Consider the following 57,671-nt stretch of genomic DNA (forward strand, 5'->3'; position numbering starts at 1 on the left):
CATCGCAACCTGCAAATCCTCGAATTTAACCGGTTTGCTCAGGTAATCGATCGAGCCACCCGACGCGCAATGCTCGCGATCCGCCCCCAGCGCGATCATGAACACCGGCAAATGGGCGCATCCCGGCAGGTCACGAATCTGGCAACACAGCGATGCTCCGTCGAGCGGTGGCAACTGACAATCGATCAACACTGCATCGAAGCGCTCGCGCTGCAAACAGTCGAGCGCCGCCGCGCCGTGGTCGGCGGTGCGCACCCGGAAACCGAGCTTGAGCAACATGCCGCGCATCACCAATTGGTTGACGCTGTTGTCGTCCACCAGCAGCACGGTGCAATCCTGCGGCGCGCGCACGGTGTCGCGGCTGAACGCAGGCACGGCTTCCACTTCCGGCAACTCAAACTCGACATCCAGTTGAAAACGGCTGCCGCGCCCCGGCTCTGAGCGGTGCGTGAGCTTGCCACCGAGCAACTCCACCAATTGCCGGCAGATCGCCAGGCCGACACCCAGCCCGCCGTATTCGCGGGTCATCGAACCGTCGAGCTGGAAGAACCGCTGATACAGCGTGGCCTCACCCAGATCGGTAAAGCCGATGCCGGTGTCGATCACCGCAAAGGAAAGTGCCAGGCGATTGTCCGTCGACGATTTGCCGGTGACCCGCAAGGCCAGACCGCCGACACGGGTGAATTTGATCGCGTTATCCAGCAAGCATTCCAGGCATTGCGCGAGTTTGGCGCTGTCGCCATACAGGCGATCCGGCAGGGTCGGCAGCACGTCGACCTTGAAGTCCAGCGACTTGCTCGAAGCGTTGCCATCGAACTGAATCCGCAACGCCTCGACCACCCCGCGCAGGCTGAAACTGCCCGGCGTGGCCTTGAGCTTGCCGGCCTGCAATTCGGTCAGGGTCAGGATACCGTTGACCATTCGCATCATGTCCCGGGCCGAACCGGCGGCGGTCTGCTGGTATTGCTCCAGTTCCGGATCGAGTTCGACGGTCTGCATCAACTCGAGCGAGCCGATCACACCGTTCATCGGCGTGCGCAGTTCGTGAGTGAGGGTCGCGAGGAATTCGTCCTTGAGCTTGTTGCTGTGGGCCAGTTGCTGGTTCAGCACTTCGAGCTTCTGGCCGGCATCGAACAGGGTCTGCGCCTGTTGTTCACGCATCGCGTTGATCCGGTCGGCCAGCGCCAGCGACAGCAGCGCCACTTCGATGGCCGAGCCGATCTGGCTGGCGTACATGGTCAGGAACACGTTCGGCAACAAACCCAGAACCATCATCGTGTTGACGATGCCGCCGATCAGGAACGCCGACCAGGCAATGATGAAATAACGCGCCACCCGCAGGCCGCGCCACCAGGCGAGGATCCCGGCGGCGAAGATCACCACGGTAAAAGTCAGTGCCAAGGTCGTCGCCAGACGCAGGGCCAGGCCATAACTGGTCATCAACGACAGGCCGATCACCACGGCGCCAAATACAATCAGGGCGATCAGCAGGCGATCGAGCCAGCGGCTGTGGTTCTTGGTCTGCAGGAAACTGCGGGCGAACTGGCTGCCGAACAGCCCCGCACAACCGATGAAGAACGGCGTGGCGGCGTTGGCCCACCACGGGTTGTCCGGCCAGAAATACTCGACCGCCGCGCCATTGACCGACAGCTGATAAAGGCCGAACGAAGCGATATAGAAGATGTAATAGAGGTAACTGGTGTCGCGCACGCTGAGGTAGATGAACAGGTTGTAGACCAGCATCCCCAGCAGCACGCCATAAATGATCCCCAGCACATATAGGCGCACTGGCTGGTCTTCGAGGTACGCGGTGCTCGACCACAATGTCACCGGCGCCTGGATCGAGCCTTCGCTGGACAACCGCAGATAAACGGTTCGCTGTTGATCCGGCTTGAACGCCAGGTCGAACAGGTAATTGTTCTGGCGGATCTCGCGACTGGCGAACGGCAAGGCGTCGCCGGTTTGCCGCACCAGACGGTAGTCTCCAACGGCATCGGGCAGATACAGGTCGAGATGATCGAGCGGCGGATACGCCAGTTCCAGCAACCAGCTGCGCTGCGCCGACGGATTGCTCGGGCGGTAATGCAGGTCGATCTTCAGCCAGAACGCCGAGCGCGAATAACCGGCATTGAGCGTGGCTTTGTCATGGGGTTTGAAGTTTCCGGCGGCGGCTTGCGCGCGGACGTCGGCAATGCTCGCCTGACCGCTCGGGTCTTCGAACACTTGCAGGGATCGACCCAGCGGGAGGCTCTGGGTGAACTCGTCGAACTCGACGGCGCCTGCCAGGAGGGGCAAGCAGAACAGCAACATCAACAAATAGCGCATTGAAGCCCCAGCGTGGCTTGGCCGGTTGTGTCAGGAAGCCCCCCATTCCCTTTGAGATGACGTAAAACCGGTATTACCTGTTATTGGTTTGGATCCACTCTAGCATAGCCGTTGATGGCCATTGAGCACCATGGAAATTTTTCCGACGAAGGCTCTAGAACGGGCGTTCCAGAGCAGAACGCCGAGCTAGAGCTGTTTGCCCGGTCAAATTGTGACAAGCGGTACGAATCCCGCTACCCGTGTTATCGGCCGCGCGCTGCGCCACAACACCCGAAAAACAGGTTTGGTGGTAAGCTCGCGCACCATGAATATCTACAGCTCACGCCCCGTTGTCCTCTGTCTCTCCGGCCACGACCCCAGTGGTGGCGCCGGCTTGCAGGCAGATATCGAAGCCCTGCTCGCTCAGGGTTGCCATGCGGCTCCGGCCGTCACCGCCCTGACCGTGCAAGACACGGTCAACGTCACTGACTTTCGCGTCCTCGACCGTGAGTGGGTACTGGCCCAGGCCAATGCCGTGCTCAACGACTCCGAAGTCGCGGCAGTGAAACTGGGCATGCTCGGTTCCCTGGAAATGGTCGACACCGTCGTCGAACTGCTCCAGGCGCACCCGCACTTGCCAGTGGTCTGCGACCCGGTGCTGCGCGCCGGCGGTGGCGGACGCCTGGGCAAGGACGAAGTCGGCTACGCCATGCGCGAACGCCTGCTGCCGCTGTCGATCATCGCCACCCCCAACCTTCCCGAAGCCCGGATCCTCGCCGAACTGCCAGAAGGCACCGCGGACGAGTGCGCTGAAAAACTGTTGCCCTACATAAAGAACCTGCTGATCACCGGCGGTCACGGCGACGAGACCGAAATCCACAATCGCCTGTACAGCCGCGACGGCCTGCGCGAAACCTTCAAGTGCCAGCGCCTGCCGGGCAGCTATCACGGTTCCGGTTGCACCCTGGCCAGCACGCTTGCCGGTCGCCTGGCGCTGGGTGAAAACCTTGCCAGCGCCGTGCGTACGGCACTCGATTACACCTGGCGCACCCTGCGCGATGCCGAACAGCTGGGCAAAGGCCAGTTCGTGCCGCGTCGCCTGCCGCTGGATTTCTGTTCCTGATGTTTCGAGCCTGAGGACTGCGCGATGAAACTACGTGGCCTGTATGCCATCACCGACAGCCAGTTGCTGGCCGGCAAGTTTCTGTCCTACGTGGAGGCGGCGCTGGAAGGCGGCGTCACCCTGCTGCAATACCGCGACAAGAGCAGCGACGAGGCCCGCCGCCTGCGTGAGGCTGAAGCCCTGCGCGACCTGTGCGAACGCTACAAGACGCAACTGATCATCAACGATGACGCCGAACTGGCCGCGCGCCTGAACGTCGGCGTGCACCTGGGCCAGACCGACGGCCCGCTGTCGCCGACCCGCGCCCTGCTCGGCTCGAAAGCGATCATCGGTTCGACCTGCCACGCGCAGCTCGAACTGGCCGAACAGGCCGCCAAAGAAGGCGCTAGCTACGTCGCCTTCGGTCGCTTCTTCAATTCCAATACCAAACCCGGTGCACCGAGTTGCAGCCTCGATCTGCTCGACGAGGCCAAACGCACCCTGCACCTGCCGATCTGCGCGATCGGCGGCATCACCCTCGACAACGCCGCGCCGCTGGTGGCCCATGGTGTCGATCTGCTGGCCGTGGTCCATGGCCTGTTCGGCGCCGACAGCACCGCCGAAGTGACCCGCCGCGCCCGCGCCTTCAATGAATTATTAAAAGTCTGAGAGCCCGATCATGTCTCGTTCCGAAACCCTTTTTGCCAACGCCCAGAAACACATTCCCGGTGGCGTGAACTCGCCGGTTCGCGCGTTCAAGAGCGTTGGCGGCACGCCGCTGTTCTTCAAGCACGCCGAAGGCGCCTACGTCACTGACGAAGACGACAAGCGTTATGTGGATTACGTGGGTTCGTGGGGCCCGATGATCCTCGGCCACAGCCACCCGGACGTGCTGGACGCCGTGCGTAACCAGTTGCAACACGGCCTGTCCTACGGCGCGCCGACCGCGATGGAAACCGAGATGGCCGATCTGGTCTGCTCGCTGGTGCCGTCGATGGAGATGGTGCGCATGGTCAGCTCCGGCACCGAAGCGACCATGAGCGCAATCCGTCTGGCCCGTGGTTTCACCGGCCGCGACAGCATCATCAAGTTCGAAGGCTGCTACCACGGTCACTCCGACAGCCTGCTGGTCAAGGCCGGTTCCGGCGCACTGACCCAGGGCGTACCGAGCTCGGCCGGCGTACCGGCAGCGTTCGCCAAACACACCCTGACCCTGCCGTTCAACGACATCGACGCGGTTGAAAAAATGCTCGCCGAAGTCGGCCAGGACGTGGCGTGCATCATCGTCGAGCCAGTGGCCGGCAACATGAACTGCGTACCGCCGGCGCCGGGTTTCCTCGAAGGCCTGCGCAGCCTGTGCGACAAGCACGGCGTGGTGCTGATTTTCGACGAAGTGATGACCGGTTTCCGCGTCGCCCTCGGCGGCGCCCAGGCCTACTACGGCGTAACCCCTGACCTGACCACCTTCGGCAAGATCATCGGTGGCGGCATGCCGGTCGGCTGCTTCGGCGGCAAGCGCTCGATCATGGAGCGAATCGCGCCACTGGGGCCGGTCTATCAGGCGGGCACCTTGTCGGGTAACCCGCTGGCGATGGCTGCCGGCCTGACCACCCTGCGCCTGATCAGCCGTCCGGGTTTCCACGCCGAGCTGACCGACTACACCACGCGTCTGCTCGATGGCCTGCAACAGCGCGCCGATGCCGCCGGCATTCCGTTCGTGACCACCCAGGCGGGCGGCATGTTCGGTCTGTACTTCAGCGGTGCCGACGACATTGTTACTTTTGAAGACGTGATGGCCAGCGATGCAGCGCTGTTCGGCCGCTTCTTCCACCTGATGCTGGAAGGTGGCGTGTACCTGGCACCGAGCGCCTTCGAAGCCGGTTTCACCTCGATCGCCCATGGCGAAGCCGAGCTGAAACTGACCCTCGACGCCGCCGAACGCGCCTTCGCGAAGTTGAAGTAAAACGCCCCGCCGCTGACGTTGGCCATTGCCAGCGTCAGCGTTCTCCTACATCCGCACGCCTTTTCCGACACTCCTGCCAAAAATCTCCCATAAAGTGGGCGATATATTTCCCGCGCAGCAGAAAATCGAGTAAAGACTTTGTAAGGATGGCCCTGCTTATTTCATAATGCGCGCTTATTGGATCCCTCGACGGGTCCGCGCGCCCTTCAGAGGTAAGTCGATTCCCATGAACCGCACCGGCCGCACCCTTGCCTTGGGCTGCCTGTTGCTCCTTCAGCCGCTGCTCGCACATGCACAAGCAGGCGGCAACTCGTTGTTGATCCCGGCGATGGGTCGCTGCACCCTCAATACTCAGCCGCAAGACGTCACGCAGGCACTGGCCGCCTGCCAGAAGTCGGCGGACGAAGGGGATGCGCAAGCGCAATACGAGTTGGGTGAGTTCTACTACGACGGCAAGAACGCGCCGCGCGACCTCAATCAAGCCCTGAGCTATTTCGAAAAGGCCTCGCTGCAAGGCCACGCCCAGGCGCAATTCAAGCTCGGCACCATGTTCTTCCACGGCGAAGGTGTGCAGGCCAACAACATTCAGGCGTATATCGTGCTGAAGATGGCCGCGGTCAACGGCGCTGAAGATGCGCTGGACACCGCGGACGAAGTCTCCGAAAAAATGTCCCGCGAAGATCTCGAAACCGCGACCCAGGTGCTCGGGCAAATTTTCCGTAAATACCTGATGGAACTGCAGAGCGCTGACGGGCGTACGCCGTTCTCGCCCCTGCCCTGATTTCTGCGCCGACTTCTCTGGCCTCTTCGCGAGCAAGCTCGCTCCCACACAGGAATGAATCTCCCTGTGGGAGCGAGCTTGCTCGCGAATGAGGCGACTCGGTCTTACAGATTATTTTTCGGGCATCGGTACCGGAAACGGCATCACGTTGCCAACGCCGCCACGGGCTTCGCTGATCTTCGGCGTCCCCAGTCGCTCGACCTCGTCGATGCGCACGATCGAATGCATCGGCACAAAGCTGCGCACCACACCTTCGAACTGCGCCTTGAGCTTTTCTTCGCTCGGGTCGACGACCACTTGCGTGCGCTCGCCAAAGACGAACTCTTCCACTTCCAGGAAGCCCCACAGATCACTTTGATAGATCTGCTTGGCGTACATTTCGAACACCTGGCCCTGGTTGAGGAAAATCACCTTGTAGATTGGAGCTTCGCGTTTGGTCATGGCGGGTGGACAACATCGGGGTAAAAATGAGGGCGCGAACTATAGCATAGCCACCGGACGCGCAGCGGTAGGAACCTGGGGACATGTTCCCTATAATGCGCGGTTCTTTGAACCACGTGACGACCCTATTCCATGGCCAAGAAGCTTTACATCGAAACCCACGGTTGCCAGATGAACGAGTACGACAGCTCGCGCATGGTCGATCTGCTGGGCGAACACCAGGCCCTGGAAGTCACGGCGCGCGCCGAAGATGCCGACGTGATTCTGCTCAACACCTGCTCGATCCGCGAACGCGCCCAGGACCGGGTGTATTCCCAGCTCGGCCGCTGGCGTGAACTGAAACTGGCCAACCCGGACATGGTGATCGCCGTCGGCGGCTGCGTGGCCAGCCAGGAAGGCGCGGCGATCCGTGATCGCGCCCCGTACGTCGACGTGGTCTTCGGCCCGCAAACCCTGCACCGCCTGCCGGAAATGATCGACGCCGCACGCATCAGCAAACTGCCGCAGGTCGACGTGTCGTTCCCGGAAATCGAAAAATTCGACCACCTGCCCGAGCCGCGCATCGACGGCCCGAGCGCCTATGTGTCGGTGATGGAAGGCTGCAGCAAGTACTGCACGTTCTGCGTGGTGCCTTACACCCGCGGCGAGGAAGTCAGCCGACCGTTCGACGACGTGATCGCCGAAATCATTCACCTGGCCGAAAACGGCGTGCGTGAAGTGACCCTGCTGGGCCAGAACGTCAACGGCTATCGCGGGCTGACCCATGACGGTCGCCTGGCGGACCTCGCCGAACTGATCCGCGTGGTCGCGGCGGTCGACGGCATCGATCGCATCCGCTACACCACCTCGCACCCGCTGGAGTTCTCCGACAGCCTGATCCAGGCCCACGCCGAAGTCCCGGAACTGGTGAAGCACCTGCACCTGCCGGTGCAGTCGGGTTCGGACCGGATCCTGGCCGCGATGAAGCGCAACCACACGGCGCTGGAGTACAAATCCAAGCTGCGCAAACTGCGTGCGGCCGTACCGGGTATCTGCATCAGTTCGGACTTCATCGTCGGCTTCCCGGGGGAAACCGAGAAAGATTTCGAACAGACCATGAAGCTGATTGCCGACGTCGGTTTCGACTTTTCCTACTCGTTCGTCTACAGCCAACGCCCTGGTACTCCGGCCGCCGATCTGGCCGACGACACCCCGGAAGAACTGAAAAAAGAGCGCCTGAACGCCTTGCAGCATCGCTTGAACCAGCAAGGTTTCGAGATCAGCCGACAAATGGTCGGTTCGATCCAGCGGATTCTGGTGACCGATTATTCGAAGAAGGACCCGGGCGAGCTGCAAGGGCGCACCGAGAATAATCGTATCGTCAACTTCCGCTGCGATAATCCGACCCTGATCGGCCAGTTCGCCGACGTGCACATCGACGCGGCGCAACCGCACTCGCTGCGCGGCTCGCTGATCCAGTAACAAATATCAGAAACGCTGAGAATTCTGTGGGAGCTGCGGTGCGACGATTCGACTTGCCAGCGATGAGGCCATCAGCCCCGACCAATATGTCGCCTGTCGTACCGCTCTCGCTGGCAAGCCAGCTCCCACAGTGGCCTGCATTGTTCTTGAGAACAGGCTCATCAATTTAAGAGCTTTCGCACCCACGCCACTGGCGTTATCCTTGATTTCATCCTAATTGCCCCAGGGCGGCTAAATACGACCTTGAACGCACCCATCGAACCACATCGTTTTATCCTCGAGCCCTTTGAGGCTCGCCGCTTCGCCAATCTGTGCGGGCAGTTCGACGAGCACCTGCGCCTGATCGAACAGCGCCTGGCCATCGAGATCCGCAACCGCGGCAATCAATTCGAACTGATCGGCGAACCCAAGCTCACCACTTCCGCGGAAAACCTTATTCGCCGCCTGTACCGGGAAACCAAGGGTTCAGAGCTGTCGCCGGATACGGTGCACCTGTTCCTGCAGGAATCGGCCGTCGAGCAACTGGACAACCACGCCCCCGCCGAAGCCTCCGTCGCCCTGCGCACCAAGAAAGGCATGATTCGCCCACGCGGCTTGAATCAGCTGCGCTACGTGAAGGAAATCCTCGGCAACGACATCAACTTCGGCATCGGCCCGGCCGGTACCGGCAAGACCTATCTGGCTGTCGCCTGTGCGGTGGATGCGCTGGAGCGCGAGCAGATCCGTCGCATCCTGCTGGTGCGTCCGGCGGTCGAAGCCGGTGAAAAACTCGGCTTCCTGCCCGGCGACCTGTCGCAGAAGATCGACCCGTACCTGCGCCCGCTCTACGACGCACTCTACGAGATGCTCGGGTTTGAATACGTGGCCAAGCTGATCGAACGTCAAGTGATCGAAGTTGCACCGCTGGCCTACATGCGCGGTCGCACGTTGAACAACAGCTTCATCATTCTCGACGAAAGTCAGAACACCACCGTCGAACAGATGAAGATGTTCCTGACCCGGATCGGTTTCGGCTCCACGGCCGTGATCACCGGCGACATCACCCAGGTCGACCTGCCGCGCGGCACCAAGTCCGGACTTCATCACGTCATCGAAGTCCTGAAAGATGTGCCGGGCATCAGCTTCACCCACTTCCAGCCCAAAGACGTGGTGCGCCATCCATTGGTGCAACGCATCGTCGAAGCCTACGAGCGCTTCGAGACGCGTGTCGCTGATGAAGCGCCAAAGGACACCCGCCACGATGCTTGAGCTTGACCTGCAAATCGCGACCGAAGCGTCTGCGCCGACCGAAGCCGAGTTCCGCCAATGGTGCGAACTGGCCCTGCGCCAGCGCACCGCCGACTCGGAAATGACCATTCGTCTGGTCGACGAAGAAGAAGGCCGCGAACTGAATCACACCTGGCGCCACAAGGATTACGCGACCAACGTCCTGTCCTTTCCCGCCGAGGTGCCCGACGAGTTTCTCGACATTCCATTGCTGGGCGATCTGGTGATCTGCGTGGCCGTGGTTGAGCGTGAGGCCGCCGAACAGGGCAAGGAACTAAAGGCCCACTGGGCACATCTGGTCATTCACGGCTGCTTGCATCTGCTTGGTTACGACCATATAGATGACGAGGAAGCCGAGGAAATGGAAGCACTGGAACGCGAGTTGCTTGCCGAATTGGGTTATCCCGATCCATACGCGGACGACGAAACCGAAACATCCCCTATCGTTACAACAAAGGATTCAGAGTAATCGCTATGAGCGAAGATCGATCGAGCAACGGGCAGAAGTCATGGCTGGGTAAACTGACCCAGGCTTTTGCCCACGAGCCGAAGAACCGCCAGGAGCTGCTGGAGCTGCTGCGCGATGCACATCAGAACAAACTGCTGGACAGCGAAGCGCTGGCCATCGTCGAAGGCGCCATCCAGGTGGCTGACCTGCAGGTTCGCGACATCATGGTGCCGCGCTCGCAGATGATCAGCATCAAGGCGACCCAGACACCCCGCGAATTCCTCCCTGCCGTGGTCGACTCGGCCCACTCGCGCTACCCGGTCATCGGCGAAAGCCATGACGACGTGATGGGCGTGCTGCTGGCCAAGGATCTGCTGCCGTTGATCCTCAAGGAGAACGGCGACAGCTTCAACATCAAGGATCTGCTGCGCCCGGCCACGTTCGTGCCGGAGTCCAAGCGTCTGAACGTGTTGCTGCGTGAATTCCGCGCCAACCACAACCACATGGCCATCGTCATCGACGAATACGGCGGCGTGGCGGGTCTGGTGACCATCGAAGACGTGCTCGAGCAAATCGTCGGCGACATCGAAGACGAGCACGACGTCGAAGAAGACAGCTACATCAAGCCGCTGCCCAGCGGTGATTTCCTGATCAAGGCCCTGACGCCGATCGAGAACTTCAACGAGTTCTTCGACAGCGAATTCTCCGACGACGAGTTCGACACCGTCGGCGGGCTGGTGATGAGCGCGTTCGGGCACTTGCCAAAACGCAACGAAATCACTGAAATCGGCGCTTATCGTTTCCGCATCCTGAACGCCGACAGCCGTCGGATTCATTTGCTGCGACTGACCCCAATCGCCCGGTAAAAAATCTAAGGATTGAAATGCGCTGGACAACCCGCCCCGGCTGGCCCGGTAACCTGCTGGCCGTGGCGGCCGGTGCAATCACCACCTTCGCTCTCGCACCGTTCGATCTCTGGCCGCTGGCCCTGCTGGCGGTCGGCCTGTTCTACGCAGGCCTGCGCGAGCTGAGCCCGCGCCAGGCGCTAGGTCGCGGATGGTGCTTCGGCTTCGGCCTGTTCGGTGCCGGCACCAGCTGGATCTATTACAGCATCCACCACTTCGGCGGCGCTTCGGTGCTGCTGGCCGGTTTCCTGATGCTGATCTTCACCGCGGCCATTGCCTGGTTTTTCGCACTGCCCGCGTGGCTGTGGGCGCGCTGGTTGCGGCGTAACGAAGCGCCGGTGGCCGATGCCTTGGCCTTTGCTGCGCTGTGGGTTGGCCAGGAGGCGTTCCGTGGCTGGTTCCTCACCGGTTTCCCATGGCTGTATTCCGGTTACAGCCAGCTCGATGGCCCGCTGGCCGGGCTCGCGCCAGTAGGCGGCATGTGGCTGGTGTCGTTTGTCCTGGCGCTGACCGCTGCACTGATCTACAACGCACCGCGCCTGCTGCAAACCCGTCGCAAAATCTTCATCGTTGCCGGTCTGGTATTGCTGATCGGGCCATGGGCTGCGGGTATTGCGCTCAAGGGCCATGCCTGGACCAGCCCGGCCGGCGCGCCGCTGACCGTTGCTGCCATCCAGGGCAACGTCGCACAAAGCATGAAATGGGACCCGGCCGAGCTCAATGCGCAGCTGGCGCTGTACCGCGACCTGAGCTTCCGCTCCAAACCGGTTGATCTGCTGATCTGGCCGGAAACCGCTGTCCCGGTGCTCAAGGAGTCCGCCGAGGGCTACCTCGGCATGATGGGCAACTTCGCCGCCGAGCGTAAATCGGCGCTGATCACTGGCGTGCCGATCCGCGAAATGGTCCGTCACGAGAAGCGCTTCTTCAACGGCATCACTGTGGTCGGCGAAGGCGATGGCACTTACCTGAAGCAGAAACTGGTGCCATTCGGCGAATACGTACCGTTGCAGGACATCCTGCGCGGACTGATTGCGTTCTTCGACCTGCCGATGTCCGACTTCGCCCGCGGCCCAGCGGATCAGGCCCTGCTGCAGGCCAAGGGATATCAGATCGCGCCGTTCATCTGCTACGAAGTGGTCTACCCGGAATTCGCCGCAGGTCTGGCGGCACGCAGCGATCTGCTGCTGACGATCAGCAACGACACGTGGTTTGGTACGTCCATCGGCCCGTTGCAACACCTGCAAATGGCGCAGATGCGCGCGCTTGAAGCCGGACGCTGGATGATCCGCGCGACCAACAACGGCGTGACCGGGTTGATCAACCCGTTCGGGCAGATCACCGAACGCATTCCGCAGTTCGAACAAGGCGTGCTCTACGGCGAAGTGGTGCCGATGCACAACCTGACGCCGTATCTGCAATGGCGCTCGTGGCCGCTGATCATCCTGTGTGTGGTGCTGTTCGGCTGGGCGCTGATGACCAACCGGATGTCCAAGACTCTCTGAGATATCGCCCGCTCCCACAGATGATCACTGTGGGAGCGAGCTTGCTCGAAGGCGCCACCAACGACACCGCGTCAATCGGCGCTGTCACCCCCTCGGTAGAACAGCGAATAACCGATCTGCCCCACCGCCTCGTTCATCAACTGCCCGCTCTGCCAGATCGACTTGAACTCCGGCAGCCAGCCGCCAAACGGTCGCGCATTATCCGTACCGAGGAAACCGACCGGCGCCGGCACCACTTCAAATCCAGCCTGTTGATAACTCCACACCGCACGCGGCATGTGCCAGGCCTGGGTCACCAGCACGATGCGTTTGACGCCTTCCGGCAACAGCATTTTGGCGCTGAATTCGGCGTTCTCCCACGTGGTACGGCTCTCCCCTTCCTGCCAGCGCACCGCCACCCCGAAATCATCGCGCAGCGAATCCGCCATCAGTTTGGCTTCAGTCGGCGGCGTACCGTAATGCAGGCCACCGCTGGTCAGAATCGGCAACCCCGAAGCCTTGGCCAGTCGCGCCGCATAACGCTGGCGCTCCAGCCCTACACCGGTCGGTTGATCCTCGCCCCAGGCCACATCGCCGCGTTCACGGCCTGATCCCAGCACCACAATCGCATCGGCGCGCTGTGCAAGGCTTGTCCACGCTTCCCGGGCCAGCGGCGGCTCGCGCTCCAGGGCCTTGGCGCCCCATTGCACGACCACCGGCAGACTCATCAGCAAGAAACCGCCAAAACCCAGGGCAAAACACAGCCCGGCCAGTCGCGGCCGCGAACGTCGCAACCACCAGGCGACGAGTAGCAGCAACAAGAGAAGGCCAGGCGGCAATAGAAGCTGTTTAATCAAATAACGAAAAGGCATCGAGCATCTCCAGAGATGCCCGAAGCCTAAGTGGGTTGATACAGCGCGACAACCAGTAGGGTCGGATCCCGTTGAAAAAGATCCGCTTTTTGACCTGCCATGCGTTTACTTGGCCTGCAGAGTCCTAATCTTGACGGAGTCTCTGCCGGGCGCCTTGTCCTTGAGCCAGATGACTTTGGCCGAACGGGGTGCATCGAGTTGCTTCACTGCCTGTGACAGGTATCCGTGGGTTTCACGCTCACTGCGATCCAGATAGGCCTTGACCAATTCGAACTCGGCGGGGCTCAAGCCACGCAATTCCAGCTCCAGGGGGCGCTCGTCGCGCAGCCGGCCAGCGGTTTTTGCAGCGTCCAGGGCCATACCCAGACGATCGATCAACCGCTCGTACAACTCGGGTTTGGTAACGTTTTTTTGCTGTGACTCCACCATCCCTCACCTCATTGAAGATAAGACTCACTCCCCAGTTAGAGCTTAGCTTCGCTGCACAAACCGGCTGCACGCCGCGACCAACGGCCCTCGCCGCGATTTTGACCGGTCAAACGGCTGCAATCAGGGTTTCCCTAGGCCGAGCGCGGTCATGTATGCTACGGCGCTTCCTGTAACTCCACTTCCAGCTCGTCCGGCACGCCCCGAACGTCGCATTGAAGAGGATTAGGCCACCCCTATCCAGTACAAAAGTAGCCATGCACGAACAATATCAGCCCCGTGAAATCGAAGCCGCCGCCCAGTCGTTCTGGGACGAGCAAAAGTCCTTTGAAGTCAGTGAACAGCCAGGCAAGGAGACTTACTACTGCCTGTCGATGTTCCCTTACCCCAGCGGCAAGCTACACATGGGGCACGTGCGCAACTACACCATCGGCGACGTGATCTCCCGCTACCAGCGCATGCTTGGCAAGAACGTTCTGCAACCGATGGGTTGGGACGCCTTCGGCATGCCGGCGGAAAACGCCGCAATGAAGAACAACGTGGCCCCGGCCAAGTGGACCTACGAAAACATCGCCTACATGAAATCCCAGTTGCGCAGCCTGGGCCTGGCGGTGGACTGGTCCCGCGAAGTCACTACCTGCAAACCGGACTACTACCGCTGGGAACAATGGCTGTTCACTCGCCTGTTCGAAAAAGGCGTGATCTACCGCAAGAACGGCACCGTGAACTGGGACCCGATCGACCAGACCGTTCTGGCCAACGAACAGGTGATCGACGGTCGCGGCTGGCGTTCCGGCGCGCTGATCGAGAAGCGCGAAATCCCGATGTACTACTTCAAGATCACCGCCTACGCGGATGAGCTGCTGGAGAGCCTCGACGAACTGACTGGCTGGCCTGAGCAGGTCAAGACCATGCAGCGCAACTGGATCGGCAAGTCGCGCGGGATGGAAGTGCAGTTCCCGTACAACGTCGATTCGATCGGCGAAAGCGGCACCCTGAAAGTCTTCACCACCCGTCCGGACACCCTGATGGGCGCAACCTATGTTGCCGTGGCCGCCGAGCACCACCTGGCCGCCCTCGCCGCGAAGAACAACCCTGAGCTGCAAGCGTTCATCGCCGAATGCAAGGGCGGCAGCGTCGCCGAAGCCGACGTCGCCACTCAAGAGAAGAAAGGCCTGCCGACCGGCCTGTTCGTCGAGCACCCGCTGACCGGCGAAAAACTGCCGGTGTGGGTCGCCAACTACGTGCTGATGCACTACGGCGATGGCGCGGTCATGGCTGTGCCGGCGCACGACGAGCGCGATTTCGAATTCGCCCACAAGTACAACCTGCCGGTCAAATCCGTGGTTCGCACCAGCTCCGGTGACACCAACCCGGCGCCATGGCAAGACGCCTACGGCGAGCACGGCACGCTGATCAACTCCGGCGAGTTCGACGGCCTGGACTTCGCTGGCGCGTTCGACGCCATGGAAGTCGCCCTGATCAAGAAAAACCTCGGCGCCTCCCGCACCCAGTTCCGCCTGCGCGACTGGGGCATCAGCCGTCAGCGCTACTGGGGCTGCCCGATTCCGATCATCCACTGCGACGCTTGCGGTGACGTGCCGGTGCCGGAAGATCAACTGCCTGTCGTCCTGCCGGAAGACGTGGTGCCGGACGGCGCCGGTTCGCCGCTGGCGCGCATGCCCGAGTTCTACGAGTGCAGCTGCCCGAAATGCGGCCAGCCTGCCAAGCGTGAAACCGACACCATGGACACTTTCGTCGAGTCGTCGTGGTACTACGCCCGTTACGCCTCGCCGCACTTCGAAGGCGGTCTGGTGGAGAAATCCGCGGCCGACCACTGGTTGCCGGTGGATCAGTACATCGGCGGTATCGAACACGCCATTCTTCACCTGCTCTACGCGCGCTTCTTCCACAAGCTGATGCGCGACGAAGGCCTGGTAAGCTCCAACGAGCCGTTCAAGAACCTGCTGACCCAGGGCATGGTGGTCGCCGAGACTTACTATCGTCGCGAAGCCAACGGTGCCTACACCTGGTTCAACCCGGCGGACGTGGAACTCGAACGCGACAGCAAGGCCAAGGTCATCAGCGCCAAGCTGATCGCCGACGGCCTGCCGGTGGAAATCGGCGGCACCGAAAAGATGGCCAAGTCGAAGAACAACGGCGTCGACCCTCAGTCGATGATCGACCAGTTCGGCGCCGACACTTGCCGCCTGTTCATGATGTTCGCCTCGCCACCTGACATGAGCGCGGAATGGTCCGACTCCGGCGTGGAAGGTTCGCACCGCTTCCTCAAGCGCGTCTGGCGTCTGGCTCAGGCCCACATCACTCAGGGCCTGCCGGGCAAACTGGACATCGCCGGCCTGAATGACGAGCAGAAAGTCATTCGTCGCGCGATCCACCAGGCGATCAAGCAGGCCAGCCACGATGTCGGCCAGAACCACAAATTCAACACCGCCATCGCTCAGGTGATGACGCTGATGAACGTGCTGGAAAAAGCCGTGCAAGCGACCGAACAGGATCGCGCACTGGTTCAGGAAGGTCTGGAAACCGTCACACTGCTGCTGGCTCCGATCACACCGCACATCAGCCACGAGCTGTGGAGTCGCCTGGGTCACGCTGACCCGGTGATCGACGCCGGCTGGCCGGTGCTGGACGAAAGCGCGCTGGTGCAGGACAGCCTGACCCTGGTGATCCAGGTCAACGGCAAACTGCGTGGCCAGATCGAAATGCCGGCCGCCGCCACCCGTGAAGAAGTCGAAGCGGCAGCCCGCGCCAACGAAAACGTACTGCGTTTCGTTGACGGCCTGACGATTCGCAAAGTGATCGTAGTGCCCGGGAAACTGGTCAATATCGTCGCCAGCTAATTGGATCGGGCGTCAGGTCAGCCTGACGCCCAGTAAAACCTTTCGGGCCACAGAACCGGCCCACATGGTTTCAAGGGGAGCAACACAATGATCAAACGCAATCTGCTGGTGATGGGCCTCGCTGTCCTGTTGAGCGCCTGCGGTTTCCAGCTGCGTGGTACTGGCACCAACGAACTGTCGATCAAGGAGCTCGACCTGAGCGCCCGCAACGCCTACGGCGAAACAGTGACGCAACTGCGTCAGGTGCTGGAGGCCAGCGGCGTCAAGATCGTATCCGGTGCGCCGTACAAGTTGTACCTGGCGGATGAGCAGGAAACCCAGCGAATCCTCAGCTACGCTGGCGCCGGTCGTACTGGCGAATATCAGGTGAGCACAGTGCTGAACTACGATATCCGTGGTGAAAAAGACCTGCTGCTCAAAAGCGACAAGCTTGAAGTGCAGAAAGTGTTCATCCACGACGGCAACAACCTGGTGGGTTCCGACCAGGAAGCCAACGATGCCCGCCGTGAAACCCGCCGCGAGCTGGTACAACGCATGATGCTGCGTCTGCAACAACTGACGCCGGCACAGCTGGACGCTCTGCAGCAAACCGCCAACGCGCGGGCCAAGGCAGAAGCCGACGCCCTCGAAGCGGCACAGAAGGCTGAAGCGGAAACCCCGCGCCAGTCGCCGCTCGAACTGCCGCAGCAGTAAGACGTTCGGGGCGCTCAGGCGCCCCGTTCGCCCTCTCTTATGAAGCTCGCTCCCGCTCAACTCGGCAAACACCTGCAAGGCGCTCTCGCGCCGGTCTACATCATCAGCGGCGATGACCCGCTGCTGTGCCAGGAAGCAGCCGACGCCATTCGTTCCGCTGCCCGTCAGCAAGGGTTCGACGAACGCCAGGTCTTTGCCGCCGACGCCAATTTCGATTGGGGTACGCTGCTGCAGGCCGGCGCCAGCATGTCGCTGTTCGCCGAAAAGCGCCTGCTGGAACTTCGCCTGCCCTCGGGCAAACCCGGTGACAAGGGTGCTGCAGCATTTATCGAATACTGCTCGCGCCCGGCTGAAGACACGGTGCTGCTTATCAGTTTGCCCAAGCTGGACGGCAGCGCGCAGAAGACCAAGTGGGGCAAGGCGCTGGTCGAAGGTCAGCAGACCCAGTTCATCCAGATCTGGCCGGTGGACGCCAACCAGTTGCCGAGCTGGATTCGTCAGCGTCTGTCCCAGGCCGGCCTGTCGGCCAGCCAGGACGCGGTCGAACTGATTGCTGCGCGGGTCGAAGGCAACCTGCTGGCCGCTGCGCAAGAGATCGAAAAGCTCAAGTTGATGGCGGAAGGCGGGCAGATCACCGTCGAAACGGTACAGGCGGCCGTGGCCGACAGTGCGCGCTTCGACGTGTTCGGCCTGACCGACGCGGTGCTCAACGGCGAACCGGCCCACGCTCTGCGCATGCTCGAAGGGCTGCGCGGTGAAGGGGTCGAGCCACCGGTGATCCTCTGGGCCCTGGCCCGCGAGTTGCGCTTGCTGGCCAACATCTCGTTGCAATACAGCCAGGGAACGCCACTGGACAAGTGCTTCAGCCAGGCCAAGCCTCCGGTCTGGGACAAGCGCAAACCGCTGATGAGCAAGGCCCTGCAACGCCACTCGGCGCAACGCTGGGCGCAGTTGCTGCTCGAAGCCCAGCGCATCGACGCGCAGATCAAGGGCCAGGCGGCCGGTTCGCCGTGGATGAGTCTGAGCCGGTTGGCGCTGCTGATGGCCGGTCAGCGTCTGACATTGCCTGCCGAATGAAATCCGGGATCACGCTCTGCGATCCCGTTTTTTTACCGAGTCCATTTCCTACAGAACATCCCGCCCTCGGTCCTATAGACAGACGCCCGAGATCGGCAGATTATCTGCCGCGCAAAACCCCACCGATCGAGAGAATCCTCATGAGCAAAAAGCCATCGAAACATGGCCACAACAAGGCCAAATCCATCGTCGCCCAACCCCTGTTCCGCAGCCGCCAGGAACGACCAACCAAGGGTAAAGGCAGCTACCGCCGCGAAGCCTTCCAGTCTGACAGCTGGGAGGCTTCTTACTTTCTGGCCGCTTGAAGCACTGCACCCCCTCCTCATGTTAAGGTCTGCACCTGATTCGTATCCTCTGGACCTGTGCATGCCCCTCAGTCTTTCCCGTCGTTGGCCCTTGCGCCAACTGATCGCTGCCTCCAGCTTCGTACTGCTCGTCGCCTGCGCGGAAAAACCCACCGCTGCCGACGCTCAACCGCTTCAGACCGCTCCCGTTGCCACAGCCCCAGCGGTCATCCCGCCGGTAGTGCCGTCCGGTGACGACCTCGACCTGCAACCAACCCAGACCTTTGCCGAATGGCAGGCCGGTTTCCGCAAGGACGCTCTGGCCGCCGGCATCCGTGCCGACCTGTTCGACCGCGCGTTCGCCAATGTCAGCTTCGATGCCAGCGTGATTCGCGCAGACCGCAGCCAGCCGGAATTTGCCCGGCCAGTCTGGGAATATCTGGACGGTGCCCTTTCGCCCTTGCGCGTGCGCAAAGGCCAGGCCCTGATCAGCCAGTACGCCGACATCCTGCAAAGCATCGAACAGCGTTATGGCGTCGATCGTCAGGCGCTGGTGTCTGTGTGGGGAATGGAAAGCAACTTCGGCCAGTTCCAGGGCAGCAAGTCGGTGATCAACTCACTGGCAACCCTGGCCTATGAAGGCCGCCGTCCGGGCTTTGCCCATGCGCAACTGATCGCGGCACTGCAGATCCTGCAACAGGGCGACATCACGCCGGAGAAAATGCTCGGTTCCTGGGCCGGCGCCATGGGCCAGACCCAATTCATCCCGACCACCTACAACACCCACGCCGTGGATTTCGACGGTGATGGTCGCCGCGACATCTGGGGCAGCCCGGCTGACGCATTGGCCTCCACCGCGCATTACCTGCAAAGCTCCGGCTGGCAGCGTGGCCAGCCGTGGGGCTTCGAAGTGCAACTGCCGAGCGGCTTCAACTACACCCTGGCCGACGGCGCAATTCGCAAGAGCGTCGCCGAATGGCGGCAACTGGGCGTGATCCTGCCGAACGGCGGCCAGGTGCCAGCCGGTTCCGAGCAACTGTCCGCCGCGCTGCTGCTGCCGGCCGGCTACCGTGGCCCGGCGTTCCTGATCCTCGATAACTTCCGGGCGATCCTCAAGTACAACAACTCGTCGTCCTATGCCTTGGCCGTCAGCCTGTTGTCCGAGCGTTTCAACGGTGCTGGCCTGATCAATGGCACCTGGCCAAAAGATGACCTGCCGTTGAGCCGCACCGAGCGGATCGAACTGCAAAACCTGCTGACCGCGCGCAACTACGACGCAGGCGCAGCGGACGGGATCATCGGCGCCAATACGCGCAAGGCGATCCGCAGTGCGCAGCAGTCATTCGGCTGGCCGGCGGATGGCTACCCGACGCACAAACTGCTGGAAAGTCTGCGTAACCAGTAAAAGCATCGCGGGCAAGCCCGCTCCCACAGGTTTAGAGGTGATCGCAGTTCTGCGTACAACCTGAAAACTGTGGGAGCGGGCTTGCCCGCGATGACTGACTATCAGGCGATTAGTTTCTACGCCTTGATCACCACATCCTGCTCCAGCATCAATTCTTTCTTGCCGGCATCCAGTCGAACCAGCGCCCCCAGCGGCAACGTCAGGTTCGGATCGCAGTGCCCACTGCGCCAGCCGGACAACACCGGAATCCGCAGCGGTTCAAAGGTCTGCTTGAGCAAGCGGTTCAAGGCCTCGACATCCACACCCGCCACGTCCCCGACCAACACGCCACGCAATCTGGCCAACTTGCCCGCCAGACGCATCTGGGTCAGCAAGCGGTCGATGCGATAAAGCGGCTCGTTGATGTCTTCGATAAGCAGAATCACCCCTTCCACGTCGATTTCGTAAGGTGTGCCCAGGGTCGCGGCGATCATCGCCAGATTGCCACCCAGCAAACGCCCGTGGGCAATACCGGGCTCCACGGTGGTCAATGGATAGGCCGCCGGATGACTCAGCACACTGCCGGCCTTCAACTGACCGCGCAGCATGGCGAAGAACGACGTCACCGTCGGCGGCTCCTTGTCCCCCAGCAGATCGGCATTCAACAACGGCCCGTGAAAGGTCACGAACCCGGCGTAGCGGCTGATGGCCAGGTGCAGCGCGGTGATGTCGCTGTAACCGACGAAAGGCTTGGCATGGCGGCTCAGCAGGTCGTAGTCGATCCGGTCCAGCAACCTTGGCGTGCCGTAACCACCGCGCAGGCAAATGATCGCATCGACTTCCTCGTCAGCGAACGCCGCGTGCAGATCGTTGAGCCGCACCTCGTCGCTGCCGGCCAGATAGCCATCCTTTTCGTAGACGCCGGGAAACACCCGCAGACCATAACCCCGGGCGCGCATCCACTGAACGGCCTTTTCAGTATCCAGCGTGCCGGAGCCGGCAGGCGCAATGACGCCTATCAGCCCTTCCGACGGCAGCGCAGGCACAGGCTTGTACGGAAAAAGGGTGTGGGTCGGTCGAACGGTCATCCATGGATCTCCCTGTGTGAAGTCATGCTCACACAGTAGTCAGGAACGGCGACAAACAGAAGAGGCTCGGCTGCGCCGCAGATTGCAGGAAAAGTCAGTAACGAGTGTAGGTCGGGCAAAAAAATGCCCGCCGGGCGATAAACCCCGGCGGGCATTTTTTCATTCAGCGCTGAATCAGGAACCGAGCAGCTCGGCCTTGACCAGTTTCGCCTGCTCGTCGGCGTGGTACGAAGAACGTACCAACGGGCCGGACGCGACATTCTTGAAGCCCATCTTGTAACCTTCCTCGGCGAACCAGGCGAAGGTGTCCGGGTGTACGAAACGCTGCACCGGCAAGTGGCTGCGGGACGGTTGCAGGTACTGGCCCAGGGTCAGCATGTCGATGTCGTGTTCGCGCATGCGCTTCATGACTTCGATGACTTCGTCGTCGGTCTCGCCCAGACCCAGCATCAGGCCGGATTTGGTCGGAATGTGCGGCATCATCTGCTTGAAGCGTTGCAGCAGGGTCAGCGACCACTGGTAGTCCGAACCCGGACGCGCAGCCTTGTACAGGCGCGGTACGGTTTCCAGGTTGTGGTTGAACACATCCGGCGGCTCGGCCGCGGTGATTTCCAGGGCGATGTCCATGCGGCCACGGTAGTCCGGGACCAGGGTCTCGAGCTGCACGTTCGGCGACAGTTTGCGGATTTCACGGATGCAGTCGGCAAAGTGCTGGGCACCGCCGTCACGCAGGTCGTCGCGGTCAACCGAGGTGATCACTACATACTTGAGCTTCAGGTCGGCGATGGCGATGGCCAGGCTCTCCGGCTCGTTGACGTCCAGTGGCTTCGGACGACCGTGGCCAACGTCGCAGAACGGGCAGCGACGGGTGCAGATGTCACCCATGATCATGAAGGTCGCGGTGCCGCCGGAGAAGCACTCGCCCAGGTTCGGGCAGGACGCCTCCTCGCAGACGCTGTGCAGCTTGTGCTTGCGCAGCAGGCTCTTGATGCGGTCGACTTCCGGCGAAACCGGGATGCGCACGCGGATCCAGTCGGGTTTCTTCGGCAGTTCGGTGGTCGGAATGATCTTCACCGGGATGCGTGCAACCTTCTCGGCGCCGCGCAGCTTGACGCCGGCTTCAACCTTGGGACGCGGGGCCGGGCGCTCGGTCACGTCGAGCGTCGGGATCATGGTTTGCACTGCATCAGTAGTCATATCAGTCGATTCCGCCCGTCAGGGTCGTCTGCTCAGCATAGTCGAGGTGTTTGACGAGCTGCGCGCGCAGCCGGGCACTTACCTCGGCAAATTCAATCGATCCTGCGTGCTCGCTCAGCTGGGTCATCGCCAGCCCGGCATAGCCGCAGGGATTAATCCGTCGAAACGGCTCCAGGTTCATGTCCACGTTCAGGGCCAGGCCATGAAAGGAACAACCGTGGCGAATCCGCAAACCCAGAGAAGCGATCTTCGCTCCGTCGACGTAGACGCCGGGAGCATCCGGCTTGGCCACGGCGGTCACGCCGTAGCTGGCCAGCAGTTCGATCAGGCAGCGCTCCATGCGGCTGACCAGATCGCGCACACCGAAACCGAGTCTGCGCACGTCCAGCAGCAGGTAGGCCACCAGTTGGCCGGGGCCATGGTAGGTCACCTGACCGCCGCGGTCGACCTGCACCACCGGGATATCCCCCGGCAGCAACAGGTGCTCGGCCTTGCCGGCCTGGCCCTGGGTGAACACCGGCGGGTGTTCAACCAGCCAGATTTCATCCGGGGCCGTGGTGCCACGCTCGTTGGTGAAACGTTGCATGGCCTGCCAGACCGGCTCGTAAGCCATCTGGCCAAGCTCGCGAAAGCCCAGCGTGTCCGGCATCACAGCACCATGTGCACGAAACCGGTAGCCCGCAGTTCGCTGTTGATGTTGTACAGCTGATCCTGGTCGGTCGCGACGATGTGCAACTGAATGGTGGTGTACTTGCCGTTGCTGCTTTGACGCTCGTCGACACGCTCATCGTTGATCTTGGCGTGTTTCTTGACGATGTCGATGATCTTGTCTTTGTTGCCGACGCCCGTATCGCTGATTACCTTAACCGGATAATCAACCTGGGGAAATTCGATCTTTGGCGCCTTTACTTCGGTATCGGTCATGGCGTAACGGCCTCGTAAGCGTAAGCCCGGTAACGAACAAGGCCCCGCTCCGGATCGGAACGGGGCCATGCAGGTCAACTCAAATCAGTTGAACAAGCCGTAGAAGAATAGACGGATGCTATCCCACATGCGGCGGAAGATACCACCCTCCTCGACAGCGTCCAGGGCGATCAGGTCGGCGCTGTGCACCACCTTGTCGTCCAGTTTCACTTCGACTTTACCGATCACGTCGCCCTTGGCGATTGGCGCGGTCAGTTGCGGGTTCATGGTCATGCTGGCAGCGAGCTTCTTCAGCTGGCCTTTCGGCAGGGTCATGGTCAGGTCTTCAGCCAGGCCGGCCTTGACTTGATTGGTGGTGCCTTTCCACACCGGGGCCTGAGCCAGTTCGGTGCCCTTCTGGTAGAAGGTCTGGGTTTCGAAGAAGCGGAAACCGTAGGTCAGCAGCTTCTGGGTCTCGGCGGCGCGGGCCACTTCGCTGTTGGTGCCGAACACCACGGCGATCAGGCGCATGCCGTCACGTACGGCCGAGGACACCATGCAGTAGCCGGCTTCGTCGGTGTGACCGGTTTTCAGACCGTCGACGGTCTTGTCGCGCCACAGCAGCAGGTTGCGGTTGGGTTGCTTGATGCCGTTCCAGAAGAACTCTTTCTGCGAGTAGATCGCGTAGTGAGCCGGATCTTCGTGGATGATCGCACGCGCCAGGATCGCCATGTCGTGAGCCGACGAGTAGTGCTCAGGGTTCGGCAGACCGGTCGGGTTCATGAAGTGGGTGTTGGTCATGCCCAGATCGGCGACGGTCTTGTTCATCAGGTCGGCGAAGGCGTCTTCGCTGCCGGCGATGTGTTCAGCCACCGCGACGCTGGCGTCGTTGCCGGACTGGATGATGATGCCGTGCAGCAGGTCGCTGACAGTGACCTGCGAGCCAACCTTGATGAACATCCGCGAACCGCCGGTGCGCCAGGCGTTTTCGCTGACGGTCACCGGGTCATTTTCACCGATCTGGCCGCGACGGATTTCCAGCGTGGCGATGTACGCGGTCATCAGTTTGGTCAGGCTGGCCGGCGGCAGACGCTGGTCACCGTTATTCTCCACCAGCACGTTGCCGCTGTTGGCATCCATGAGCACGTAGGATTTGGCGGCCAGTTGTGGTGGCGACGGCATCATCTCGGCCGCGAAGGCGGCTGGCGAGAGGAGCAGCGGGACTAGCAGACACAGGCGTTTGGCAAAGGTGGTGATGTTCATCCGTCTCTCGAAATCGCTAATGGAAACTGTCCTTGCGGACAAAATTAATCAGATGGCTTTCTAACGGGCCATCGCGTGTTCAGTTGCTCACTCCAGTCACCCTTGCCGGGCTTTTGTTCTTCGACGAGCCAACAACCTGGTTCACCCCCCAATCGCTGGTGAACCGTCAATCAAGTCCTACGTTTACTCGGTGACCACACTTGGCGAACCCAGGTTGGCCAGGCGCACGCTGTTCTGTACCTGGGCGATTTCACCCGGCGAACCGATCGGTCCCAGGCGAACCCGGTGCAGGGTCTGCTGATTGCGCACGATCGAGCTGATGAACACCGGAGCGCTCACCATCCCGCTGAGCTTCGACCTCAGGAGTTCTGCAGCGTCCGGGTTGGCGAACGCGCCCACCTGCAGATACTGGCCAGACGCTGGTGCAGAAGCGTTTTTTTTTGCGTCGAGCTGAACCGGCACGACGGCCGCGGCGTGCTGCTGCGGCGGCGGAGTCCATTGTTCGACGGTGCCGGCCGAGGCCGTGATCACCGGGGCGCTATTCTGCGCGACTTGCGGCTCGTTGAGCATCAAAGGCGCCGGACGGCCCTTGGCGGCCCACCATTGCTGAGGGTCGATGCCTTCGACCTTGACCCGCGCGGTGCCGATTTCGGCATAACCGAGCTTTTTCGCGGCGGCGTAGGACAGGTCGATGATCCGGTCCGAGTAGAACGGCCCGCGGTCATTGACCCGCAGGATCACGCTCTTGTTGTTGTCCAGGTTGGTCACCCGAACGTAACTCGGCAGCGGTAGTGTCTTGTGGGCGGCACTCATGCCGTACAGGTCGTAGACCTCGCCATTGGCGGTGTTCTGACCGTGGAATTTTGTGCCGTACCAGGACGCGGTGCCGGAGGCCACGTAAGTCTTGGACTCCTGCAACGGGAAGTAGGTCTTGCCCAGCACGGTGTACGGGTTGGCCTTGTACGGGCCGGTGTGCAGGGTCGGCGTGGCATCCGGGATGCGCGATACGTCGACGTCCCACCACGGCGCGCCGTCCTTGTGGGCCCGGTTGATGTCCAGGCCCGGCTGCGAACGCACGGCGGTGGTTGGCTTCTGGCTCGGCGAACGGCTGGTCGAACAACTGGCGACCAGCAACGCCAACGCAGCGAAAGCCACCAGCTTCAGGGGTTTATTGATAGGCAATGCCCGCATTACTTGACGCCCCGTGCTTGTACCAGCTGTTCAGACAGTTGATGTACGGCCATGGCGTACATCACGCTGCGGTTATAACGCGTGATCGCGTAGAAATTCTTCAGGCCCATCCAGTATTCCGGGCCATTGTCGCCTTCGAGGCGGAATGCGGTGACCGGCATGTCATCGCGCAGCGCATCATGACTCGACCAGCCCAGCGCTCGCAACTCCCCGACGGTTTTCGTCGGCTCGATGCCGGTGGTCAGGCCTTCATCCACCTGCTCGCCCCGTACATCCGCGCGACTGACCACCGGCTCGCCGGCAACCCAGCCGTGACGCTTGAAATAGCTGGCGACGCTGCCGATCGCATCATCCGGGTTGTTCCAGATGTTGATGTGGCCGTCGCCGTCGAAATCCACCGCGTAGGCGCGAAAACTGCTCGGCATGAACTGCGGCAAACCCATCGCCCCGGCGTAGGAACCCTTGAGGGTCAGCGGGTCGACCTGCTCTTCGCGCGCCAGCAGCAGGAACTCACGCAGCTCCTTGCGGAAAAATTCGGCACGGGGAGGATAGTCGAAACCCAGCGTGGACAACGCATCGATCACCCGGTAATTGCCGGTATTACGTCCGAAAAAGGTCTCAACGCCGATGATCGACACGATCACCTGGGCCGGAACGCCGTATTCCTGCTCGGCTCGGGCCAGAGTCGCCTCGTGCTGGCGCCAGAAGTCCACACCGCGGGCGATGCGCGCGTCAGTGATGAACATCGGCCGGTATTCTTTCCACTGCTTGACCCGCTCGGCGGGTTTGGAAATGGCGTCGAGAATCGCCTGTTTGCGCTGGGCCTCGCGGAACACGGCCATCAGTTGTTCGCCGGCGAAACCGTAGTCGCGGGTCATTTCACCGACGAATTCGGCCACCTGGGGCGAGCCTTCGTAATCGCCGGCCAACGCTTCCTGCGCGCTGCCAAGGATGCCTACCAGGCCGAGCCACGGTGCGTATCGTGTCGCCCAGTCACGCATTACTTGCATTGAACTCTTCACCTTATTCAAACCTGTGCGATCCACTTGCGATGGGTATGGATCGACATCAAAACCCCAAACGCTGACAGCAGCGTCACCAGCGAAGTTCCGCCGTAGCTAATGAACGGCAACGGCACCCCCACCACCGGCAACAGGCCACTGACCATACCGATGTTGACGAAAACGTAAACAAAAAACGTCATGGTCAGCGCACCGGCCAGCAATTTGCCGAACAGCGTCTGCGCCTGGGCGGTAATCACCAGGCCACGACCGATCAGCAACAGATAGATCAGCAACAGTGCGCAGATGCCCACCAGGCCAAACTCTTCGCCCAGCACCGCAATGATGAAGTCAGTGTGGCTTTCCGGCAGGAAGTCCAGGTGCGACTGGGTGCCCAGCAGCCAGCCCTTGCCGAATACGCCACCGGAACCGATGGCGGCTTTCGACTGAATGATGTTCCAGCCAGTGCCCAGCGGATCGCTTTCCGGGTCGAGGAACGTCAGGATCCGCTGTTTCTGGTAGTCGTGCATGATGAAAAACCACATCGCCACCGACACCGGAATCGCCGCCGCCAGTACGCTGAGAATCCAGCGCCAGCGCAGCCCGCCCATAAACAGTACGAAGGCGCCACCGGCCAGAATCAGCAGCGAAGTGCCGAGATCGGGTTGACGTACGATCAGGGCGAACGGCACACCGATCAGCAGCAGACTGATGCCGACATGCTTGAGCTGCGGCGGCAAAGTGCGTTTGGACAGATACCAGGCGATGGTCGCCGGCATCAGGATTTTCATGAACTCCGAGGGCTGGAAGCGGATCACCCCGGGGATGTTGATCCAGCGGGTCGCCCCCATGGCGTTGTGGCCCATGATGTCCACCACCAGCAGGAGCACCACCCCGACCACGTAGCCGAGCGGTACCCAGCGCGCCATGAACCGAGGCTCGAACTGGGCAATGATGATCATCGACACCAGACCGATGCCGAACGAAGTGGCTTGTTTACCCAGCAGATCCCAGCTCTTGCCGCTGGCCGAATACAGCACAAACAGGCTGCCGGCTGCGAGGATCAGCAGCAGGACCAACAAAGGGCCATCGATATGCAAACGTTGCAGCAGCGTCGCCCGGCGACGCATCACATCCTCGCTGGAGAGCATGCGATCGAAATTATTCATCACGGGCCGTAGCCTCCGCACTGATAGGGCTGGCGTATTCGGCCTTCAACCGTCCGTCCTGATCCAGCAGCCAGGCATCCATGACCTGGCGCACCACCGGTGCTGCGACACCGGAACCGGACTCACCGTTCTCGACCATCACCGACACCACGATTTTCGGGTCATCCGCCGGCGCGAAGCCGACAAACAGGGCGTGGTCGCGGTGGCGTTCCTGGACCTTGGAGCGGTCGTACTTTTCACCTTGTTTGATCGCCACGACCTGCGCCGTACCGGACTTGCCGGCGATCCGGTATTGCGCGCCGATGGCCGCTTTACGCGCCGTACCCCGTGCACCGTGCATCACCTGTTGCATGCCATGGTTGACCTTGGTCCAGTCCGACGGATCGCGCAGGATGATATCCGGCATCGGATTCTCATCCACCGGCTTCACGCCTTCGAGGGATTTGGCCAGGTGCGGGCGGTTCCACACACCTTTGTTGGCTACCAGCGCAGTGGCCTGGGCCAGTTGCAGCGGGGTCGATTGCATATAGCCCTGGCCGATCCCGAGAATCAGGGTTTCGCCGGGGAACCACGCCTGGCGCCGGGTCGCGCGTTTCCACTCGCGGGACGGCATCAGGCCGGGGGATTCTTCGAACATGTCCAGCGAGACCTTCTGGCCGATGCCGAACTTGTTCATGTAGGCCGACAACCGGTCGATGCCCAGCTTGTGTGCCAAATCATAGAAGTAGGTGTCGTTGGACCGCATGATCGCCGTGTCGAGGTCGACGAAGCCGTCCCCGGTGCGGTTCCAGTTGCGGTACTTGTGATCGTAGTTGGGCAGCATGTAGTACCCGGGGTCGAAGACCCGGCTTGACGCCGTCACCACGCCTGCATCGAGACCGGCAATCGCCACCGCCGGCTTGATCGTCGAACCCGGCGGGTACAGGCCGCGCAGTACGCGGTTGAACAGCGGCCGGTCGATCGAGTCGCGCAGCTCGGCATAAGCCTTGAAGCTGATGCCGGTGACGAACAGATTCGGGTCGAAGCTCGGCTGACTGACCATCGCCAGCACTTCGCCGGTTTTCGGATCGAGCGCCACCACCGCGCCACGTCGACCGCCCAGCGCGGCCTCGGCGGCCTCCTGCAACTTGATGTCGAGGCTCAGGACAATGTCCTTGCCCGGTATCGGATCGGTACGCTTGAGCACGCGCAGGACGCGGCCACGGGCGTTGGTCTCGACCTCTTCGTAACCCACCTGACCGTGCAGCTCGGCTTCATAGAAGCGTTCGATGCCGGTCTTGCCGATGTGGTGGGTGCCGCTGTAGTTGACCGGGTCGAGGGTCTTCAGCTCTTTCTCGTTGATCCGCCCCATGTAACCCACCGAGTGCGCGAAATGCGCACCCTGCGGATAGTGACGCACCAGTTGCGCGACTACCTCGACGCCCGGCAGGCGGAACTGATTCACCGCGATCCGGGCGATCTGCTCTTCGGTCAGCTCGAACAGGATCGGCACCGGCTCGAACGGCCGACGGCCCTGGCGCATGCGCTTCTCGAAAATCACCCGATCTTCCGGTGTCAGCTCCAGCACCTCGACGATCACGTCGAGCACTTGCTGCCAGTCGCCGGAACGCTCGCGGGTCATGCTCAGGCTGAAGCTCGGACGGTTGTCCGCCACCACCACGCCGTTGCGGTCGAAAATCAGGCCACGGGTCGGCGGGATCGGCTGGACATGCACCCGGTTGTTTTCCGACAGGGTCGAGTGGTACTCGTACTGAATCACCTGCAGGTAATACAGGCGCGCAATCAGCACGCAGATCAGCGCCACCACCGCAATTGCGCCGAACACGACGCGAGCACGCACCAGACGGGCGTCTTTTTCGTGGTCCTTGATGCGGATCGGCTGAGACATGAGGGCGGATTACTTGTGGTAAGGGTGGCCGGACAGCACGGTCCAGGCACGATACAACTGCTCGCCGATGAGGATGCGCACCAGCGGGTGCGGCAGCGTCAGCGGCGATAACGACCAGCGCTGATCCGCGCGGGCACAGACTTCCGGCGCCAACCCTTCCGGGCCTCCGACCATGAAGTTGACCGTGCGCGAGTCCAGGCGCCAGCGATCGAGTTCGACCGCCAGCTGCTCGGTGCTCCAGGGCTTGCCATGAACTTCGAGGGTGACGATCCGCTCGTTCTGCCCGACCTTGGCCAGCATGGCTTCGCCTTCCTGACGGATGAAGCGGGCCACGTCGGCGTTCTTGCCACGGGTATTGAGCGGAATTTCCACCAGTTCCAGCGCCAGTTCGGACGGAAGACGCTTGGCATATTCATGCCAGCCTTCTTCCACCCACTTGGGCATGCGTGAACCGACGGCGATCAGTCGCAGTCGCACAGCAATCCCTTACAGCTGGTCTTTGTTGAGCTTGGTGAAATGCTCGTGGGTGTTTTCCGGGCTGTGGTGCTTGGCGTCCGCCGCACGGCTTTGCTCGGCACCGGCCCACAGGCGCTCCAGGTCGTAGAACTGACGCGCCGAGGCAGTCATCATGTGCACGATCACCAGGTCCAGGTCCAGCAGCACCCAGTCGCTGTCGCCCTTGCCTTCTTCGCCCAGCGGCTTGGCGCCGTTCTTTTTGACCTCTTCGCGAACCTTGTCCAGCATCGCGTTGATCTGGCGGTTGGAAGTACCGGTGGCGATGATCATGTAGTCGGTGATGCTCTGCTTGTCGCGCACATCAATGATCTGGATGTCCTGGGCCTTGACGTCTTCCAGGGCTGCAACGGCCACCTTGACCAGTTCGTCGCCCTTGAGCGGCTCGTTGGAGTTGACCGGCTCTGGCAGCGGAGCGCTCTTGAATGTGCCTTTGCGCTTTACTTTGGTTTGGTCTTTGTCAGTCATATAAAACTCGTTTTGCTCATATATTCGGCGGCTTGGCGACACGTGGATTCGTATCAGTGAAGCACGCCTTGTTCAGTTCGACGCACGGTACAGACCGTGCGCATCGATGTAGGCCAGGACCGCGTCGGGCACCAGGAAACGTACCGACTTACCGCTGGCCAGCAGTTGACGGATCTGGGTGGCGGAAACCGCGAGCGGTGTCTGCCAGACGAATGCAATCTGTCCGCTCGGCCCCTTCAGGGCCAGCGGGTCGCTCACCGAACGCGCTGCCAGCAGGTTGCGCAAGGCATCCGGCGGTTCGCTGTCGGCGTCCGGGCGCTGTAGCACCAGGATGTGGCAATGCTGGAGCAACTCTTCCCAGCGGTGCCAAGTGGGCAGGCCGCAAAATGCGTCCCAGCCCAGAAGCAGAAAAACCTGGGTCTCGGCGGCCATTTCGGCCCGCAGCGACTCCAGGGTATCGATGGTCCAGGACGGTTTGTCCCGCTGCAATTCGCGGGCGTCCACCACCAGCGGCGGCACACCGGCCACCGCACATTCAACCATTGCCAGCCGATCCTGCGCCGACACCTGCGGCGTATCGCGGTGCGGCGGCCGGGCGCTGGGCATCATGCGCAGCTCATCGAGCCCCAGCGCTTCGGCAACTTCCAGCGCCCCACGCAAATGGCCGACGTGCACCGGGTCGAATGTCCCGCCCAGTACGCCAATGCGCCGGGGACGGGACTTCTTGCCGGGTTTCGGCGCTTTCAGGTCGAGGTCGGACAAGTCAGACCGTCGCCTGGCCGCGCAACTGGCCATCACCGACCACGATGTACTTCTCGCAGGTCAGTCCTTCGAGGCCCACCGGGCCACGGGCGTGCAGCTTATCAGTAGAAATGCCGATCTCGGCACCCAATCCGTATTCGAATCCGTCGGCGAAGCAGGTCGGGGTGTTGATCATGACCGACGCCGAGTCGACCTGAGCCACGAACTGGCGGGTGTCGGCGAGGTTTTCGCTGACGATCGAGTCGGTGTGATGGGAGCCGAAATGGTTGATGTGTTCGATGGCCTGATCCAGGCCATCCACCACGCGGATCGACAGAATCGGCGCCAGGTACTCGGTGCTCCAGTCTTCTTCGGTCGCCGCTACCGCTTCAATGATCGCCCGGGTACGTTCGCAACCACGCATTTCGACGCCTTTCTCGCGGAACTGCCTGGCCATCGACGGCAGGAAATCCTTCGCAACACTTTGATCGACCAGCAAAGTCTCCATCGCACCGCAGATGCCATAGCGATAGGTTTTGGCATTGAAGGCGATGCGCTGGGCTTTCGACAGATCGGCGTGTTCGCTGACATAGACGTGGCAGATGCCGTCCAGGTGCTTGATCACCGGCACCCGGGCGTCACGGCTGATGCGCTCGATCAGACCACGGCCACCGCGCGGTACGATCACGTCTACGTACTCGGGCATGGTGATCAGCGCGCCAACGGCGGCACGGTCAGTGGTTTCCACCACTTGCACCACGGCGGCCGGCAGTTCGGCTTCGGCCAGACCGCGCTGGATGCAGGCGGCAATCGCGCGGTTGGAATGAATCGCCTCGGAACCACCGCGCAGGATGGTCGCGTTGCCGGACTTCAGGCACAGGCTGGCGGCATCGATGGTCACGTTGGGACGGGATTCGTAGATGATCCCGATCACGCCCAGCGGTACACGCATCTTGCCGACCTGAATACCCGACGGACGGAAGCTCATGTCGCGGATCGCACCCACGGGATCCGGCAGCGCTGCGACCTGACGCAGACCGACGATCATGCCGTCGATGCGCGCCGGGGTCAGTTCCAGACGTTCCAGCAGCGAAGGCTCCAGACCGTTGGCGCGACCGGCGGCCAGATCCTGTTCATTGGCTGCCGCAAGCTCGGCGCGGGCAGCGTCCAGGGCATTGGCGGCAGCCAGCAGGGCGCGGTTTTTCTGCGCGGTGCTGGCACGGCCGATGACGCGGGAGGCTTCGCGGGCGGCGCGACCCAATCGGGTCATGTAGTCAAGAACGGACTCAGTCATGGTCTGCTGGGGTCTTGGCAAAGAGGAAAGCGGCAGATTATAGCTGTCGCGTCCCGGGACTAACAGCGGTGACGGGCGGATGGTCGAAATGGACGGCGATTTGCCGACGTTCAGCCGGGATTAAGCCGCCAATTGTTATCATCACGACCTCCTTCGCCTGGATAAACACTGTTTGCCATGTCCAACCTGACCGTTCGCGCCACCTCCGCGCGCCAGCCTGTGGGCCTTGCGGACGCCTTTTTCGACCGAGACGCCCAGACGCTGGCCCGCGATCTGCTCGGCAAAGTCATCCGCCACCGCGTCGGCGATTTGTGGCTCAGCGCCCGGATCATCGAAACCGAAGCGTATTACTGCGAAGAAAAAGGCAGCCACGCGTCCCTCGGCTACACAGAAAAGCGTAAGGCTTTGTTTCTGGACGGCGGCCACATCTATATGTACTACGCCCGTGGCGGCGATTCGCTGAACTTCAGCGCGCAGGGTCCGGGCAACGCGGTGCTGATCAAATCGGCCTATCCATGGGTCGACGAGATCAGCGGCCCGGCCAGTCTGGCGCAGATGCTATTGAACAACCCCGATGCTCAGGGTCGACCGCGTCCGTCGCAAAAGCTCTGCGCCGGGCAGACATTGCTCTGCAAGGCGCTGGGACTGAAAGTGCCGATGTGGGATGCCAAACGCTTCGACCATGAAATCCTGCTGGTGGAAGACACCGGCCCCGCGCCGACCCATATGATTCAAACAACCCGCCTGGGCATTCCCCACGGCCGCGACGAACACTTGATGTATCGCTTCGTCGATGCCGCCTATGCCCAGTGGTGCACGCGGAACCCGCTGCGTCGTGGTCAGGTCGAAGGTCGCGATTATTTTCTGCTGTGAATGCACACCCCTGCGGCACGCCGGCCAGGGACCTCAATGAAATGGAGTGGTTTGTATGGGCCCATGGCTCGATAGCGTGACCGGGTGGCTGGCCGCCAATCCGCAGTGGCTGGCCGCTGCAGTGTTTGTCGTGGCCTGTGTGGAATGCCTGGCGATTGCCGGCTTGATCGTGCCCGGCACGGTGCTGCTGTTTGCCGTGGCGGTGCTGGCCGGCAGCGGTGCACTGTCGTTGAGCGAAACCCTGTTGCTGGGTTTTCTCGGCGGGATTCTCGGTGATGTGATTTCGTACTTCCTCGGTCGCCACTTCCACCAGAACATCCGGCGCCTGCCGGGCCTGCGCCATCACCCGGAATGGATGGCCGGCGCCGAGACCTATTTCCAGCGCTACGGCATCGCCAGCCTGCTGGTCGGGCGCTTCATCGGCCCATTGCGGCCGATGCTGCCGATGGTCGCCGGAATGTGCGACATGCCCTTCCCGCGCTTCGCGGCCGTGAGTCTGCTGGCGGCGGCCGGCTGGAGTCTGGCGTACCTGCTGCCGGGCTGGGCCACCGGTGCGGCGATTCGCCTGCCATTGCCGGAAGGTTTCTGGCTGCAGGCCGGGATCGTTGCCGGCAGCATCGCCGTGATGGTCGGCCTGAGCGCCAACAGCAGCCTGCGCCGCCATCGCCGGGCAGCGATCTGGATCGGCAGCATGAGCCTGTTGATCCTGATCGGCTTGTTCATCGGTTACCCGTATCTGACCGCCCTCGATCAGGGCGTCATGACCCTGGTACAGGAACACCGCCGCCCGGCGCTGGATGAGGTGGCAGTGGTTTTCACCCTTATCGGTGAATTCCGCAACATGCTGTTGTTCAGCGCCCTGCTGACAGCGCTGTTGTTACTGTGCCGTCAGTGGCGCCATGCGATTTTCGTGGGCGGTACCCTGCTCGTTACGGCCCTGGCCAATACCGGGACCAAACTGTTTTTCGCCCGGGTACGCCCGGAAGTACTGACCGATCCACTCACCAGCTACAGCATGCCCAGCGGCCATGCGTCCGGATCGTTCGCGCTGTTCCTGGCGCTCGCCGTGCTGGCCGGACGCGGGCAACCGCCGCGCCTGCGCCTGACCTGGCTGTTGCTTGGTTGTATACCGGCGCTGGCCATTTCCCTGTCACGGGTGTATCTGGGCGCGCACTGGCCAACAGATGTCCTGGCCGGTGCCATGCTCGCTGCCTGCGTGTGCGCAGCGGGCCTGTGGCTCAGCCAACGCCGTGCCCCTCTGGGTGCTATGCCGCAGAAAGTCTGGTGGCTGGTTTTGCCGGCGCTGGTCGCTCTGTTTGGTTTCTTCGTATTGCGACACCTGCCACACACCCTGCTTCGATACGCCTATTGAGCCGCATCCGCCGCTTCACGGATTCCCCTTCGGGGCGAATCCGCAAGCGGCGATCAGTCCTGTTTCTGAACTGACACTCTGCTGTTTCGACAAATACGTCACCGCCACACTTGCCCGAAGTGAACACACAAAACTCGTCATCGCGACAAAGCCGACAACCATAAAGATAATTGGCAAAACAATATGCCTGTCCAAAAAATCATTGCATGACAGATTGAATGCTCAACACCTCAAGGAAGAGTATTGATCTTGTCTATTCCGTTCGAAACAACTTATGAAACATATCCTGCAACTGCAATTACTGTTTCCGACCTAAGTAACCCATCAACTGGCAAAGAGACCGGCACTTCCTTTCCGCACGGCCAGACACCCAGCCTGCGTGATACAGACAGCCTGTTTGGCCCCTTGCGCATCGGCGAAATGACCGTCAGCCGTCAAGAGCTGTTTGCCTTGGGCGGGCGGCTCAATGGTCAGGTCATCTGCGCAGCCAATACTTATTTCCCCGAGCCCGATCAAACATTCATTGACTCATTGGAATTCGACCCGGCCGAAGTTGAGCAGCGTATCAAGTCAGTCAATAAGCAAGAAGGCCAGAAAGTTGCGCCACTGCTGTATGAAATTGTCACACAGCGCTCACCGAATGCCCCATCGCTGATGCGCGAGATGGCGACGGGCGAATCTGCTGCGGCAATGAACAAGATCAACAATCTGCTGAAAGCCACACAACGCCTGGACATACGCAGGGACCCGCTGCCGGATCATTTACCCAATTGGGTAGACAAGGCCAAGAGTCGCAGCCTGGCCGGCATGGGGGTGGGGTTGCAGGCCTACGGACTGTACAGCGCGTTCACCGGCGCCATCGACGCCCTCAAGAAAGGCCATACGGGGGAAGTCCTGATCAATGTCGGCGGCGGCCTTTCGGAGATCACCTCATTGGGATTCGAGTATGCCCTGACCAGGACGGGCGAGCATATGATCCGACAGGGTTCGACGGCGATTGAACAATTCGGCAAGACCGGCATGGGCAAGTGGTTGTGCCGGGGCGCAGGACTGATCGCCAGCGTGCTGACGCTGCCGTTTGACATCTACACCGCCATCAAATCCTTCAACGATGCCGCCAAGGCCCAGGGCAAAGAGGCTCAGGACCTCTACGTGACAGGAGGGTTGAGTGTATTCAGCGCCGCGTTGTCACTGGCGCTGGGTTGCGCGGCACTGGCAGGCTTCCAGGCGGCCGGCCCGGTGGGCATCGCAGCGGCGGCAATCATGATTGTCGGCGCCAGAATCTACGGCGCTGTCCGGGCCGTCGACGACATCGACGATTACATCGAGCTGTCCGTGAACGAACGCTGGCGCGCCGGCTGGTTCGCCTTCACCGGGCAGGACCAGGACAAGGCACTGATGGAGCGTTACCTGGTCGCCCGAACCACCAGCAACTATGCCAAGGCCTTGAAGACCCAAAGCCTGCGCTGGCTGGACAATGAACTCAAGGACAGTGTCGACGCGATCGTCAACGGCCGGTTCGATGTCAGGCTGCAACCCACCCGCCTCCATCGTTACCAGTGGGATGAAAGCAAGGGTGAAGGGCCCTACATCACCGAGAACCTGCCGGTCATCGTCGAGATCGACGACCATTATGATGCAGGCGCTGGCCTGCCGGACTCGGACGCTATCGTGACCACCGTGAAGAGCGACCCCGCCAAAGGGGTTTTCTGGAACCTCGGCGGTGGCAATGACAGGGTGCAGGGGGTACGCAACAAACCGAATTTCTTCAGTTACGGCACCGGCAAAAAAAACCTCAACGGCGGTGACAGAGACGATTCGTTTCTCTTTCAGTCCGCCAGCGACGCACTTTCAGGTGCAGAGATCCGGCCGAGTCATCTGCAAGGGGGAGACGGTACCGACCTGCTATGGCTGCAAGGCACTCACAGGCACCTGGATCACATCCCGGATCCACCGCTTTACCTCGGTTATGACATTGACCTGAAAGCCGGCAGGCTCGGGCTGCGCTCGGCGAACCCGGCGATCGAACCAGTGCTGCATTCCACGTTCAGCTCCATCGAAAAAGTCGAAACCCTGGCCGGCGCGTACAACCGGGTCAAGGGATCGGATCAGGCCGACGTCATTACCGCCAATGGGCAGGATCAGGTCAATGCCGGTGCAGGGGATGACCATATTTCCGTCCGGGGTCTCTTTGCCAGCGTCGACGGCGGTAGCGGCAACGATACCTACCAACTCAATCCTCTGAGTCGCCAGATTCTCATTACCGAGGATGGCGTGGAGCCCAGCAAGGTTTATCTGGGGGTCACACTTGAAGCGATTCAGAACTGGCTCATCCGTGATCATGCCCTGGTAATCGAATCGCTTCGTGACGACCACCCCCGCTCGCCGCTACGCACACTGGTACTCGAAGCGGTCTACCGGACCGTCGACGGCAAACGCGTGCTGAACAACGACAAATGGATATTCATCACCCAGGATGGCTACCACTTGCAACCCGAGTGGCCGGCCGAGATTGCGGCCAGCGCCCACCAGCCCCTGCAGGTCAACGTCATCACTGTCGGCATGGCCAGGCCATCCCCGGTGCTGCTCAACAATCCGGTCAACATTCCGTCCTCCAAAGCACACTCGTATTACTTCGTTTCCAGACAGAACTATCACACCACCCTGAAAGCCGCCCCGGCAGACATAGGGGCGCACAGCACGCTGTATGTCGACTTCGACAGCAAGGACATTGCTGAAGTCAGGGCGATCTATACGGTCACCGCGCAGCAGACAAACGCATTTACCATGCTCGCTTACGACGATGTCCACTTCACGATCTCTTTCGGTCCGGGTGCCGGACTGCTCTCGCTGCATGGCGCCGTCATCGAAAATGCGGGGAGGAAAAGTGACAGAGGCGCCGGCATCCTGACCTCGGGCTGGAAAATGAATCACGCTTTCACCCTGGTCATGCGTGATGGCGTTTCCTATGAGCTCGACTATCCGGACACTGCCTGTCTGGACGATGCCAGAAACCCGGGCTACCGAACGGTAGAAAGTCGTAACTCGCTGCGAGCCCGCGCCGGTACCTACCTGTTCGTCAAACCCTCTGTCGAAAAGCGCACCCTGAAGAACACCCCGCAACGCGTCGACTTCAAGGCCATCGATCACAACGCGACCTTCTGGCTGGAAGGTCGATCCTCGACGTATGCGCTGTACCCGGCCAGCAACATGTCCATTCGCCTGTCCACCGCCGAAGCGGACGCCAGCCTTCGAGGATCCTCGACCTGGCACATTCATACGCAACAGTTGCAGGAAGCGATCAGCGACAGTCACCTCTCCATCAAGGATGACCTGCTCAAGATCGGCAGCATTCACGTTCATCTGCCCGACAGCAACGACGCATCGCTGCCCCTGGAAACCATCGACGTGATCGACTCCTCGGGGCATCGCTATCGGGTCAATACGTTGTTCGAGGTGATTGGTCTGCATGCCGTCAATGCGCTCTCCTGCGCCTCGACCCAGGCGGTCGTCGACCTGATAGACGACCATAAACACCGGCAGATCCTGGAAAGCGATAACGTTCCCATCGAGAACATCCATCTGTCCGACGCACCTCACGCAAGAATTTTCTATAACGCGGCAACAGGTCAGTGGACAGCCGGCAGCGACGCCACACGCCTGATCGATGCCGAGCGCCTCGTCATCGAAAACAGATCGGCCGCCATGACGGCAACGAACTGAATCGCAGCAAGGAACAACACTTCAATCGTCAAGGAATGACACGATGCGTCCAAAAACACCCCCATCATCAAACCCTCCGAGAGTGAATCAGCAATCGCCAACGGACACGCTCGTCAATCGACCGCGTTCGGATGTCGAAGTACCGATGCTGAATCGCCCACACTCCGATTTTCCCGGCCAACCTGTCGTCGCACCCGGGCCGGGCTCGGGCACTCACTCCGCCGACGGCGGCACCCCGCCCCGAATCGAGATATCCGACCTGCCCGACGTCCAGTCCGCAACAGACAGCGGACTGACCGGCTACCTGTTGAATCAGGCGTTATTGCGCAATATGCAGACAGCGGATGCCGATGGCTTTCGTTTTGTCGTCGGGCGCCGGTTTGTCGATATCCGGGACATCGGCACCGTGCATGTGGAGTTCGACGCGGCTCGAGGGGCCTACCGGATAACCGACCTGTACCGGAAACTGGCGCCCGGCCCGCTGATCCTGAGAGATCCGGGCGAAACAACGTGGCGCCTTGCCCATCAACCGCCGAAAGCGGTCAAACGTCCTGCCAGTGAACAGGGCGATACGCAGAGCAAGCGCCCGGCCATTTCACAACCGCAGCCTTTCCAGCCATTGTCGCGTCTGCATCTGGACCCTCTGCCTCACTGGGTAGAGCTTGATAACCAGGGTTATTACCGACGGCACGAACATGTAATCAGCTCTCCGAACGCCGATTACTTTTACGGATTCAAGGGTACTGACAACTATTGGGTACGGGTTGACGAGCCCCCCGCCGGATTCAATGGCTCGCCCACCCACCTGACCGCCTGGAAGGATCGTCAGATCTGGGAGGCTTACGGCATTCATGGCAAGGACATCACACGCTTTCGGGAAGAGGGCCAGACGAGCGGCAGTCGGCCGCACTGGGTCAAACCGATGGTGACCGACAATGCCAGGCAGGATCTGATCATGGATGGTTTGCGCTGGTTACATCCTCAGAAGACGCTGGATGACGTGACCGAACACCTGCGCAGCTACAATCTTTCGCCTGGGCAGCATGTGCAGTTGCGCAAGGACCTGCTCGACAATCCGCGACAAATGCCACAGTGGGCGGAGCAGCATCGATTACGTTCGCTCGATGACAAAGACCCCGGTCGCTTCGATCAACTGCGACAGGAAATCGAGCCCCTGCTGATCCCCACAAGAAACGGCAAGATTTGGCGCGCCGATCTGGTTGACATTGACCAAAGCCTGAGCCGGTCTTTTTACGACGGATTTCTCGCCAGTCTGGGTTACCTGCGCAACAGCAGCGGTTGCCTGTACCGCGTCGACATTCCCGGCTTGTTCAGGGGTGATGAGCGAACGCCGTTCGAGTTTCATGACGACGGCGTCATGTTGCCGCGCATGAAACATCCAAGAGGGGCGACGACCGAAACACCCGTCAGCGCAACGGTCAGTCTGACGCTGGTCAGAGAGTATTCCGGCAATGGCAGAAAAACCCCGGATCCGGAATATCTGCTCTACAACAACCAGAAGAACAAATACCCCGGCAAGAAACCCGGTGAGCCTGATCACGATTCAAGCGAGTCCGATAACGATGGGTCTGATGCGTCTGACGTGGAGCTGGACTCCGAACGCAACTACGAAACGACTCGACATAATCAGAAGTTCGCTTTCGCCTACATCATCGACACCCGAAAAATGGAAGTGGTGCTCAAAGAGGAAAACGAGCTGCTCAATCTGTCCGCAGAGAAAGACGGCACGTGGTTTCCCCAAGATGATCTCGAAGCACTGATCTCCGCCCCGAAAAATGGCATCGATTCCGAACGCCTCTGGCTGCTTGACTCGACCTACACACGAGCAGCAAAAGTCGACGATGTGGTCCGGGCGGGGACTGATCCATGGTCCACCCATCAGGCCATTGAAGAGCGAACCCACAGCGGCGACTACAACCAGCATGAATATGACGCTCTGATCGACACGGTCGCGAAAGCTGGCAAGCCGATACTGACGCTTGCCCCAGGCAAGGACTGGTTCGCCAGCGACATCGTCTGGCCCGAGTAACGGCCCCGGTCAGCCGGCCTTATGCAAACAGCTCCCCCTGCAACTCATCGAGCAGCGCCTGGATCGCATCCAGTCGCTGCTGCGGGTCGTCGAGTTGCAGCAAATCGATCTTGTCCTCTTCGGCGAAGGGCAACAGATAGGCCAACTGGTTGGCCAGCGATTGCTGGCCAATCGCTTCGGTGCCCATGTTCAGCGCCTCGACCATCGGGTGCTCGGCCAGCGCCTTGAGCAGCGCGACCAGATCCGCGTCTTCATCCTGCAAGGGTTGCTCGGGTTCTTCGTCCAGCCACTCGATATCCGCGACGATCAGTTGATCGCGTTGCACTTCGGTGCGCTGCACGATGAAGCGCCGCCCGCCCTGCACGCGAATACCCAACAGTCCGTTGTCCTGCTGCTGGAAATCGGTGATCCGCGCTTCGCAGCCGACCATGGCGAAACCTTCCGGTGCGACCCCGACTTCGCTGCCTTCAAGGATGCACACCACACCGAAACCTGCGCCCTGTTTCATGCAGCGGCCGATCATGTCCAGGTAGCGCGCCTCGAAGATCTGCAGATCCAGATTGCAGCCGGGAAACAGCACCGTGTTCAGCGGAAAAAGCGGCAGACTCATAGACATTTCCTTACACCACCATCGACACCGCCAACGGCAGGAACACCGCCGTGGCCACGCCCATCAGACTCATCGCCAGCGCCGCAAAGGCGCCGCACTCATCGCTTTCCTGCAACGCCACCGACGTACCGACCGCATGCGCCGTCATGCCCAGCGCCATCCCGCGCGCCTCCGGGCTGTGCACGCCGAGGCGGGTCAGCAGCGCCGGGCCGAAGATTGCGCCGATCACCCCGGTGATCAACACAAACACCGCCGCCAATGCCGCGACACCGCCGATCTGCTCGGCTACCAGCATGGCAATCGGCGAGGTCACCGATTTGGGCGCCATGGTCATCAGGATCATGTGATCGGCACCGAACCACCAGCCCAGCGCCACGCCCATGCCCGTGGCGACCACGCCGCCTATCACCAGCGTAGTAAAAATCGGCCAGAACAATTGGCGGATGCGGCGCAGGTTCAGGTACAGCGGCACGGCCAGCGCCACGGTTGCCGGCCCGAGCAAGATGCTGAGGATCTCCGTGCTCTTGCGGTACTCGGCGTAGGTCAGGCCGCAGCCGACCAGCACGCCGATCACCAACAACATCGAGACCAGTACCGGTTGCAGAAAGATCCAGCGGGTTTTCTCGAACGCCGCCAGCACCAGTTGATAAGCCCCCAGGGTGATGCCGATGCCGAACAGGGGATGGTGAATCACCGAAGCCCAGGCACCTTGCCAGTCGAACAGCATCAGGATTCCTCCGAATGCGGCGCGTGACGCTTGACCAGCCGTTGCATCAGCACGCCGGCGAAGGCCATCGACAGAATCAGCGAAACCACCAGCGCACCGACGATGGCCCAGAAATCCGCGGCAATCGCCGTGGCATAAACCATCACGCCCACCGCCGGCGGCACCAGCAGCAATGGCAGATAACGCAACAGACTGCCGGCGGCGAGGTTCAGCGGCTCGCCGACTTCACCGCGCACGATCAGGAATACCAGCAACAGCAAAAGGCCGATGATCGGCCCCGGCAGCACCGGCAACAGCAAGTGATTGAGGGCCGTGCCGAGCAATTGAAACAGCACCAGCCACGTCAGGCCGCGTAGCAACATCCGTCATCTCCGTCTTACTTTCCAACCCGCAAGTCGTCGGCATTATAAGCACGCCTGCGCTATGGATCGGCATTCGCCAAAAGCATGGTCGGTTGACCTGAGCAAATCGCCATGATGATCTACAGTGGTTCGCAGGGCGGTCAAATCCCCCACCTGAAAAACTATAAAACCGATGAACCCAAGGAGAGTCTCAATGCCCTATGTTCCAGTTGCAGAGCTCAAAGATTATGTCGGCAAGGAACTCGGACGTTCCGAATGGCTCACCATCGATCAGGAGCGTATCAACCTGTTCGCCGAAGCCACCGGGGATTACCAGTTCATCCATGTCGATCCGGTCAAAGCCGCGCAAACGCCATTTGGCAGCACCATTGCACACGGTTTCCTGTCGTTGTCGCTGATCCCCAAACTGATGGAAGACATCCTGATCCTGCCGCAAGGCGTGAAGATGGTGGTCAACTACGGCCTGGACAGTGTGCGTTTCATCCAGCCGGTCAAGGTCAATTCCAAGGTCCGGCTCAAGGTCGACCTCGGTGAAGTGACCGAGAAAAAACCTGGCCAGTGGCTGCTCAAGGCCACCGCCACCCTGGAGATCGAAGGCTCGGACAAACCGGCCTACATCGCCGAACCGCTGTCGCTCTGCTTCGTTTAAGCGCCTGGATGCGAAGCGGCTCACGCTGTTTCGCATCCGCTGCTCCCTGCCGGCTGTATAAGGTCACATAGCTGCGGCATACTCGGTCGCCTAATTGCCCGGATCCCGCTATGCGCTCATTCGCTCCTCTTGCTCCCCTTGCCTTGACCCTGTTGCTGGCCGCGTGTGGCGACGGCGAATCGCTGTTGCCGCCGGATGCGCGCCTGCCCGACGGCGGCCGCTATCGCGGTGAACTGGTCGATGGCTTGTTGCAAGGCCAGGGCCGGGTCGACTACCCCAATGGCAGTTGGTACGCCGGGGCGTTCGACAAGGGGCAATGGCACGGCCAGGGCGAATGGCACGGCAGCAATGGCGAGGTCTATCGGGGCAACTTCCAGCAAGGGCTGTTCGACGGCCAGGGCACGCTGACCACCGCGGCCGGCAGCTACACCGGCGGTTTCAAACTGGGCCGGCGTGACGGCGAAGGCACCCTCAAAGAAAACGCGATGACCTATCGCGGCGAATTCAAGGCCGACCAGTATTCCGGGCTCGGGCGCCTGGAGCTGGATGACGGCAGCTCCTATCAAGGCCAGTTCGCCCACGGCAAACCCAACGGCGAAGGCCAGCGCGGCGATGCCAGCGGCAATCAGTTCACCGGCCACTTCGTCAACGGCCAGCTCGAAGGCAACGGCACCTTCAACAGCGCCGACGGCGACATCTACGTCGGCGGATTCAAAAACAATCAACTGCACGGCAAGGGCCGCTATGAAAACGCCGACGGCGACGTCTGGCTCGGGCAGTTCAAGGAAGGCGCGCTGACTGGCAAGGGCGAACTGATCGGCGCCGACGGCAGCCACTACATCGGTTATTTCAATGACTGGCGCTTCAGCGGTCAGGGCCGACTGAACCTGGCCGATGGCAGTTTCTACGTCGGTGGATTCGACAGCGACAGCTACGCAGGTCGAGGCACGCTGGTGCTCACCGATGGCAGCGTACTCAGCGGCACCTGGATCAATGGCCAGCGGGTACGCGATGCCGACGGCAAATTGCTGCCCGACACACTGGAACTCGGCCTGCTGGCACAGGGTCGCCTGCTCGACGAAGCGCTGGCCAATGTGCCGGCCTCGACCCCGGCGGTGGAGCTGTACACCCTGACCCTCGGTGGTGATGGCAAGCAGAGCGTGTTCCTGCGCGAATCCGATTACGTGGCCAACATGCTCGCCAGCCGTTTCGGCGCCTTTGGCCAGATTCGCCTGGTCAACCATCGCGACCACCTCGGCGACCGGCCGATGGCCACCCGCGAAAATTTGCGTCGCGCCGCTCAAACCCTGGCCGAACGCAGCGGTCCGGAAGATCTGGTGTTCATCTACCTGACCAGCCACGGCACCGCCGAACACGAATTGGTACTCGATCAGCCACGCATGGAGCTGGCCGACCTGCCCGCCGACGAACTCGCCGCCGTGCTCGCACCGCTGAAGAGCCGGGACAAGATCATCGTCATCTCCTCGTGCTATTCCGGCGGCTTCATTCCGGCACTCAAGGACGAACGCACCCTGATCATGACCGCTTCGCGCGCCGACCGCGTGTCGTTCGGCTGCTCCGAAGAAGCCAACTTCACCTACTTCGGCGATGCCCTGTTTGCCCAGGCACTGAATCAGACCGACGATCTGGAGCAAGCCTTCAAACTGGCCAAGGCCACCGTTGCCGAGCGCGAACTGGCGGACAGCTTCGAAGCCTCTGAACCGCAGATCTGGGCGCCAAAAACCGTGCTCGCGCACTGGCAACTGCTGCGTAAACAACAAGCGAGAAAAGCATTGCAAAGTGCTGCATTGAACGACGGAGCGACAAAGAGCAACTAAGCTGAACAGTATCAAGGGAGAGACACTATGTACTTGACGCCTCAGCATGTCTTGCTTGCCGGAGCCACCGGCTTGACCGGCGAACATCTGCTCGACCGTCTGCTCAACGAGCCGACGATCAGCCGTGTCCTGGCCCCCTCACGCCGGCCGCTGGCCGAACATCCACACCTGGAAAACCCGGTCGGCGATCCACAGACCTTCCTGCCGCAACTGGCCGGCCGCGTCGACATTGCCTATTGCTGCCTCGGTACCACCATCAAACAGGCCGGCTCCGAAGAGGCGTTCCGCGCCGTGGATCTGGACATGGTGGTGGCATTCGCCAAACGCGCCCGGGAAATGGGCGCACGGCATTTGATCGTGATCAGTGCTCTGGGGGCTGATCGTCGATCCTCGATTTTCTACAACAAGGTCAAAGGCGAGATGGAGCACGCGTTGCGCGCGCAGGACTGGCCGCAGCTCACCATTTGTCGGCCCTCCTTGCTGCTGGGTGATCGCAGCGAACCGCGCCTGGGCGAACAGCTTGCCGCGCCGTTTTCCAAACTGATTCCCGGCAAATACCGCGGCATCGAGGCCTGCCAACTGGCTCGGGCAATGTGGCGACTCGCGCTGGAAGAGCAGGACGGGGTGCGAATTGTCGAGTCGGATGAATTGAGAAAACTCGGCAAATAATTTCACTCGTCACAGCGGTTCAACGCAGATCCGGGCGACCATTTCCAATGAGATCCGAGGATCTTGCGTTGTACTGCCCCTCAACTGAAACAAACCGAATCGAATCGACCATCGTGTCGTAACTATCTACCACGCCCCCCTCTCCTTTCATGGATAACGTGCCCACCGCGCGGCATGCCTGCGTCTGGCATCCCGTTGACGGATGACAAGCCCGAACGCCAGACAATCAATGAAAGGATTTCTTGATGAGACCCAAAAACCCGAATCAGAGGTTACCCGGCACGCCTCACAACCTCTCCGATACATCGCCTCTCCTGACGACTCCGCGACTTGAACTTCCCGGGTTGATTAGATCCGGCGGACCAGCCCCCCACCAACCCGGCCAACAGCTGGCGACACTACCGCCTTCAGGCAACACATTGCCCACGGTACAGATTCATGACCTGATCCCCTCGCTCAGGGAAAGTGAGCAAGGCTCATCCAGCAACCTTCACGCGACCGGATCAATCCGCCACTACGAACTGCCGCACCAGACCCGAACGCTTTTGCCCGGCGTCAATACCGAAGGATTGCGCGTCCACAGGGGACGCATTTATGCCGAAGTGCAGTACACGACGACCACCACAGTGATGGTGGCCTGGGACGAAGGTCTCGGAACCTACCGGGCCATGCATCCGCAGGAAATGCACCCCTCGGGCCCCGCCCTGCACTTCGACCCCGACAGCAATACCTGGCGGGTCGGCGAGCGACAAATCGCGAGTCAGTCAGTCGAGTCGTTGATACATCGACAGGAGGCGGACGACAACGCAGCACAGACGTACACGCCGCAATCAGAGCAACCGTCGCGGGCGCAACCGAACAGCCCGACCGCTAACATCGATATCCGACATTACGTCTGGGACAACGCCGCCGCCAATCACCATGGCTATGTGGTCATGCACCGAAAGATGCGGCTGGACGACGCCGTAGGGCCTCCATCACAGCATGCTTTCATGGACGATAACGGATTGTTTGTCAGTGTCGAGCCTCCCGCTCACCCCATGGATCAACCCGCCGAATGGCTGCCTGCCTGGACTGACCGCGACATCTGGAATCTCTACGGCCTTCAAGGCGCAGACATCACCCGCTTTCGTACCGAAGCTCACCGCACCGGGAAAAAACCTCAATGGGCCAAAGTCCGGGCGCAACGGATGGAGAACGTCTATCTGTTCGACGAGCTTCGCCGCTGGCTGGGTCCAGACATGGATCGCGACATGTTCAACCGCGTGCTGGAGCATCAGAAACTCACACCCGCCAAGTGGGCAGAACACCTCGAATCCGTCACCTTGCACCGCGATACACCGGTCACGCAGACGCCATTGCCAGGCCTGCCGGCGCCCGACTCGCCACCGACGCGCCTGCCCTCCCCGGATACGCCAGTGACAACAGAGACCACGCCGGCATACGGTGGTCAGCGTCCTCACACCCAGGATCTCGACAGCCCGCATCGCAGCCCGACTGAACCGCAGGCGCCGCCGCGCCTGCCGACGCCCGAGACAACGGACACCACATCAACAACATACGGCCATCAGCGTCACTACACCTGGGATCTCGACAAGACGGACTACCATGGTTACGTCGAGATGCAGCGCAAACCTGGCCTGGATGACAGTCACGGCCCGCTCACCCAAGTGGCGTTCCGTGAAGGCAGCGAACTGACCATCGTCAAACCAACCAGGTATTCGCCTACTCAACGGGCATTTCGGCCCTACTGGCGAGACATCGATATCTGGAACCTGTACAGGATCGAGGGAGCGGATCTTCTGCGCTTTCGCGTGGAGGTTGCGCTCAATACGAAGCCGCCAGAATGGGTCAAACAACGAGAATATCCTTCCCCGCGTGAACAATTGATCGACTATTTGCGGCTGTGGACCAATCCTGATTCTCCGCTCAAATCACGGGAGCAAGTCCTCGCCCGATTCCGGCCCTACAATCTCTCCACCCTGCAGCTGGCGCAGCTGTGCAGGGAAATATCGCCAACAGGGCAGTTCAATAAACTGATCAATGATGAGTTACCCGCGTGGGCCACGGCACATCGAGATCGCACGCGGCTTGTAAGCAACTCAAAACTTTTCGATCAGCTTCTGCCGGAAATCGAGTCGGAAATGATCCGACTGAGAAATCAGGGGGAAGGCATCAGCATTCTGAAAGCCAGCCTGACCGAACCCTTCTTTCAGCAGTTATTGGTGCACGCAGGCTTTAAACGCAACAGGCACAACTTCCTGTACAGAATCGACATTCCCGCCGTGTTCAAAGTGGATGACAGGACGCCTTTCGAAATTGCCCGGCCTGGGGCCATGCTTCCACAAGGGGGATCGACCGAGGGTTCAACGAGCGACACCCCCGTCAGCACCTTGTTCAGCCTCAAGACCGCCATGAGTTTCGCGAACGAGATCACCCCACCGAAACATCCGGCGGACATCCAATCACACGAGAATAATAAAGGGGCTCCGACGTCACCTTCTCAACGCATCAGGTTTTGCTACCTGCTCGACACCCGCAATGTGGAGGTCGTTCCCGGACAGGATAATCGCGCGTACAACCCAACTCGGACCTACCACATCCCAGCAGGCGACAAAACACGGTTCCCGACCATGAAAATGGAAGGCCACGTTTCGATGTCCTCGATCGGGTTCACTTCCAGACGCGTCTGGCTGGTCAACTCAAGCATGACCCGTGCGGCCACAGTGGACGATATACACAACCAGGCACTGAAGCGCGCGACCGGTTCCAGTCAGAGCCATGCCGACGCCATCGAAGCCCGAACGCGGTCCGGAGCCCTTAACCGGAATGAATATGATGCGTTGATCGATGAAGTGGCGAACGCCGGTAAACGTGTTATCGAGTTCCCGGCGGGAAAAGACATTTTCTCCAACGACATCGTCTTTGCGCCTGAAACAATCACTCTGTAGGAGGCCTCATAGCCCTCCGGTCGCCTGAAAGCCCACGCCGATCACTGTCAGCAACGACAACGGTAAAAGCAGGGTATCAAGTAACGCACTGGCAGGCAGATCGACCCCGGGATAGCTCGGGGCCTCGGCCCCGAATCGATCCATCGCGCAACAGCCACCGTTCATGGCGTACAAGTCCAGCCGCGTGCCGGAATACACCACCGGCGCGCCAGGCTTGGCGGCATCGAGCGTGCGCGCCGTGGCACAGCCGATCAGTTGCAGCGCAAGCACGATCGCCAGCAGCTTATTCATCGCTGCTCAGATGATGCTCGCCCCAGCGCGGCAGCATGTCCTGGGGGATGCCCAGCAGATTGAGAATCCGCGCCACCACGAAATCGATCAGGTCATCGATGGTCTGCGGCTGGTGATAGAAGCCCGGCGACGCCGGCAGGATGGTCACGCCCATGTTCGACAGCTTGAGCATGTGCTCCAGGTGAATGCTCGAATACGGCGCTTCGCGCGGCACCAGAATCAACTGACGACGCTCCTTCAACGTGACATCCGCCGCACGCTCGATCAGGTTGTTGCAGGCGCCGGTCGCAATGGCCGACAAAGTACCCGTCGAGCACGGCACCACCACCATGGCGGCCGGCGCCCCGGAACCCGACGCCACTGGCGACATCCAGTCTTCCTTGCCGTACACCCGAATCTGCCCGGCGGCGGCGCCGGTGTATTCGGTGAGGAACGCCTGCATCATTTGCGGCTTGGCCGGCAGCGACACGTCGGTCTCGGTGGCCATCACCAGTTGCGCGGCCTTGGAGATCAGGAAATGCACCTCGCGATCCTCGCGCACCAGGCAATCCAGCAGGCGCAAGCCGTACTGGGCGCCGGACGCGCCGGTCATCGCCAGCGTGATGCGTTCCGGGCCATTGCTCTGCAAACGAGTGTTCATTTCAGCGCCTCGGCGAGTTTGCCGTGCAGGCCGCCGAAGCCGCCGTTGCTCATGATCACCACGTGGGTGCCGGGCTGGGCCTGGCTCTTCACACGCTCGATGATGCCTTCCAGTGAATCACTGACGATCGACGGCACGGTGCACAGCGCGGCAGTGCCCGCCAGATCCCAACCGAGGTTGGCCGGGGCGTACCAGATCACCTGATCGGCATCGACCACGCTGTCCGGCAGACCGTCACGGTGGGCGCCGAGCTTCATCGAGTTGGAGCGCGGTTCGATGATCGCGATCAGCGGCGCATCGCCGATGCGTTTGCGCAGGCCGTCGAGGGTCGTGGCAATCGCGGTCGGGTGGTGGGCGAAGTCGTCGTAAATGGTGATGCCGCGCACTTCCGCGACTTTTTCCATCCGGCGTTTGACGCTCTTGAACGCGCTCAACCCGGCGATCCCCATCGACGGTACAACACCGACATGGCGCGCAGCGGCCAGAGTGGCCAAGGCGTTGGCAACGTTGTGCTGGCCGGTCAATTCCCACTCGACGACACCTTGGGAGACGCCTTCGAACATCACCTCGAACGCCGAGCCATCGTCTTTCAGCAACTTGACCTGCCACTGACCGCCGGCACCGGTGGTTTGCACCGGGGTCCAGCAGCCCATCTCGATCACGCGTTGCAACGCTGGCTCAGTGGTCGGGTGAATCACCAGGCCTTCGCTCGGGATGGTCCGCACCAGGTGGTGGAACTGCCGTTCGATGGCTGGCAAATCAGGGAAGATGTCGGCGTGATCGAACTCAAGGTTGTTGAGGATCGCGGTGCGCGGACGATAGTGGACAAACTTCGAGCGCTTGTCGAAGAACGCGCTGTCGTATTCGTCGGCCTCGATCACGAAGAAGGGCGTGCCGCCCAGACGCGCCGACACCGAGAAATTCTGCGGTACGCCGCCGATCAGGAAACCCGGGCTCATGCCGGCATGTTCCAGTACCCAGGCGAGCATGCTGCTGGTGGTGGTCTTGCCGTGCGTACCGGCAACCGCCAGTACCCAGCGACCTTGCAGCACATGGTCGGCCAGCCATTGCGGGCCGGAAACGTACGGCAGGCCTTTGTTCAGCACATATTCCACCGCCGGGTTGCCGCGGGACATGGCGTTGCCGACCACCACCAGATCCGGCGCCGGATCAAGCTGCGCCGGGTCGTAACCCTGAGTCAGCTGAATACCCTGGGCCTCGAGCTGGGTACTCATCGGCGGATAGACGTTGGCATCGGAGCCGGTCACATGATGGCCCAGCTCTTTGGCCAGAACTGCCATCGAGCCCATGAAAGTCCCGCAGATACCCAGAATATGAATGTGCATAGTCGACCTCGTAAAACATGGCCGCAGGTTAGCGCAGGGAGGGGGAAATCGCACTCTTTAGCTGATCGCCCGACCTTGATCGTTCCCACGCTCCGCGTGGGAATGCAGCGCAGGACGCTCTGCGTCCAAAAGCGGACGCGGAGCGTCCGGGGAGGGATTCAGGCGGTTCGGGCGATACCGTGCTTGCGCAGCTTTCTATAGAGCGTATTGCGACTGACGCCCAGTTGCTGCGCCGTGTGAGTCATGTGCCATCGCGTGTGTTCCAGCGCATTGAGCAACGCCAGCCGCTCGGCGTCTTCCAGTGGCTGACCGGATGACGCTTCATCAGTTTTTACCAGCAGCGGCTGAACCTGACGAAACATCGCGGGCAGATCCTCCAGCCCGATGCGCCCTTCATCGCACAGCGCCGCCAGCGTGCGCAGCACATTGCGCATCTGCCGCACATTGCCCGGCCAGTTGAAGCCCAGCAACGCCTGGCGTGCCGGCTCGTCGATCAGGATCGTTTCACCGCCCGCCTCTTCGGCCAGCAGGAAATCCAGCAGCTGCGATTTGTCACTGCGCTCGCGCAACGGCGGCAACGCCACTTCCAGCCCATTGAGCCGGTAATACAGGTCTTCCCGGAAACTGCCGTCGCCGACCCGCTCCAGCAAATTGCGGTGGGTGGCACTGATGATCCGCACGTTGACCGCTTCCGGCTCACCGCCGATCGGCACCACTTGCCGGTCTTCCAGCACCCGCAACAAGCGGGTTTGCAAGGCCAGCGGCATATCGCCGATTTCATCGAGGAACAGCGTGCCGCCATCGGCCTGCTGCAACTTGCCGCGCATGCCGTCCTTGCGCGCGCCGGTGAAGCTGCCACCGCGATAGCCGAACAGTTCGCTCTCGATCAGGCTCTCGGGAATCGCCGCGCAGTTAAGAGCAACGAACGCTTTGCCGGCCCGCTGACTGGCGTTGTGCACAGCCTTGGCGAATGCTTCCTTGCCAGAGCCGGTTTCGCCATTGATCAGCAGCGGCACGTCGCGCTCGAATACCCGCAGCGACTTGCGAAAATCCGCCTGCAACGCCGCATCCCCCAGGCAAATCCCGGCAAGACGCGGCGCTTCGACAGGCGCGGGAGCCGGCGCTACCGGCAGCGGCCGACGGGTTTCACCGCGCAACACCGCAAACAGATGCCGCCCGTCGCGAGTGCGCAATGGCCAGCTGGCGCTGGCATTGGCACTGGCGCGTCCGAGCAATTCATCCAGCGAACAATCGAAAAACGCCTCCACCGGTTTGCCGAGCAAGCCGCCACGAATGTGCCCCAGCAGGTTCAATGCGCTCTGGTTGACCGCGCTGATCCGCCCTTCCCCGTCAAACGCCAGCAACCCTTCGCTGAACAGCCCGACGGACTCGGCCTGGAGATGGAAACGCAACAACCATTGGTTATCGAAACAGCGCAGGAAATAACAGCTCTCGATCATCTTCGCCGACAGATTGACCAGCGCCATGGTGTGGAACTGGCTCTGGCGCGAGACGTCGTGCCGAGCCGAGGAAACATCGAGCACCGCCAGCAGTTCGCCGTGCGGGTCGAACACCGGGCTCGCCGAGCAGGTCAGGCCGGTGTGACGGCCGCGAAAGTGTTCGTCCTGATGGATGGTCAAAGCCTGACGCTCCACCAGGCAAGTGCCGATGCCGTTGGTGCCTTCGCAGGCCTCGCTCCAGTCGGAACCCAGCCACAGGCCGGCGCGTTCGAAGATCTTGCGTTCAGCGGGCGCGGTGACGCAGTTCAGGATCACCCCGCGCGCGTCGGTCAGAAGTACCGCATGCCCGGCGCCGGAGAGTTGCTGATGCAGGCTGCTCATTTCATTGCCGGCGATCTGCAACACCTGTTGCAGCCGTTCGCGGCTTTCGAGGACACGACCGTGTTCGAGCACGGTCGGCGCCATGGTCAGGGCCGGGTCGAGGTGATAGTCCTCAAGACAACGCAGCCACGAGCGGGCAATCGAGGGGTCGGCACCGGGGCCATGCAGGTGCGGCTTGCCCTGGGTGACGGTGAGAACCTGTTGGGCATGGCGACTCAAATGGTTGTCGTGCATTTCTTATTATTCTCCCCGAGGCTCATCGGCCCATGCGTGAAGTGGTGCCCAGCATCCTCCAGCCAACCGGTCTTTGCAATGCTGGCAAGACCGCCCGGTCACGGGCTGTGCCAGAAGCGGTACAAACTGTCACCCCAGCTGTACCGATACCGTCACAGACGCTTGCCACTTGTCCGACAGAAATCACGCAAGGCCTTGATTTGCCTGACCTGCACGGCAGTGGCCCGACCTTTGCTCTACGCTTATAGCAAGCGCTCATGCGCGTCTCTCTGATAAGTACAACAGCCAAGGAGAACATCATGCGTTACGCTCACCCCGGTACTGAAGGCGCCAAAGTCTCGTTCAAGAGCAAGTACGGTAACTACATCGGCGGCGAGTTCGTCGCGCCTGTCAAAGGTCAGTACTTCACCAACACCTCGCCAGTAAATGGCCAACCGATTGCCGAATTCCCGCGTTCCACGGCCGAAGACATCGACAAGGCCCTGGACGCCGCCCATGCTGCTGCCGATGCCTGGGGTTCCACTTCCGCTCAGGCGCGCTCGCTGATCCTGCTGAAAATTGCCGACCGCATCGAACAGAACCTCGAAACCCTGGCGATCACCGAAACCTGGGACAACGGCAAAGCCATCCGCGAAACCCTCAACGCCGACATCCCGCTGGCCGCTGACCACTTCCGTTATTTCGCCGGGTGCCTGCGCGCCCAGGAAGGCAGCGCCGCCGAGATCGACGGTAACACCGTCGCCTATCACATTCATGAACCACTGGGCGTGGTCGGCCAGATCATCCCGTGGAACTTCCCGATCCTGATGGCCGCGTGGAAACTCGCCCCGGCCCTGGCCGCCGGCAACTGCGTGGTGCTCAAGCCTGCCGAGCAAACCCCGCTGGGCATCAGCGTGCTGCTGGAACTGATCGGCGACCTGCTGCCGCCGGGCGTGCTCAACGTGGTGCAAGGGTTCGGCAAAGAAGCCGGCGAAGCCCTGGCCACCAGCAAGCGCATCGCCAAGATCGCGTTCACCGGCTCGACTCCGGTCGGCTCGCACATCATGAAATGCGCGGCCGAAAACATCATTCCGTCCACTGTGGAACTGGGCGGCAAGTCGCCGAACATCTTCTTCGAAGACATCATGCAGGCCGAGCCAAGCTTCATTGAAAAAGCCGCCGAAGGCCTGGTGCTGGCGTTCTTCAACCAGGGCGAAGTCTGCACCTGCCCGTCCCGTGCACTGGTTCAGGAGTCGATCTATCCGCAGTTCATGGAAGCGGTGATGAAGAAAGTCAGCCAGATCAAACGTGGCGACCCACTCGACACCGACACCATGGTCGGCGCCCAGGCGTCCGAGCAGCAATTCGACAAGATCCTTTCGTACCTGGAAATCGCCAAGGGCGAAGGTGCCGAACTGCTGACCGGCGGCAAGGTGGAAAAACTCGAAGGCAACCTGGCTTCCGGTTATTACATCCAGCCGACTCTGCTCAAGGGCACCAACAAGATGCGCGTGTTCCAGGAAGAAATCTTCGGCCCGGTGGTGAGCATCACCACCTTCAAGGACGAAGCCGAAGCCCTGGCGATTGCCAACGACACCGAGTTCGGCCTCGGCGCCGGCCTCTGGACCCGCGACATCAACCGCGCCTATCGCATGGGCCGCGCCATCAAGGCCGGTCGTGTGTGGACCAACTGCTACCACCTGTACCCGGCGCACGCCGCGTTCGGCGGGTACAAGAAGTCCGGCGTCGGCCGTGAAACCCACAAGATGATGCTCGACCACTACCAGCAGACCAAAAACCTGCTGGTCAGCTACGACATCAATCCGCTGGGCTTCTTCTAAAAAAAGCGGGGCAATACAGGCAGTCTGTGTTGCCCCTCAAACAGCCATCGCTGGCAAGCCAGCTCCCACAGGGATCTGGGTAAGCCCCAACACCACAAATACCTGTGGGAGCTGGCTTGCCAGCGATAGCATCCTTAATGACACAACACACAAGGCCTGGCCGCTCTGGCACGGGCCTTGCGTACCCGTCATTCAGGATCTGCGTGAACACTGCCGCTGCGTGAACAGCATCCACCCACTCAACCGCTGCACCCGAAAGTCCAACAGATCGAACAATAAAAAAGACAGAGAGGACTTATGACTTCCACCACACAGCTCAAACCCACACTCGGCACCCTGCACCTGTGGGGCATTGCCGTCGGCCTGGTGATTTCCGGCGAATACTTCGGCTGGAGTTACGGCTGGGGCACGGCGGGAACCCTGGGTTTCCTGGTCACGGCCCTGATGGTCGCGACCATGTATACCTGCTTCATCTTCAGTTTCACCGAACTGACCACCGCGATTCCCCACGCAGGCGGGCCGTTTGCCTACAGCCGGCGGGCGTTCGGCGAAAAAGGCGGATTGATCGCCGGGATCGCCACCCTGATCGAATTCGTGTTCGCCCCGCCGGCCATTGCCATGGCCATCGGCGCCTATCTGAATGTGCAATATCCGGGGCTCGATCCAAAACTCGCGGCGGTCGGCGCGTATTTCGTGTTCATGACCCTGAACATCCTTGGCGTCAGCATCGCCGCAACCTTTGAGCTGGTAGTGACCGTACTCGCCGTCGCTGAACTGCTGGTGTTCATGGGCGTGGTCGCGCCGGGCTTCAGCTTCAGCAACTTCGTGCTCAATGGCTGGTCCGGCGCCAATGAGTTCACGATGGGCTCGATTCCGGGCATTTTCGCGGCGATTCCCTTCGCGATCTGGTTTTTCCTCGCCATCGAAGGCGCGGCCATGGCGGCCGAGGAAGCCAAGGATCCGAAACGCACCATTCCACGGGCCTACGTCAGCGGCATCCTGACCTTGGTATTCCTCGCTATCGGTGTGATGGTGATGGCCGGCGGTGTCGGCGACTGGCGCCAACTGTCGAACATCAACGACCCGCTGCCGCAGGCGATGAAAGCGGTGGTCGGCAACAATTCGACGTGGATGCACATGCTGGTGTGGATCGGTCTGTTCGGGCTGGTGGCAAGTTTCCACGGGATCATCCTCGGCTACTCGCGGCAGTTCTTCGCTTTGGCCCGCGCTGGTTATCTGCCGAAAGGCCTGGCCAGACTCTCGCGTTTCCAGACCCCGCACCGGGCGATCCTGGCCGGCGGCGTGATCGGCATCGCGGCGATCTACAGCGACGGTCTGGTCAATCTGCAAGGCATGACCCTGACGGCGGCGATGATCACCATGTCGGTGTTCGGCGCCATCGTGATGTACATCATCAGCATGCTCAGCCTGTTCAAACTGCGCAAAACCGAACCGAACCTGGAGCGCACCTTCCGCGCGCCGGGCTATCCGGTGGTGCCGGCCATCGCGCTGTTTCTGGCGGTGGTGTGCCTGGTGGCGATGGCCTGGTTCAACACACTGATCGGTTGTGTATTCCTCGGTTTCATGGCTGCCGGTTACCTGTACTTCCAGTTGACCGCCAAGCAACGCTCCGAAGCACCGGCAGACGCTATGCTCGAAGGTATCTAAACGCTAACTGAGCTGCACCGGCATCGGGCCTCTCTCCCGGTGCCCGCTAAATAGAAGTGCATAAAGATCCAATGTGGGAGCGGGCTTGCTCGCGAATGCGGTGTGTCATTCAACAATGATGTCGCCTGACACGACGCCTTCGCGAGCAAGCTCGCTCCCACAGGGGATCGAATTATCCACAGAATCAGGAGGACACCGCCCCATGGCCGCATTTGCCCATACCGTCGGCGCCCAGACCTACCGCTTCGACAGCCTCAAGGACGTGATGGCCAAGGCCAGCCCGGCACGCTCCGGGGATTTCCTGGCCGGCGTCGCTGCGCTCAACGATGGCGAGCGGGTGGCTGCGCAAATGGCGCTGGCTGACATCCCGCTCACGCATTTTTTGCAGGAAGTGCTGATTCCCTACGAAACCGATGAAGTCACCCGCCTGATCATCGACAGCCATGACAAACAGGCCTTTGCGGTCGTCAGCCACCTCACGGTGGGCGGCTTCCGTGACTGGCTATTGAGCGAAGCGGCTGATGAATCCAGCCTGCGCGCCCTCGCCCCCGGCCTGACACCGGAAATGGTCGCCGCCGTGTCGAAGATCATGCGCGTGCAGGATCTGGTGCTGGTGGCGCAGAAAATCCGCGTCGTCACAAAATTTCGCGGCACCCTCGGTCTGCGTGGACGGTTATCCACAAGGCTGCAACCCAATCACCCGACCGACGAGCCGTCCGGCATCGCCGCGAGCATTCTCGACGGTCTGCTGTACGGCAACGGCGACGCGATGATCGGCATCAACCCGGCCACCGACAGCATCGCCTCGATCTGCGCGATGCTGGAAATGCTCGACGCGATCATCCAGCGCTACGACATTCCGACCCAGGCCTGCGTGCTGACCCACGTCACCACCTCTATAGAAGCGATCAACCGTGGTGTGCCGCTGGATCTGGTGTTCCAGTCGATTGCCGGCACCGAAGCGGCCAACGCCAGTTTCGGCATCAACCTGAACATCTTGCAGGAAGGTTATGAGGCGGGCCTTAGCCTCAATCGCGGCACGCTCGGGCAGAACCTGATGTATTTCGAAACCGGCCAGGGCAGTGCGCTGTCGGCCAACGCCCACCACGGCGTCGATCAACAGACCTGCGAGACCCGGGCCTACGCCGTGGCGCGCCATTTCAAGCCGTTTCTGGTGAACACCGTCGTAGGATTCATCGGCCCGGAATATCTATACAACGGCAAGCAGATCATCCGCGCCGGCCTCGAAGACCACTTCTGCGGCAAGTTGCTCGGTGTGCCGATGGGTTGCGATATCTGCTACACCAACCACGCCGAAGCCGACCAGGATGACATGGACACCCTGCTGACCCTGTTGGGCGTGGCCGGGATCAATTTCATCATGGGCATCCCCGGCTCCGACGACATCATGCTCAACTACCAGACCACCTCGTTCCACGACGCGCTCTATGCGCGCCAGACACTGGGCCTGAAACCGGCGCCGGAGTTCGAGCAGTGGCTGGCCAACATGGGCATCTTCACCCAGGCGGACGGCAAGGT

49 protein-coding genes (2 of these 49 only partly in view) are annotated in these 57,671 nt (G+C 61.2%); 25 read left to right on the forward strand and 24 right to left on the reverse strand.

Annotated features, from left to right (window positions below; translation table 11 throughout):
- Nucleotides 1-2,325, reverse strand: the 5' portion of a protein-coding gene (locus IHQ43_RS25450) for a hybrid sensor histidine kinase/response regulator (RefSeq protein WP_192562508.1). The gene continues 48 nt to the left of window position 1, outside the view; the window shows 2,325 of its 2,373 coding nt (coding positions 1-2,325); its start codon is at nt 2,323-2,325; the stop codon falls past the left edge of the window.
- 304 nt (nt 2,326-2,629) lie between these two features.
- On the opposite strand from IHQ43_RS25450, the gene IHQ43_RS25455 reads away from it, so the two are divergent.
- From IHQ43_RS25455 to IHQ43_RS25470, 4 genes are all read left to right on the forward strand, one after another.
- The gene (locus IHQ43_RS25455; RefSeq protein ID WP_007958699.1) at nt 2,630-3,427 is read left to right on the forward strand and encodes a hydroxymethylpyrimidine/phosphomethylpyrimidine kinase; all 798 of its coding nucleotides are present in this window, start codon (nt 2,630-2,632) and stop codon (nt 3,425-3,427) included.
- A gap of 24 nt (nt 3,428-3,451) precedes the next feature.
- Nucleotides 3,452-4,075: a thiamine phosphate synthase gene (gene thiE, locus IHQ43_RS25460; protein WP_085608753.1), complete on the forward strand. Its 624-nt coding sequence runs from the start codon at nt 3,452-3,454 to the stop codon at nt 4,073-4,075.
- A 10-nt stretch (nt 4,076-4,085) separates the two neighbouring features.
- A complete protein-coding gene (gene hemL, locus IHQ43_RS25465) occupies nt 4,086-5,369 on the forward strand; it encodes a glutamate-1-semialdehyde 2,1-aminomutase (protein WP_064599654.1) in 1,284 nt (427 codons plus the stop codon).
- A gap of 226 nt (nt 5,370-5,595) precedes the next feature.
- Nucleotides 5,596-6,150 (forward strand): tetratricopeptide repeat protein, encoded by a 555-nt coding sequence (locus tag IHQ43_RS25470; protein WP_192562509.1) that lies wholly within the window; start codon nt 5,596-5,598, stop codon nt 6,148-6,150.
- A 111-nt stretch (nt 6,151-6,261) separates the two neighbouring features.
- On the opposite strand, the gene IHQ43_RS25475 is transcribed toward IHQ43_RS25470, so the two are convergent.
- Nucleotides 6,262-6,591, reverse strand: a complete 330-nt coding sequence (locus tag IHQ43_RS25475; RefSeq protein WP_007958692.1) for a DUF1820 family protein — start codon at nt 6,589-6,591, stop codon at nt 6,262-6,264.
- 132 nt (nt 6,592-6,723) lie between these two features.
- Here IHQ43_RS25475 and miaB point away from each other — a divergent pair, with 132 nt between their 5' ends.
- The 5 genes from miaB to lnt all read left to right on the forward strand — a co-directional run bounded on the left by miaB (nt 6,724) and on the right by lnt (nt 12,173).
- Nucleotides 6,724-8,052, forward strand: a complete 1,329-nt coding sequence (gene miaB, locus IHQ43_RS25480; protein WP_064382169.1) for a tRNA (N6-isopentenyl adenosine(37)-C2)-methylthiotransferase MiaB — start codon at nt 6,724-6,726, stop codon at nt 8,050-8,052.
- A gap of 243 nt (nt 8,053-8,295) precedes the next feature.
- Nucleotides 8,296-9,300: a PhoH family protein gene (locus IHQ43_RS25485; RefSeq protein WP_007958684.1), complete on the forward strand. Its 1,005-nt coding sequence runs from the start codon at nt 8,296-8,298 to the stop codon at nt 9,298-9,300.
- Nucleotides 9,293-9,787 carry an rRNA maturation RNase YbeY gene (ybeY, locus tag IHQ43_RS25490; RefSeq protein WP_085712270.1) on the forward strand — a complete coding sequence of 165 codons (495 nt, stop codon included), beginning with the start codon at nt 9,293-9,295 and terminating at the stop codon, nt 9,785-9,787. Before IHQ43_RS25485 ends, ybeY begins: the two co-directional genes overlap by 8 nt.
- 5 nt (nt 9,788-9,792) lie before the next feature.
- Nucleotides 9,793-10,632 carry an HlyC/CorC family transporter gene (locus tag IHQ43_RS25495; RefSeq protein WP_007909641.1) on the forward strand — a complete coding sequence of 280 codons (840 nt, stop codon included), beginning with the start codon at nt 9,793-9,795 and terminating at the stop codon, nt 10,630-10,632.
- Between the two features lie 17 nt (nt 10,633-10,649).
- Nucleotides 10,650-12,173 carry an apolipoprotein N-acyltransferase gene (gene lnt / locus IHQ43_RS25500; RefSeq protein ID WP_192562510.1) on the forward strand — a complete coding sequence of 508 codons (1,524 nt, stop codon included), beginning with the start codon at nt 10,650-10,652 and terminating at the stop codon, nt 12,171-12,173.
- A 71-nt stretch (nt 12,174-12,244) separates the two neighbouring features.
- On the opposite strand, the gene IHQ43_RS25505 is transcribed toward lnt, so the two are convergent.
- On the reverse strand, nt 12,245-13,024 hold the full coding sequence (locus tag IHQ43_RS25505) for a YdcF family protein (RefSeq protein WP_192562511.1): 780 nt from the start codon (nt 13,022-13,024) through the stop codon (nt 12,245-12,247).
- Between the two features lie 105 nt (nt 13,025-13,129).
- On the reverse strand, nt 13,130-13,453 hold the full coding sequence (locus tag IHQ43_RS25510) for a hypothetical protein (RefSeq protein ID WP_192562512.1): 324 nt from the start codon (nt 13,451-13,453) through the stop codon (nt 13,130-13,132).
- A gap of 254 nt (nt 13,454-13,707) precedes the next feature.
- Here IHQ43_RS25510 and leuS point away from each other — a divergent pair, with 254 nt between their 5' ends.
- From leuS to IHQ43_RS25535, 5 genes are all read left to right on the forward strand, one after another.
- Nucleotides 13,708-16,314: a leucine--tRNA ligase gene (gene leuS, locus IHQ43_RS25515; protein WP_192562513.1), complete on the forward strand. Its 2,607-nt coding sequence runs from the start codon at nt 13,708-13,710 to the stop codon at nt 16,312-16,314.
- An 87-nt stretch (nt 16,315-16,401) separates the two neighbouring features.
- On the forward strand, nt 16,402-17,007 hold the full coding sequence (locus tag IHQ43_RS25520; protein ID WP_192562514.1) for an LPS-assembly lipoprotein LptE: 606 nt from the start codon (nt 16,402-16,404) through the stop codon (nt 17,005-17,007).
- A gap of 39 nt (nt 17,008-17,046) precedes the next feature.
- Nucleotides 17,047-18,084: a DNA polymerase III subunit delta gene (gene holA, locus IHQ43_RS25525; RefSeq protein ID WP_192562515.1), complete on the forward strand. Its 1,038-nt coding sequence runs from the start codon at nt 17,047-17,049 to the stop codon at nt 18,082-18,084.
- Nucleotides 18,085-18,224: 140 nt separating this feature from the next.
- Nucleotides 18,225-18,389: an alternative ribosome rescue factor ArfA gene (gene arfA, locus IHQ43_RS25530; protein ID WP_007958672.1), complete on the forward strand. Its 165-nt coding sequence runs from the start codon at nt 18,225-18,227 to the stop codon at nt 18,387-18,389.
- Between the two features lie 61 nt (nt 18,390-18,450).
- Nucleotides 18,451-19,773: a lytic murein transglycosylase gene (locus IHQ43_RS25535; protein ID WP_192562516.1), complete on the forward strand. Its 1,323-nt coding sequence runs from the start codon at nt 18,451-18,453 to the stop codon at nt 19,771-19,773.
- Nucleotides 19,774-19,889: 116 nt separating this feature from the next.
- On the opposite strand, the gene IHQ43_RS25540 is transcribed toward IHQ43_RS25535, so the two are convergent.
- From IHQ43_RS25540 to IHQ43_RS25600, 13 genes are all read right to left on the reverse strand, one after another.
- Nucleotides 19,890-20,840: a S66 peptidase family protein gene (locus tag IHQ43_RS25540; protein WP_192562517.1), complete on the reverse strand. Its 951-nt coding sequence runs from the start codon at nt 20,838-20,840 to the stop codon at nt 19,890-19,892.
- 174 nt (nt 20,841-21,014) lie between these two features.
- Nucleotides 21,015-22,013, reverse strand: a complete 999-nt coding sequence (lipA, locus tag IHQ43_RS25545) for a lipoyl synthase (RefSeq protein ID WP_162130488.1) — start codon at nt 22,011-22,013, stop codon at nt 21,015-21,017.
- Between the two features lie 25 nt (nt 22,014-22,038).
- Nucleotides 22,039-22,686 (reverse strand): lipoyl(octanoyl) transferase LipB, encoded by a 648-nt coding sequence (gene lipB, locus IHQ43_RS25550; RefSeq protein WP_192562518.1) that lies wholly within the window; start codon nt 22,684-22,686, stop codon nt 22,039-22,041.
- Nucleotides 22,686-22,961, reverse strand: a complete 276-nt coding sequence (locus IHQ43_RS25555; RefSeq protein WP_007958664.1) for a DUF493 domain-containing protein — start codon at nt 22,959-22,961, stop codon at nt 22,686-22,688. The genes lipB and IHQ43_RS25555 overlap by 1 nt, the downstream gene beginning before the upstream one ends.
- 84 nt (nt 22,962-23,045) lie before the next feature.
- Nucleotides 23,046-24,203 carry a D-alanyl-D-alanine carboxypeptidase family protein gene (locus tag IHQ43_RS25560; protein WP_192562519.1) on the reverse strand — a complete coding sequence of 386 codons (1,158 nt, stop codon included), beginning with the start codon at nt 24,201-24,203 and terminating at the stop codon, nt 23,046-23,048.
- 183 nt (nt 24,204-24,386) lie between these two features.
- Entirely contained in the window at nt 24,387-25,394 is a 1,008-nt protein-coding gene (locus tag IHQ43_RS25565; RefSeq protein WP_192562520.1) for a septal ring lytic transglycosylase RlpA family protein, read from the reverse strand.
- Nucleotides 25,394-26,404 (reverse strand): lytic murein transglycosylase B, encoded by a 1,011-nt coding sequence (gene mltB / locus IHQ43_RS25570; RefSeq protein WP_007958658.1) that lies wholly within the window; start codon nt 26,402-26,404, stop codon nt 25,394-25,396. The genes IHQ43_RS25565 and mltB overlap by 1 nt, the downstream gene beginning before the upstream one ends.
- 17 nt (nt 26,405-26,421) lie before the next feature.
- Nucleotides 26,422-27,525 (reverse strand): rod shape-determining protein RodA, encoded by a 1,104-nt coding sequence (gene rodA, locus IHQ43_RS25575; RefSeq protein ID WP_192565063.1) that lies wholly within the window; start codon nt 27,523-27,525, stop codon nt 26,422-26,424.
- A gap of 31 nt (nt 27,526-27,556) precedes the next feature.
- A complete protein-coding gene (gene mrdA, locus IHQ43_RS25580) occupies nt 27,557-29,452 on the reverse strand; it encodes a penicillin-binding protein 2 (RefSeq protein WP_192562521.1) in 1,896 nt (631 codons plus the stop codon).
- A 9-nt stretch (nt 29,453-29,461) separates the two neighbouring features.
- Nucleotides 29,462-29,929, reverse strand: a complete 468-nt coding sequence (gene rlmH, locus IHQ43_RS25585) for a 23S rRNA (pseudouridine(1915)-N(3))-methyltransferase RlmH (protein ID WP_009051038.1) — start codon at nt 29,927-29,929, stop codon at nt 29,462-29,464.
- Nucleotides 29,930-29,938: 9 nt separating this feature from the next.
- Nucleotides 29,939-30,433 carry a ribosome silencing factor gene (gene rsfS, locus IHQ43_RS25590; RefSeq protein ID WP_192562522.1) on the reverse strand — a complete coding sequence of 165 codons (495 nt, stop codon included), beginning with the start codon at nt 30,431-30,433 and terminating at the stop codon, nt 29,939-29,941.
- A gap of 72 nt (nt 30,434-30,505) precedes the next feature.
- Nucleotides 30,506-31,228: a nicotinate-nucleotide adenylyltransferase gene (gene nadD / locus IHQ43_RS25595; RefSeq protein WP_007958652.1), complete on the reverse strand. Its 723-nt coding sequence runs from the start codon at nt 31,226-31,228 to the stop codon at nt 30,506-30,508.
- Nucleotides 31,197-32,468 (reverse strand): glutamate-5-semialdehyde dehydrogenase, encoded by a 1,272-nt coding sequence (locus tag IHQ43_RS25600; RefSeq protein WP_192562523.1) that lies wholly within the window; start codon nt 32,466-32,468, stop codon nt 31,197-31,199. The genes nadD and IHQ43_RS25600 overlap by 32 nt, the downstream gene beginning before the upstream one ends.
- A 177-nt stretch (nt 32,469-32,645) precedes the next feature.
- Between IHQ43_RS25600 and IHQ43_RS25605 the strand changes: the two genes are divergently transcribed.
- The 4 genes from IHQ43_RS25605 to IHQ43_RS25620 all read left to right on the forward strand — a co-directional run bounded on the left by IHQ43_RS25605 (nt 32,646) and on the right by IHQ43_RS25620 (nt 40,486).
- Nucleotides 32,646-33,341: a DNA-3-methyladenine glycosylase gene (locus IHQ43_RS25605; RefSeq protein WP_192562524.1), complete on the forward strand. Its 696-nt coding sequence runs from the start codon at nt 32,646-32,648 to the stop codon at nt 33,339-33,341.
- Between the two features lie 55 nt (nt 33,342-33,396).
- Nucleotides 33,397-34,713, forward strand: coding sequence for a bifunctional DedA family/phosphatase PAP2 family protein (locus IHQ43_RS25610; RefSeq protein ID WP_192562525.1), 1,317 nt, complete (start codon nt 33,397-33,399; stop codon nt 34,711-34,713).
- Between the two features lie 249 nt (nt 34,714-34,962).
- Nucleotides 34,963-38,436, forward strand: coding sequence for a calcium-binding protein (locus IHQ43_RS25615; RefSeq protein ID WP_244142228.1), 3,474 nt, complete (start codon nt 34,963-34,965; stop codon nt 38,434-38,436).
- A gap of 43 nt (nt 38,437-38,479) precedes the next feature.
- Entirely contained in the window at nt 38,480-40,486 is a 2,007-nt protein-coding gene (locus tag IHQ43_RS25620; protein WP_192562526.1) for a hypothetical protein, read from the forward strand.
- Between the two features lie 19 nt (nt 40,487-40,505).
- On the opposite strand, the gene IHQ43_RS25625 is transcribed toward IHQ43_RS25620, so the two are convergent.
- The 3 genes from IHQ43_RS25625 to IHQ43_RS25635 are packed head-to-tail and all read right to left on the reverse strand — an operon-like array spanning nt 40,506 to nt 42,185.
- A complete protein-coding gene (locus tag IHQ43_RS25625) occupies nt 40,506-41,096 on the reverse strand; it encodes an LON peptidase substrate-binding domain-containing protein (protein WP_192562527.1) in 591 nt (196 codons plus the stop codon).
- 10 nt (nt 41,097-41,106) lie between these two features.
- Nucleotides 41,107-41,823, reverse strand: a complete 717-nt coding sequence (locus IHQ43_RS25630) for an LrgB family protein (protein WP_007958637.1) — start codon at nt 41,821-41,823, stop codon at nt 41,107-41,109.
- On the reverse strand, nt 41,823-42,185 hold the full coding sequence (locus IHQ43_RS25635; RefSeq protein WP_085697620.1) for a CidA/LrgA family protein: 363 nt from the start codon (nt 42,183-42,185) through the stop codon (nt 41,823-41,825). The genes IHQ43_RS25630 and IHQ43_RS25635 overlap by 1 nt, the downstream gene beginning before the upstream one ends.
- Nucleotides 42,186-42,378: 193 nt before the next feature.
- Between IHQ43_RS25635 and IHQ43_RS25640 the strand changes: the two genes are divergently transcribed.
- The 4 genes from IHQ43_RS25640 (at nt 42,379) to IHQ43_RS25655 (ending at nt 48,292) form a co-directional block, all read left to right on the forward strand.
- Nucleotides 42,379-42,834, forward strand: a complete 456-nt coding sequence (locus IHQ43_RS25640; protein ID WP_007909575.1) for a MaoC family dehydratase — start codon at nt 42,379-42,381, stop codon at nt 42,832-42,834.
- 110 nt (nt 42,835-42,944) lie between these two features.
- Nucleotides 42,945-44,672, forward strand: a complete 1,728-nt coding sequence (locus IHQ43_RS25645; RefSeq protein WP_192562528.1) for a C13 family peptidase — start codon at nt 42,945-42,947, stop codon at nt 44,670-44,672.
- Nucleotides 44,673-44,699: 27 nt separating this feature from the next.
- A complete protein-coding gene (locus tag IHQ43_RS25650) occupies nt 44,700-45,341 on the forward strand; it encodes an oxidoreductase (protein WP_192562529.1) in 642 nt (213 codons plus the stop codon).
- Between the two features lie 419 nt (nt 45,342-45,760).
- The gene (locus tag IHQ43_RS25655; protein WP_192562530.1) at nt 45,761-48,292 is read left to right on the forward strand and encodes a hypothetical protein; all 2,532 of its coding nucleotides are present in this window, start codon (nt 45,761-45,763) and stop codon (nt 48,290-48,292) included.
- A gap of 6 nt (nt 48,293-48,298) precedes the next feature.
- Here IHQ43_RS25655 and IHQ43_RS25660 read toward each other — a convergent pair whose 3' ends face one another.
- The 4 genes from IHQ43_RS25660 to IHQ43_RS25675 all read right to left on the reverse strand — a co-directional run bounded on the left by IHQ43_RS25660 (nt 48,299) and on the right by IHQ43_RS25675 (nt 52,644).
- A complete protein-coding gene (locus IHQ43_RS25660) occupies nt 48,299-48,583 on the reverse strand; it encodes a YceK/YidQ family lipoprotein (protein WP_192562531.1) in 285 nt (94 codons plus the stop codon).
- Nucleotides 48,576-49,223 carry a flavin prenyltransferase UbiX gene (gene ubiX, locus IHQ43_RS25665; RefSeq protein WP_085654987.1) on the reverse strand — a complete coding sequence of 216 codons (648 nt, stop codon included), beginning with the start codon at nt 49,221-49,223 and terminating at the stop codon, nt 48,576-48,578. Before ubiX ends, IHQ43_RS25660 begins: the two co-directional genes overlap by 8 nt.
- Nucleotides 49,220-50,569: a UDP-N-acetylmuramate:L-alanyl-gamma-D-glutamyl-meso-diaminopimelate ligase gene (gene mpl / locus IHQ43_RS25670; RefSeq protein ID WP_192562532.1), complete on the reverse strand. Its 1,350-nt coding sequence runs from the start codon at nt 50,567-50,569 to the stop codon at nt 49,220-49,222. The genes ubiX and mpl overlap by 4 nt, the downstream gene beginning before the upstream one ends.
- A gap of 158 nt (nt 50,570-50,727) precedes the next feature.
- Nucleotides 50,728-52,644, reverse strand: a complete 1,917-nt coding sequence (locus IHQ43_RS25675; RefSeq protein WP_192562533.1) for a sigma-54-dependent Fis family transcriptional regulator — start codon at nt 52,642-52,644, stop codon at nt 50,728-50,730.
- Nucleotides 52,645-52,943: 299 nt separating this feature from the next.
- Here IHQ43_RS25675 and exaC point away from each other — a divergent pair, with 299 nt between their 5' ends.
- From exaC to IHQ43_RS25690, 3 genes are all read left to right on the forward strand, one after another.
- Entirely contained in the window at nt 52,944-54,464 is a 1,521-nt protein-coding gene (exaC, locus tag IHQ43_RS25680; RefSeq protein WP_064599698.1) for an acetaldehyde dehydrogenase ExaC, read from the forward strand.
- A gap of 297 nt (nt 54,465-54,761) precedes the next feature.
- Nucleotides 54,762-56,132: an ethanolamine permease gene (gene eat / locus IHQ43_RS25685; RefSeq protein WP_192562534.1), complete on the forward strand. Its 1,371-nt coding sequence runs from the start codon at nt 54,762-54,764 to the stop codon at nt 56,130-56,132.
- A gap of 202 nt (nt 56,133-56,334) precedes the next feature.
- On the forward strand, nt 56,335-57,671 hold the 5' portion of the coding sequence (locus tag IHQ43_RS25690; RefSeq protein WP_192562535.1) for an ethanolamine ammonia-lyase subunit EutB. 58 nt of this gene lie beyond the right edge of the window; 1,337 of the gene's 1,395 nt are visible here — the first part of the coding sequence; the start codon lies at nt 56,335-56,337; its stop codon lies off the right edge, out of view.

It is taken from the genome of Pseudomonas gozinkensis (genome assembly GCF_014863585.1).
Lineage (GTDB): Bacteria > Pseudomonadota > Gammaproteobacteria > Pseudomonadales > Pseudomonadaceae > Aquipseudomonas > Aquipseudomonas gozinkensis.

Excerpts from the sequence above, each read along its gene's own strand:
- IHQ43_RS25455 (WP_007958699.1), top strand. The coding sequence starts at position 2,630 with ATGAATATCTACAGCTCACGCCCCGTTGTCCTCTGTCTCTCCGGCCAC.
- thiE (WP_085608753.1), top strand. The coding sequence starts at position 3,452 with ATGAAACTACGTGGCCTGTATGCCATCACCGACAGCCAGTTGCTGGCC.
- hemL (WP_064599654.1), top strand. The coding sequence starts at position 4,086 with ATGTCTCGTTCCGAAACCCTTTTTGCCAACGCCCAGAAACACATTCCC.
- IHQ43_RS25470 (WP_192562509.1), top strand. The coding sequence starts at position 5,596 with ATGAACCGCACCGGCCGCACCCTTGCCTTGGGCTGCCTGTTGCTCCTT.
- IHQ43_RS25475 (WP_007958692.1), bottom strand. The coding sequence starts at position 6,591 with ATGACCAAACGCGAAGCTCCAATCTACAAGGTGATTTTCCTCAACCAG.
- miaB (WP_064382169.1), top strand. The coding sequence starts at position 6,724 with ATGGCCAAGAAGCTTTACATCGAAACCCACGGTTGCCAGATGAACGAG.
- ybeY (WP_085712270.1), top strand. The coding sequence starts at position 9,293 with ATGCTTGAGCTTGACCTGCAAATCGCGACCGAAGCGTCTGCGCCGACC.
- IHQ43_RS25495 (WP_007909641.1), top strand. The coding sequence starts at position 9,793 with ATGAGCGAAGATCGATCGAGCAACGGGCAGAAGTCATGGCTGGGTAAA.
- lnt (WP_192562510.1), top strand. The coding sequence starts at position 10,650 with ATGCGCTGGACAACCCGCCCCGGCTGGCCCGGTAACCTGCTGGCCGTG.
- IHQ43_RS25505 (WP_192562511.1), bottom strand. The coding sequence starts at position 13,024 with ATGCCTTTTCGTTATTTGATTAAACAGCTTCTATTGCCGCCTGGCCTT.
- IHQ43_RS25510 (WP_192562512.1), bottom strand. The coding sequence starts at position 13,453 with ATGGTGGAGTCACAGCAAAAAAACGTTACCAAACCCGAGTTGTACGAG.
- leuS (WP_192562513.1), top strand. The coding sequence starts at position 13,708 with ATGCACGAACAATATCAGCCCCGTGAAATCGAAGCCGCCGCCCAGTCG.
- IHQ43_RS25520 (WP_192562514.1), top strand. The coding sequence starts at position 16,402 with ATGATCAAACGCAATCTGCTGGTGATGGGCCTCGCTGTCCTGTTGAGC.
- holA (WP_192562515.1), top strand. The coding sequence starts at position 17,047 with ATGAAGCTCGCTCCCGCTCAACTCGGCAAACACCTGCAAGGCGCTCTC.
- arfA (WP_007958672.1), top strand. The coding sequence starts at position 18,225 with ATGAGCAAAAAGCCATCGAAACATGGCCACAACAAGGCCAAATCCATC.
- IHQ43_RS25535 (WP_192562516.1), top strand. The coding sequence starts at position 18,451 with ATGCCCCTCAGTCTTTCCCGTCGTTGGCCCTTGCGCCAACTGATCGCT.
- IHQ43_RS25540 (WP_192562517.1), bottom strand. The coding sequence starts at position 20,840 with ATGACCGTTCGACCGACCCACACCCTTTTTCCGTACAAGCCTGTGCCT.
- lipA (WP_162130488.1), bottom strand. The coding sequence starts at position 22,013 with ATGATCCCGACGCTCGACGTGACCGAGCGCCCGGCCCCGCGTCCCAAG.
- lipB (WP_192562518.1), bottom strand. The coding sequence starts at position 22,686 with ATGCCGGACACGCTGGGCTTTCGCGAGCTTGGCCAGATGGCTTACGAG.
- IHQ43_RS25555 (WP_007958664.1), bottom strand. The coding sequence starts at position 22,961 with ATGACCGATACCGAAGTAAAGGCGCCAAAGATCGAATTTCCCCAGGTT.
- IHQ43_RS25560 (WP_192562519.1), bottom strand. The coding sequence starts at position 24,203 with ATGAACATCACCACCTTTGCCAAACGCCTGTGTCTGCTAGTCCCGCTG.
- IHQ43_RS25565 (WP_192562520.1), bottom strand. The coding sequence starts at position 25,394 with ATGCGGGCATTGCCTATCAATAAACCCCTGAAGCTGGTGGCTTTCGCT.
- mltB (WP_007958658.1), bottom strand. The coding sequence starts at position 26,404 with ATGCAAGTAATGCGTGACTGGGCGACACGATACGCACCGTGGCTCGGC.
- rodA (WP_192565063.1), bottom strand. The coding sequence starts at position 27,525 with ATGCGTCGCCGGGCGACGCTGCTGCAACGTTTGCATATCGATGGCCCT.
- mrdA (WP_192562521.1), bottom strand. The coding sequence starts at position 29,452 with ATGTCTCAGCCGATCCGCATCAAGGACCACGAAAAAGACGCCCGTCTG.
- rsfS (WP_192562522.1), bottom strand. The coding sequence starts at position 30,433 with ATGACTGACAAAGACCAAACCAAAGTAAAGCGCAAAGGCACATTCAAG.
- nadD (WP_007958652.1), bottom strand. The coding sequence starts at position 31,228 with ATGGCCAGTTGCGCGGCCAGGCGACGGTCTGACTTGTCCGACCTCGAC.
- IHQ43_RS25600 (WP_192562523.1), bottom strand. The coding sequence starts at position 32,468 with ATGACTGAGTCCGTTCTTGACTACATGACCCGATTGGGTCGCGCCGCC.
- IHQ43_RS25605 (WP_192562524.1), top strand. The coding sequence starts at position 32,646 with ATGTCCAACCTGACCGTTCGCGCCACCTCCGCGCGCCAGCCTGTGGGC.
- IHQ43_RS25610 (WP_192562525.1), top strand. The coding sequence starts at position 33,397 with ATGGGCCCATGGCTCGATAGCGTGACCGGGTGGCTGGCCGCCAATCCG.
- IHQ43_RS25620 (WP_192562526.1), top strand. The coding sequence starts at position 38,480 with ATGCGTCCAAAAACACCCCCATCATCAAACCCTCCGAGAGTGAATCAG.
- IHQ43_RS25625 (WP_192562527.1), bottom strand. The coding sequence starts at position 41,096 with ATGAGTCTGCCGCTTTTTCCGCTGAACACGGTGCTGTTTCCCGGCTGC.
- IHQ43_RS25630 (WP_007958637.1), bottom strand. The coding sequence starts at position 41,823 with ATGCTGTTCGACTGGCAAGGTGCCTGGGCTTCGGTGATTCACCATCCC.
- IHQ43_RS25635 (WP_085697620.1), bottom strand. The coding sequence starts at position 42,185 with ATGTTGCTACGCGGCCTGACGTGGCTGGTGCTGTTTCAATTGCTCGGC.
- IHQ43_RS25640 (WP_007909575.1), top strand. The coding sequence starts at position 42,379 with ATGCCCTATGTTCCAGTTGCAGAGCTCAAAGATTATGTCGGCAAGGAA.
- IHQ43_RS25645 (WP_192562528.1), top strand. The coding sequence starts at position 42,945 with ATGCGCTCATTCGCTCCTCTTGCTCCCCTTGCCTTGACCCTGTTGCTG.
- IHQ43_RS25650 (WP_192562529.1), top strand. The coding sequence starts at position 44,700 with ATGTACTTGACGCCTCAGCATGTCTTGCTTGCCGGAGCCACCGGCTTG.
- IHQ43_RS25660 (WP_192562531.1), bottom strand. The coding sequence starts at position 48,583 with ATGAATAAGCTGCTGGCGATCGTGCTTGCGCTGCAACTGATCGGCTGT.
- ubiX (WP_085654987.1), bottom strand. The coding sequence starts at position 49,223 with ATGAACACTCGTTTGCAGAGCAATGGCCCGGAACGCATCACGCTGGCG.
- mpl (WP_192562532.1), bottom strand. The coding sequence starts at position 50,569 with ATGCACATTCATATTCTGGGTATCTGCGGGACTTTCATGGGCTCGATG.
- IHQ43_RS25675 (WP_192562533.1), bottom strand. The coding sequence starts at position 52,644 with ATGCACGACAACCATTTGAGTCGCCATGCCCAACAGGTTCTCACCGTC.
- exaC (WP_064599698.1), top strand. The coding sequence starts at position 52,944 with ATGCGTTACGCTCACCCCGGTACTGAAGGCGCCAAAGTCTCGTTCAAG.
- eat (WP_192562534.1), top strand. The coding sequence starts at position 54,762 with ATGACTTCCACCACACAGCTCAAACCCACACTCGGCACCCTGCACCTG.